At 62.3% G+C, this 41,696-nt stretch carries 36 protein-coding genes and 6 pseudogenes (1 of these 42 running past the window's edge); 25 read left to right on the top strand and 17 right to left on the bottom strand.

Annotated elements, in window-relative coordinates:
• Positions 1-840: amylo-alpha-1,6-glucosidase (locus LB523_RS17580; RefSeq protein WP_318011973.1), on the top strand; the 840-nt coding region annotated here is incomplete at its 5' end.
• Between the two features lie 199 nt (positions 841-1,039).
• Positions 1,040-1,336, top strand: coding sequence for a DUF982 domain-containing protein (locus LB523_RS17575; protein WP_140841443.1), 297 nt, complete (start codon positions 1,040-1,042; stop codon positions 1,334-1,336).
• Positions 1,337-1,520: 184 nt separating this feature from the next.
• Here the strand turns inward: LB523_RS17575 and LB523_RS17570 are convergent, their stop codons facing one another.
• Positions 1,521-1,712 carry a DUF6494 family protein gene (locus tag LB523_RS17570; RefSeq protein WP_140541140.1) on the bottom strand — a complete coding sequence of 64 codons (192 nt, stop codon included), beginning with the start codon at positions 1,710-1,712 and terminating at the stop codon, positions 1,521-1,523.
• A gap of 1,112 nt (positions 1,713-2,824) precedes the next feature.
• Here LB523_RS17570 and LB523_RS17565 point away from each other — a divergent pair.
• From LB523_RS17565 to LB523_RS17530, 8 genes and pseudogenes are all read left to right on the top strand, one after another.
• A complete protein-coding gene (locus LB523_RS17565; protein ID WP_224605147.1) occupies positions 2,825-3,817 on the top strand; it encodes a DUF3991 and toprim domain-containing protein in 993 nt (330 codons plus the stop codon).
• 112 nt (positions 3,818-3,929) lie between these two features.
• The gene (locus LB523_RS17560) at positions 3,930-4,529 is read left to right on the top strand and encodes a DUF1419 domain-containing protein (protein ID WP_224605144.1); all 600 of its coding nucleotides are present in this window, start codon (positions 3,930-3,932) and stop codon (positions 4,527-4,529) included.
• Between the two features lie 11 nt (positions 4,530-4,540).
• Positions 4,541-4,939, top strand: coding sequence for a DUF3085 domain-containing protein (locus LB523_RS17555; RefSeq protein WP_224605133.1), 399 nt, complete (start codon positions 4,541-4,543; stop codon positions 4,937-4,939).
• Between the two features lie 83 nt (positions 4,940-5,022).
• On the top strand, positions 5,023-10,131 hold the full coding sequence (locus tag LB523_RS17550) for an N-6 DNA methylase (protein WP_224605129.1): 5,109 nt from the start codon (positions 5,023-5,025) through the stop codon (positions 10,129-10,131).
• A gap of 314 nt (positions 10,132-10,445) precedes the next feature.
• A pseudogene (locus LB523_RS17545) lies at positions 10,446-12,115 on the top strand (ParB N-terminal domain-containing protein).
• A 506-nt stretch (positions 12,116-12,621) separates the two neighbouring features.
• Complete coding sequence (locus tag LB523_RS17540; RefSeq protein ID WP_224605126.1) at positions 12,622-13,191, top strand: hypothetical protein; 570 nt, start codon at positions 12,622-12,624, stop codon at positions 13,189-13,191.
• 572 nt (positions 13,192-13,763) lie between these two features.
• Entirely contained in the window at positions 13,764-13,949 is a 186-nt protein-coding gene (locus LB523_RS17535) for a hypothetical protein (RefSeq protein WP_095769172.1), read from the top strand.
• A 274-nt stretch (positions 13,950-14,223) separates the two neighbouring features.
• On the top strand, positions 14,224-15,153 hold the full coding sequence (locus tag LB523_RS17530; RefSeq protein ID WP_224605122.1) for an ArdC family protein: 930 nt from the start codon (positions 14,224-14,226) through the stop codon (positions 15,151-15,153).
• Between the two features lie 165 nt (positions 15,154-15,318).
• Here LB523_RS17530 and dinB read toward each other — a convergent pair whose 3' ends face one another.
• Both dinB and LB523_RS17520 read right to left on the bottom strand, forming a co-directional pair.
• A complete protein-coding gene (gene dinB, locus LB523_RS17525) occupies positions 15,319-16,404 on the bottom strand; it encodes a DNA polymerase IV (RefSeq protein WP_224605119.1) in 1,086 nt (361 codons plus the stop codon).
• 53 nt (positions 16,405-16,457) lie between these two features.
• Positions 16,458-16,964: an SOS response-associated peptidase family protein gene (locus tag LB523_RS17520; RefSeq protein WP_224605205.1), complete on the bottom strand. Its 507-nt coding sequence runs from the start codon at positions 16,962-16,964 to the stop codon at positions 16,458-16,460.
• A gap of 59 nt (positions 16,965-17,023) precedes the next feature.
• Here LB523_RS17520 and LB523_RS17515 point away from each other — a divergent pair, with 59 nt between their 5' ends.
• The gene (locus tag LB523_RS17515) at positions 17,024-17,614 is read left to right on the top strand and encodes an SOS response-associated peptidase (RefSeq protein ID WP_224605106.1); all 591 of its coding nucleotides are present in this window, start codon (positions 17,024-17,026) and stop codon (positions 17,612-17,614) included.
• A gap of 179 nt (positions 17,615-17,793) precedes the next feature.
• Here LB523_RS17515 and xth read toward each other — a convergent pair.
• From xth to LB523_RS17485, 6 genes and pseudogenes are all read right to left on the bottom strand, one after another.
• Positions 17,794-18,564, bottom strand: a pseudogene (gene xth, locus LB523_RS17510) (exodeoxyribonuclease III); the annotation flags it as partial.
• Positions 18,561-20,489 (bottom strand): DNA ligase D, encoded by a 1,929-nt coding sequence (gene ligD / locus LB523_RS17505; RefSeq protein WP_318011972.1) that lies wholly within the window; start codon positions 20,487-20,489, stop codon positions 18,561-18,563. The gene ligD and the pseudogene xth, both read right to left, overlap by 4 nt.
• A 37-nt stretch (positions 20,490-20,526) precedes the next feature.
• Positions 20,527-20,712, bottom strand: a complete 186-nt coding sequence (locus LB523_RS17500; protein ID WP_224605102.1) for a DUF3606 domain-containing protein — start codon at positions 20,710-20,712, stop codon at positions 20,527-20,529.
• 95 nt (positions 20,713-20,807) lie between these two features.
• On the bottom strand, positions 20,808-21,143 hold the full coding sequence (locus LB523_RS17495) for a DNA-binding protein (protein ID WP_224605099.1): 336 nt from the start codon (positions 21,141-21,143) through the stop codon (positions 20,808-20,810).
• 162 nt (positions 21,144-21,305) lie between these two features.
• Entirely contained in the window at positions 21,306-22,430 is a 1,125-nt protein-coding gene (locus LB523_RS17490; RefSeq protein WP_224605096.1) for a phospholipase D-like domain-containing protein, read from the bottom strand.
• 426 nt (positions 22,431-22,856) lie between these two features.
• On the bottom strand, positions 22,857-23,231 hold the full coding sequence (locus LB523_RS17485) for a hypothetical protein (RefSeq protein ID WP_224605093.1): 375 nt from the start codon (positions 23,229-23,231) through the stop codon (positions 22,857-22,859).
• On the opposite strand from LB523_RS17485, the gene LB523_RS17480 reads away from it, so the two are divergent.
• Entirely contained in the window at positions 23,230-23,421 is a 192-nt protein-coding gene (locus tag LB523_RS17480) for a CsbD family protein (RefSeq protein WP_224605090.1), read from the top strand. The genes LB523_RS17485 and LB523_RS17480 overlap by 2 nt on opposite strands.
• Before the next feature lie 212 nt (positions 23,422-23,633).
• Here the strand turns inward: LB523_RS17480 and LB523_RS17475 are convergent.
• From LB523_RS17475 to LB523_RS17460, 5 genes and pseudogenes are all read right to left on the bottom strand, one after another.
• Positions 23,634-25,996, bottom strand: a pseudogene (locus LB523_RS17475) (error-prone DNA polymerase); the annotation flags it as partial.
• Positions 25,993-26,805 carry a DUF6504 family protein gene (locus tag LB523_RS29395; protein ID WP_318011974.1) on the bottom strand — a complete coding sequence of 271 codons (813 nt, stop codon included), beginning with the start codon at positions 26,803-26,805 and terminating at the stop codon, positions 25,993-25,995. The pseudogene LB523_RS17475 and the gene LB523_RS29395, both read right to left, overlap by 4 nt.
• A gap of 328 nt (positions 26,806-27,133) precedes the next feature.
• Positions 27,134-27,385: pseudogene (locus LB523_RS29390) on the bottom strand (DNA polymerase Y family protein); the annotation flags it as partial.
• 63 nt (positions 27,386-27,448) lie between these two features.
• Positions 27,449-28,180 (bottom strand): annotated as a pseudogene (locus LB523_RS17465) (ImuA family protein); the annotation flags it as partial.
• A 265-nt stretch (positions 28,181-28,445) separates the two neighbouring features.
• Positions 28,446-28,727: a hypothetical protein gene (locus LB523_RS17460; protein WP_224605086.1), complete on the bottom strand. Its 282-nt coding sequence runs from the start codon at positions 28,725-28,727 to the stop codon at positions 28,446-28,448.
• Between the two features lie 242 nt (positions 28,728-28,969).
• Here LB523_RS17460 and LB523_RS17455 point away from each other — a divergent pair, with 242 nt between their 5' ends.
• From LB523_RS17455 to LB523_RS17440, 4 genes and pseudogenes are all read left to right on the top strand, one after another.
• Complete coding sequence (locus tag LB523_RS17455; protein ID WP_224605203.1) at positions 28,970-29,752, top strand: alpha/beta fold hydrolase; 783 nt, start codon at positions 28,970-28,972, stop codon at positions 29,750-29,752.
• 173 nt (positions 29,753-29,925) lie between these two features.
• Positions 29,926-30,100 (top strand): annotated as a pseudogene (locus LB523_RS17450) (DUF6494 family protein).
• Positions 30,101-30,532: 432 nt separating this feature from the next.
• Complete coding sequence (locus LB523_RS17445) at positions 30,533-30,943, top strand: hypothetical protein (protein WP_224605084.1); 411 nt, start codon at positions 30,533-30,535, stop codon at positions 30,941-30,943.
• A gap of 535 nt (positions 30,944-31,478) precedes the next feature.
• On the top strand, positions 31,479-31,805 hold the full coding sequence (locus LB523_RS17440) for a DUF736 domain-containing protein (protein WP_224605081.1): 327 nt from the start codon (positions 31,479-31,481) through the stop codon (positions 31,803-31,805).
• Positions 31,806-31,848: 43 nt separating this feature from the next.
• Here the strand turns inward: LB523_RS17440 and LB523_RS17435 are convergent, their stop codons facing one another.
• The gene (locus LB523_RS17435; RefSeq protein WP_263493105.1) at positions 31,849-32,124 is read right to left on the bottom strand and encodes a helix-turn-helix transcriptional regulator; all 276 of its coding nucleotides are present in this window, start codon (positions 32,122-32,124) and stop codon (positions 31,849-31,851) included.
• A gap of 230 nt (positions 32,125-32,354) precedes the next feature.
• On the opposite strand from LB523_RS17435, the gene LB523_RS17430 reads away from it, so the two are divergent.
• The 3 genes from LB523_RS17430 to LB523_RS17420 all read left to right on the top strand — a co-directional run bounded on the left by LB523_RS17430 (position 32,355) and on the right by LB523_RS17420 (position 33,796).
• Positions 32,355-32,915: a hypothetical protein gene (locus LB523_RS17430; RefSeq protein ID WP_224605077.1), complete on the top strand. Its 561-nt coding sequence runs from the start codon at positions 32,355-32,357 to the stop codon at positions 32,913-32,915.
• A gap of 130 nt (positions 32,916-33,045) precedes the next feature.
• On the top strand, positions 33,046-33,240 hold the full coding sequence (locus tag LB523_RS17425; protein WP_224605074.1) for a transcriptional regulator domain-containing protein: 195 nt from the start codon (positions 33,046-33,048) through the stop codon (positions 33,238-33,240).
• 154 nt (positions 33,241-33,394) lie between these two features.
• A complete protein-coding gene (locus LB523_RS17420) occupies positions 33,395-33,796 on the top strand; it encodes a DUF2285 domain-containing protein (protein WP_224605070.1) in 402 nt (133 codons plus the stop codon).
• 338 nt (positions 33,797-34,134) lie between these two features.
• Here LB523_RS17420 and LB523_RS17415 read toward each other — a convergent pair whose 3' ends face one another.
• Together LB523_RS17415 and LB523_RS17410 are read right to left on the bottom strand one after the other, a co-directional pair.
• Positions 34,135-35,214 (bottom strand): hybrid-cluster NAD(P)-dependent oxidoreductase, encoded by a 1,080-nt coding sequence (locus LB523_RS17415; RefSeq protein ID WP_224605067.1) that lies wholly within the window; start codon positions 35,212-35,214, stop codon positions 34,135-34,137.
• Positions 35,215-35,303: 89 nt separating this feature from the next.
• Positions 35,304-36,161 (bottom strand): LysR family transcriptional regulator, encoded by an 858-nt coding sequence (locus LB523_RS17410; RefSeq protein ID WP_224605064.1) that lies wholly within the window; start codon positions 36,159-36,161, stop codon positions 35,304-35,306.
• A gap of 123 nt (positions 36,162-36,284) precedes the next feature.
• On the opposite strand from LB523_RS17410, the gene LB523_RS17405 reads away from it, so the two are divergent.
• From LB523_RS17405 to LB523_RS17380, 6 genes are all read left to right on the top strand, one after another.
• Positions 36,285-37,367 carry an amidohydrolase family protein gene (locus tag LB523_RS17405; RefSeq protein ID WP_224605063.1) on the top strand — a complete coding sequence of 361 codons (1,083 nt, stop codon included), beginning with the start codon at positions 36,285-36,287 and terminating at the stop codon, positions 37,365-37,367.
• 11 nt (positions 37,368-37,378) lie between these two features.
• Complete coding sequence (locus tag LB523_RS17400; protein WP_224605058.1) at positions 37,379-37,732, top strand: Rieske (2Fe-2S) protein; 354 nt, start codon at positions 37,379-37,381, stop codon at positions 37,730-37,732.
• A 79-nt stretch (positions 37,733-37,811) separates the two neighbouring features.
• Complete coding sequence (locus tag LB523_RS17395) at positions 37,812-39,461, top strand: ABC transporter substrate-binding protein (RefSeq protein ID WP_224605055.1); 1,650 nt, start codon at positions 37,812-37,814, stop codon at positions 39,459-39,461.
• Between the two features lie 63 nt (positions 39,462-39,524).
• Positions 39,525-40,571, top strand: a complete 1,047-nt coding sequence (locus LB523_RS17390; RefSeq protein WP_224605196.1) for an ABC transporter permease — start codon at positions 39,525-39,527, stop codon at positions 40,569-40,571.
• 65 nt (positions 40,572-40,636) lie between these two features.
• Positions 40,637-41,461, top strand: coding sequence for an ABC transporter permease (locus LB523_RS17385; RefSeq protein WP_224605053.1), 825 nt, complete (start codon positions 40,637-40,639; stop codon positions 41,459-41,461).
• Positions 41,451-41,696: the 5' portion of an ABC transporter ATP-binding protein gene (locus LB523_RS17380; protein ID WP_224605049.1), read on the top strand. 1,410 nt of this gene lie beyond the right edge of the window; the window shows 246 of its 1,656 coding nt (coding positions 1-246); it begins with the start codon at positions 41,451-41,453; the stop codon falls past the right edge of the window. Before LB523_RS17385 ends, LB523_RS17380 begins: the two co-directional genes overlap by 11 nt.

Below are 41,696 nucleotides of genomic sequence, written 5' to 3'. Positions count from 1 at the left end.
GACGGCAAAATACCTCGCGGTCCGATCGCACTGGTCGAGGTGCAAGGCTACGTCTTCGCAGCCTATCAAGGCATGGCCGCCTTGGCAGCCAAACGCGGAGACGCCGCCAAGGCGGCGCACTGGAGCGCCATGGCAGAAAAAATACGCAGCGCAGTGGAGGCCCGGTTCTGGATGCCGGACCGCAATTTCTACGCTTTGGCAATCGATGGAGAAGGCAGGCAATGCGCGGTGCGCGCCTCCAACGCGGGTCACCTGCTCTATGTGGGGCTGCCCTCGGCAGAACGGGCGAAATCAATCGCCGAGCAGTTGCTGTCGGGGCATCTGCACAGCGGTTGGGGCGTTCGCACCTTGGCCGACGACGAGATTCCGTTCAATCCGATGTCTTATCATAACGGCTCGATCTGGCCGCATGACACGGCGATCTGTGCCGCCGGCCTAGCCCGTTACCAGAAGCGCACCAGCGTCGTGAAGCTTATGAGCAGCATGTTCGAGGCGGCGGTCCGGTTCAATATGCGGCTTCCGGAGCTGTTCTGCGGCTTTACGCGGGCGATCGGTGATGCGCCGATTGCCTATCCCGTCGCTTGTCTGCCGCAGGCATGGTCGGCCGGTTCCGCGTTTATGATGCTGCAGGCCTGCCTGGGGATCCGCATCGACGGTTGGAAGCGCGAGATCAACGTCGATCGCCCGCGGTTGCCGATAGGCATCGACAACATCGTTATCCGGCACTTAGCCGTGGGCGAGGCGAAGGTCGACCTCAATTTCCAGCGCGTCGGCGACCGCGTCGTCTGCTATCTAGGCGAACGGCACGAGGGCCTGGTTCCCCTGGTCGTTCGCTCTTAGCAACCGGCACAGTAGGGCCTGCCATCGATGCTCGCTATGGCATTCAGGTGCTGCTGGTGAGGCTCGCGGCTCCTCTTGAACCGAAAAGAACTCCTTCCAATCTTTTCTCTTGGTCTCCAGCCGAGGGTGCAGGTGTTCGAATATTACCGTTGCATCTGCGGAAACGACCAATGGGGTCAGTTGTTGACGGGAGGTCACTATGGACGGTGGTGTTTTCAAGCAGCCGGTTTTCGTAGGGGAGAATGGCTATATCCAAAAGATCGACTGCGTGATGGATGCCATTGAGTTTTTGGAAGAATGGCCTGTGGAGAGACGTGGCCTGCTTCACGCGGCGGCCTGCGAAGCGTGCTACTCGGCTTATGACGGTCGCAAACCAGTCGAGGCCGCACACAAGGCCTTTACGACTTGGGCCCGCAAGGTTGGCGTGATCGAGGACGTGCCCACAGCGCCGTCGTGGATGACTGGGCCAAAGATCAGCAACGCCAACCTCTTGTGAGGCGTGCGAAAGGGCTCCTCGTCAGGCGCGGCATGCGATGAATACGTGCGGAGCGAAACGCCGCGTCAGGGGCGCGTATATGGGACCTCGGCCGCCCCTCTTCCTATCCCATAGAACCGGGGTTGACTGATGGAGGCCGCGCCGCTGCAAACGCTGTCTGTTCGGCCGGACGACTTCGCCGCTCTCATGGAAGTTCGATCTCGCCGTCCACCACGTGGGTGAGGCCAGTGCCTTCCGCCGTCAGAGTCATGCGGACCTTCAACTTCTTGCCGCCGATTTGCCCTTCGCGCACCGTCTCCTCGATCTTGCGCTGGGAGGTGACGCCGACTTCCTTCAGGAACTTGCGGATCGACATGTTGAAGGCATCTTCGCTCACGGCGGAACTCCTCTCTTGTCCGATAGGGATTTTAAGGGAAGGCAAAGCATCAAGGAAGCAGGAGGGTGCCGTGTCCCCATAGGACTGGATTCCTAGCCCGAAGGAGCGTCGGGCTCGGCGATTGGAAGGTATGGAACCGTGATTGGCCTCTGCTGTCGCTAGTTGCGAAGGCAGAACGGTTTTCCAGAACCAACAATGGGGCTCGGCGACGTTGGGGTCTGTCCAATGGGCGAGAGCCCCTAACCAGGTTCTGTTTTCCACATCGATGACCATGCCTTCACTCCTGATCCCGATCGGGTCGATCTCCCGGATTTGGGTGCGGCCACTGGAAGCGGTGCGTCCTGCTGGCGAGACGATAAACGACAAAAAGCAGTCGTTCTGGCAGGATCCAAGCCAAATACGCCAGCCTCAACCACTCACCCCTTGCAGCGAAGTCGGAAGTGTCAGCCCCGGTAGCGTGCCATGGACACCCGGCGGCCCGCCGGCGCCCTCAGCATCCAGAAATTGGCTTATTGACGCACGATTCCGCGGCATTTCTCGCGTGATTTCATTTGCTATCAATCACATCGAGCCCAGTGTTGCAGAACCGGACTGGTCGTCTCATATGGCGCCCTTCGCCGGGGGCTGTCGGTCCCGCATCCCGCCTTACGGCGGGCGCTATGCTGATGCTCCTTCGGCCGCCCTGTTGAACCGGTCTCAGGGCCACGAACCTGCTCCGGCACCGAACTGACCTGTTTGCGCTTACGGACATTTCGGTGCCTCCACTTTGTACGCCCTTTTCACATTGGTCGGGCGAGCGGTGGGCTCTCCCGATGGCGAGGCCGAGAAGGGCGGAGTTTTGAGCGACGGATTGATCAGGGAAAGAGAGGAGCAAAGGCCCGGTGCGTGCAGATGTCGCGGAAGCAGAGTGTCACCGAGAGCGGCGGCGGCGCACCGTGCCGCTTGCGCGCCAAGGCCGGCAAGGGAAGCTGCGCCGCGGCGCAACCCGCCACAATCACTGTCTTGCATGCCGCGCCCTTGCCCGCCTTGCTCTTCGCGGCCTCCTGTTCCTGCCCAATTGCTTGGGCGAGGACCGAATAGAAGGGAGGCGCTGCACAGGTGCGCGGGCGAAAATGGAAAAAGCAGAAATTGAAGGGCTGAAGGACAAGGTACCCTGCGCTGCCGTGCTGGAGCGCGCGGGGTTCGCCCTCGACGTCAAGCAGAGCACGCGCAAGGCGATGAAATATCGCCGTGAGGCGTCGATCATCATCGTCATCCATGACGGCAAGGGCTGGTTCGACCCGCTTGGCGACGACAAAGGCGATGTCTTTCGCCTGGTCGAACATCTTGAGAAGGTGCCGTTCGTCGAAGCCATGAACGACGTCGCCAGCCTCGTCGGGTTCGTGCCGTCCGAGCCTGTCTGGCAGCGGGTGTCCCGCCAGCGGGAGCCTGTCCTGTCGATACCGGAGCGCTGGCACGCACGGCGCAGGCCGTGGCGCGGATCGGCGACCTGGCGCTATCTCACCGAGGGCCGGCATCTTCCCGATCGCATCGTCCGTGCCGCAATCAGCGCCGGCGTTCTGCGCGAAGGCCCGCACGGCTCGATGTGGGCTGCCCATGTCGACACCAACGGCACCGTTGCCGGCTGGGAAGAACGCGGACCGGACTGGCGCGGCTTTGCCACCGGCGGCGCCAAGGTGCTGTTCCGCCTCGGAAGTCCCGATGCGCTGCGCCTTTGCGTGACCGAAGCCGCGATCGACGCCATGAGCCTTGCCGCGCTTGAGGGTTTCAGCGCCGACACGCTCTATCTCAGCACCGGTGGCGGCTGGTCGCCGGCAACCGATGCGGCGCTCCGCGCGCTTGCCGCCAAGCCGGGTATTGAGCTCGTCGCGGCTACCGACAACAACAAGCAGGGCGACATCTATGCCGACCGCCTGCTCGGGCTGGGGGAGGAAGCTGGGTGCGGCGGTGATCGCCTTCGACCTATAGCGGATGATTGGAACGCCGATCTGAGAATGAAAGCGGAAGCAGGAGAGGAGGAAGGAGGAAGGAGGAAGGAGGAAGCTGCCGCATGCCCGCCGGTCGCCTCAAGGGTGAAGCTTCGCCCGGCTCGCGCCGGCCCTTGACCCGCCCGGGCGGAGAGTCGGCCGCGGGGGGAGGGTCCGGAAGAGCCGAAGAAGATGGTGATCCATAGGGGATGAACCGCACTCCGGCTCCGCACAAGGCCAGGAGCCTCCCATGACCCAATCCTTCATCCGCAAGATCTACTTCGGCGTCGCCGATCGCCGGCAGATGTTCCGCCTCTTCGACCGCCACGCCCAGCGGCCCGATCGCTGGGAGAATGACGACAGCGGCCTGTTCGCCGGCGAGTGGTTCGAAATCGCGCGAGCCGAGCACGATTACATGCTCGACCTGCTGCCGCCGCTCTGGATGCGCGGCGAGATGTTCGCCCTGCGCGAGTTCCTCACCGAGAGCCTGACCAGCGTCTTCTACACACTGCGCATCAACGGCAAGACGCGCTACTTCCATGCCTATTGCGACCTCGCGCGGCCCCGCTCGCCGGTCGAGATGCGCGACGCCATCGTCGAACGCGAATCCTGGCCAGTGAAGGCGATGACGCGTGCGGAGCGCCTTGAGCATGTCTGGAGCGCGACCCATGACGAGTACCGCAGCTACGCCGGGGAGCGCCTCGGAGCCGAGCATCGCGGCAAACGCACCATCCTCGTCTATGGCCTGGGGAGGCCCGAGCAGAAATTGCTCGATGACCTGACCGACGACGAGATCGCGGCCAAGCTGCCGGTGCATCTCAGGCACCTTCCCGTCCGCGCAGCGGCGTGAGGGAGGCGGCGATGTTTACCTTCCCGATCGTAGCGGTGCGCAAGGCCATAGAACGCGGCATCGAGGATGCCGCGGCCAATGGCGGCTTCCGCGATCCTTACTACGGCACCCGCCCCGGCGAGGGCGAGAGGGCGGGCGTGTGGCTGGTCGGCGACGAGGGCGTCTACATCATGTCCAACGGCAGGCTCGCCGAAGGGGCACGCGCGCTCGTCATCTATTCCGAGCAATGCCATCCGAGGGGCGACGTTGACTGGTGGGACTACAAACGCCGCCAGTTCGGCGCCGATGACGGCATCGAGTTCATCGAGGCCGAGCGTCTGCTTCCGCCGTTCGACCGCAACCTGCGGGCTACTCACCTCAACGTCGAACTCACTGAGACCGAAATCGCGCTCTCGCTGATCACCCGCTGACTTCCCAAGCCGCGACATCGATCGCCTGGCCGACCCGCTCGGCCGGGGGTTTGCGCGCGCCTTCAAGACGAGGATTTCTCCAGATGTCCAACGACGATCCATTCACGCTCGATCTGTTCAACACCACCACGCTCTCGTCCAGTCTCGGCTTCGGCATCACCGCCTTCGGCAACGACTTCGGCGCCGAGAAGGCCGAAGCCGAAGAGACTACGACGCCCGCCGTGCCGGAGTCGCAGCCGGCCTTCCAAACCGTCCACTCGCTGTGCCGCGCGGCCGAGGCCGGCCTGGATGGCAACAACTTCTTCCTCGAGACCGATCGCGGTCTTGCCCGGAGCTGGAAGCAGCGAGCCCGCGATAATCTCGATGCGATACGGCTCGCCGCCGAAATCGAGAGCGCCGATCGGCCGGCGACGCGCGAGGAACAGGCGCGGCTGATCCGCTTCACCGGCTTTGGTGCGTCCGAGCTCGCCAATGCGCTGTTTCGCCGCCCCGGCGACGATGCTTTCCGCGCCGGCTGGGACGCGATCGGCGCCGAGCTCGAGGAGATGGTGTCGAGCGCCGACTACGCCTCCCTCGCGCGCTGCACGCAATATGCGCACTTCACGCCAGAGTTCATCGTTCGCGCGATGTGGGCAGGCCTGGTGCGTCTCGGCTGGCGTGGGGGCAGGGTGCTTGAGCCGGGTATCGGCACGGGATTGTTTGCGGCACTGATGCCGGCAAAACTGCGCGACCAGGTGCACGTCACCGGCGTCGAGCTCGATCCGGTGACCGCGCGGATTGCCAGGCTACTCCAGCCTCGGGCACGCATTGTCAACGCCGACTTCGCCCGCACCGACTTGCCGGCTGACTTCGATCTCGCCATCGGCAACCCACCCTTCTCGGACCGTATCGTCCGCTCGGATCGCTTCTATCGGTCGATGGGGCTGCGCCTGCATGATTACTTCATCGCCCGCTCGATCGACCTGTTGAAGCCCGGTGGTCTCGCTGCGTTCGTCACCAGCTCGGGCACCATGGACAAGACGGATTGTTCGGCACGCAAGCACATCAGCAAGACCGCCGATCTCGTCGCCGCCATCCGCCTTCCGGAGGGCAGCTTCCGGGCCGACGCCGGCACCGATGTGGTGGTGGACCTTCTCTTTTTCCGTAAGCGGCCGCACGCCGAGGCCCAAGGCGATCCCTCATGGCACGATACCGACGAGGTCAGCCCGGCAGATGGCGACAATGCTGCGATCCGCATCAACCGCTGGCTCGCCCGGCGGCCGGATTTTGTGCTTGGCACGCATGCTACGACGTCGGGACGGTTCGGCGAGACGTATACCTGTCTCCCGTGTCCGGGCGTCGATCTTGCAGAGGCGCTGTCGGATGCCATCTCGCTTCTTCCGGAAGCCATCTATGACGGCGAGCCCGAGAGGATCGATGTCAAAGGCGGGCACACCGAGCACCCCGGTGAAGACCGCCCCGTAGGCCCCTCGATCCGAGAGGGCAGCTTCTTCGTCGCCTCAAACACGGCGCTGATGCAGATGGTCGACGGCGCGCCAGTGACCCTCACCGTTCGCAAGGGCCGATCGAGCGATGGGGTGCTCGACAAGCACGCCCGCATCATCCGCAAGCTGATCCCGATCCGCGACGCGGTGCGCGAGGTCCTCAAGGCGCAGGAGCTGGATCGGCCGTGGAAGGCGGCGCAGGTCAAGCTGCGCATCGCCTGGTCAAACTTCGTCCGTGCCTTCGGTCCGATCAACACCACCGTCGTGTCGACCAGCGAGGACCCGGAGACCGGCGAAGTGCGCGAGACGCATCGCCGCCCGAACCTCGCCCCGTTCCTCGATGATCCCGATTGCTGGCTCGTGGCTTCGATCGAGGACTACGACCTCGAGACGGACACCGCCCGGCCCGGTCCGATCTTCACCAAGCGGGTGATCGCACCGCCCGCGGCCCCGATCATCAATTCGCCAGCAGACGCTCTCGCCGTCGTGCTGAACGAGCGCGGTCAAGTCGATATCGATCACATCGCCGAGGTGCTGCATGTCGATCCCGAAATGGTTATCGCCGATTTGGGCGACGCCATCTACCGCGATCCGGAGAGCGGCGCCTGGCGGACCGCCGACGACTATCTCTCCGGCCAGATCCGCGGCAAGCTCAAGGCCGCTGAAGCCGCCGCGGCTCTCGATCCCGCCTTCGAGCGCAACGTTAGCGCCCTCGTAGCTGTCCAGCCCGTCGATCTCGGCCCATCCGACATCACCGCGCGTCTCGGCGCGCCCTGGATTCCGGCCGCCGATGTCGTCGCCTTCGTCAAGGAAACGATGGGCGCCGAGATCCGCATTCACCACATGCCCGAGCTCGGTTCTTGGACGGTTGATGCCCGCCAGCTCGGTTACCTGGCGTCCGGCACGTCCGAATGGGGCACCGAGCGCCGGCATGCCGGTGAGCTCGTCAGCGATGCGCTCAACAGCCGCATGCCGGAGATCTTTGACACCATCAAGGATGGCGACAGCGAACGGCGCGTGCTCAATGTCGTCGACACCGAGGCGGCCAAGGAGAAACTCACCAAGATCAAAACGGCCTTCCAAAACTGGATCTGGTCCGATCCCGACCGCACCGACCGGCTGGCGCGGGTCTATAATGACCAGTTCAACAACATCGCCCCGCGAAGGTTCAACGGGGACCATCTGCAACTTGCGGGCGCCTCAGGCGCGGTTTCTCTTTATGGACACCAGAAGCGCGGCATTTGGCGCATCATCTCGGCCGGTTCGACATATCTCGCGCACGCCGTAGGCGCCGGCAAGACCATGACCATGGCGGCCGCCGTCATGGAGCAGAAACGGCTCGGTCTCGTCGCCAAGGCCATGATGATCGTCCCCGGACATTGCTTGGCGCAGGCCGCGCGCGAGTTCCTGGCGCTCTATCCGATGGCCCGCATCCTCGTCGCCGACGAGACCAATTTCAGCAAGGACAAGCGACGCCGCTTCCTCAGCCGCGCGGCCATGGCGAATTGGGACGCCATCATCATCACTCATTCGGCCTTCCGCTTCATCGGCGTTGCGTCCTCGTTCGAACAGCAGATGATTCAGGACGAGCTCGCGCTCTATGAGTTCCTGCTCACCAAGGTCGAAAGCGGCGATCGCGTGTCGCGCAAGCGCCTCGAGCGGCTGAAGGAAGGCCTCAAGGAACGTCTGGAGGCCCTCGCAACCCGCAAGGACGACCTGCTCACCATCTCCGAGATCGGCGTCGACCAGATCATCGTGGACGAGGCGCAGGAGTTCAGGAAGCTCAGCTTCGCGACCAACATGTCGAGCTTGAAGGGGATCGATCCGAACGGCTCGCAGCGCGCCTGGGACCTCTATGTAAAATCCCGCTTCGTCGAGACCAGGAACCCGGGCAGGGCGCTCGTCCTCGCCTCCGGTACACCGATCACCAATACGTTGGGCGAGATGTTCTCGGTGCAGCGCTACCTCGGCTACGCGGCTTTGTCCGAGCGTGGCCTCCACGAGTTCGATGCCTGGGCTTCGACCTTCGGCGACGTCACTACCGAACTCGAGCTGCAGCCCAACGGCAAATACAAACCGGTCACCCGCTTCGCCACCTTCGTCAATGTCCCTGAGCTGATCGCCATGTTCCGCACCTTTGCGGATGTGATCACGCCCGAGGATCTGCGCGACTACGTCAAGGTGCCGGCGCTCTCGACCGGCACGCGGCAGATCAGGACCTGCAAACCATCTGTCGCGTTCAAGCGCTACCAGGCTCTCCTCGACGCCCGGATCAAGGCGATCGAAGGGCGCGAAGCGCCACCCGAGCCCGGCGACGATATCCTGCTCTCGGTCATCACCGATGGCCGCCATGCCGCGATCGACCTCCGCCTCGTCGATCCGGACAATGACAATGAGCCGGGCAATAAGCTCAACGACCTCATCGCTAATGCTTACCGCATCTGGCGCGACACCGCAGACGCAGCCTACGTCCGGCCGGACGGCACGCCTTTCGAACAGACTGGCGCCGCGCAGATGATCTTTTCCGATCTCGGCACGCTCAATGTTGAGCGGACGCGGGGCTTCTCGGCCTATCGTTGGATCCGCGACGAGCTGGTGCGCATGGGCGTGCCGGCGGCCGAAATCGCCTTCATGCAGGACTTCAAGAAGTCGGAGGCCAAGCAGCGGCTGTTCGGCGACGTCCGCGCGGGCAAGGTCCGCTTTCTCATCGGCTCGTCCGACACCATGGGCACCGGCGTCAATGCCCAGCTCCGGCTCAAGGCGCTGCATCATCTCGACGTGCCGTGGCTCCCCTCGCAAATCGAGCAGCGCGAGGGTCGCATCCTGCGCCAGGGCAACCAGCACGACATCGTCGACATCTTCGCCTATGCCACCGAAGGCTCGATGGACGCCCAGATGTGGCAGAACAACGAGCGCAAGGCTCGCTTCATCGCCGCTGCACTTTCGGGGGACACCTCGGTGCGCCGCCTCGACGACCTCGGCGAAGGGCAGGCCAACCAGTTCGCCATGGCCAAGGCGATTGCCTCGGGCGACCCGCGCCTGATGCAGAAGGCCGGGCTCGAGGCCGACATCGCCCGGCTCGAACGCCTGAGGGCGGCGCATCAGGACGATCAGTTCGCCATCCGCCGGCAGATCCGCGATGCCGAGCGCGACATCGAACACTCGACACGTCGCATTGGCGAGATCGGCCAGGACCTCGCGCGGCTGGTTCCGACGACGGGCGAGGCGTTCCGCATGAGCGTGGGCAATGCGACATATGTCGAGCGCAAGCTCGCCGGCCGCGCCCTGATGACCGAGATGCTGACCTTGATCCAGCTCCAGCATGCCGGTATCCGCACCATCGCCGCGATCGGCGGGTTCGAACTCGAATATTGCGGCAAGCGCTTTGGCCAGGACAGCTATGGCTACGTCACCACCTTGCTGCGCGCCGGCGGGGCGACGGAAGTCGAGTTACCTGTCACCACCACGCCGCTTCGCGCGATTGCAAAGCTCGAACATATGCTTGGCAATCTCGAGGAGGAGCAGGAGCGCGCACGCCACCGGCGCGCGGAGGCCGAGCGGCGGCTCGCGTCCTATCGCTCTCGCGAGGGCAGCACCTTCGCCTTTTCGGGCGAGTTGGCCGACAAGCGCCGCCAGCTCTCCGAAATCGAAAGATCGTTGTCGCAGGACATCGACGGCGTACGCCCCGCTGAGGTGCAGGCGGCGTAACCTGCCCCCAATGTTCTGAGCGGCCTTCGCCGGCTCGGTGGAGGGGCCTTCCCGAACGAGCAGGGAAGCGGAAAAGCAAGGAGGACCGCTCGCTGATCGGGTGGTCCGCCGACGCTGACGCTCAATCGCGCCCGTCGCAATCCCGGCCCGTCATCCTGCGCAGGGCTGAAGAAGCCCCGCTTGGCCAGCCGGGCAGGGATGCTCCAGCGCAATTGCCCCGTCCCGCCCGCTCCGCGGGCCGGGGGATGTCTTCGGAAAGAAGACGAGAAAGGACCGGCGACGGGCCTGTCCGTAACCCTTCAAGGAGCATTCCCATGGAACTGAAGTTTGTCGATCCGCGCTCGCTCAAGGAAAATCCTGACAAGGCGCGCCGCTCCAAGTCAGCCCGCAGGCCGACGCCCTGCTGCAGGCGACGATCAAGGCGATCGGCGTCGTCGAGCCGCCGATCGTCTTCGCTGAAGGCGATGGCGGCAATGGCTTCGTCATCGATCAGGGTCATCGCCGCGCGAAGCAGGCGGTTGCTGCAGGTCTCGAAGAGATCGCCGTTCTGGTCGTGCCTCGAGCCGAGGATGGCGGTGCGATGCGCTCGCTGGCCACCTCGATCACGCACGAGCAGCTCAACCCGGTCGATCTTTGGCGTGCCATCGAGCGTCTCGTTGCGCTGAACTGGACCGAAGAGTCCATTGCGATCGCCCTTGCGCAGTCGGTGCGCCAGATCAAGAAGCTGCGGCTGCTCGCCAATGTGCTGCCGGCGATGCTCGACGCAATGGCCAAGGGCGATATGCCGAACGAGCAGCAGCTCCGCACTATCGCGGCCGCTTCGCTTGAGGAGCAGAAGGAGGTCTGGAAGGCCAAAAAGCCGAACAAGGGCGATCCGCAGGTGTCGTGGTGGAGCATCGCCAACGGTCTCACCAAGCGCCGGATGTACGCGCGCGACGCAAGCTTTGGCGACGAGCTGCGCGAGGCCTATGGCATCGCCTGGGTGGAGGATCTGTTCGCACCGGCCGACCAGGACAGCCGGTACACCACCGACGTCGAGGCCTTCCTCGGCGCCCAGCAGGAATGGATGACTCAGAACCTGCCCAAGAAAGGCATCATCACCGAACCGAACGCCTATGGCGAGGGGAAGCTCCCGCCAAAGGCGGAACGCGTCTATGGCACGCCGAAGAAGTCGGATCACGCCGCGATGTATCTCGACCGCGAGGGAAAGGTGAAGACCGTTCACTTCCGTCTGCCCGAGGCCAAGAAGAAGGCCAACGCGACGGAAGCCGCCGAGGCGGTCGTCATGCCGAAATCGCGTCCCGATGTGACCCGTAAGGGCATCGAGATGATCGGCGACCTGCGCACCGATGCTCTCCATGAGGCGCTGTCACGGGCGCCGATCGAGGACGACACGCTGTTGGCGTTGCTCGTTCTCGCCTTCGCTGGCCAGAACGTGCGCGTTGATTCCGGTGCCGGCGGCGATCATGGGTTCGGTCGCCGCATGCCTCGGCACGCCGCCACCCTCTTCGATGCCGAGGGCAAGTTCGCTTTCGACGCCGAGACTTTGCGCATCGCGGCCCGGGGCGTCCTCATCGATGCGCTCTCCTGCCGCGAGGGCATGAGCAAGTCGGGCGTGGTGGCGCTCGTCGCAGGAGGCGCGATCGGGGCAGACAGCTTCCTCGCCAATATGGGCACCGAGGACTTCCTGTCCTGTCTGTCGCGTCCAGCGATCGAGGGCTCGTGCGCCGACACGCCGGTTCTGCCGCGGGCCCGCGTAAAGGACACGCGGGCCGCGCTCGTCGAGCACTTCAAGGAAGGGCACTTCGTCCACCCGGCTGCGCTGTTCGCTCCCGATGCGGCAAGCCTGACCGAGTGGCTGTCCAAGAGCACCGTCCCCGAGGCCGATGACGACGTTGGGCTTGAGGTCGACGGCCTGAGTGGAGAGGACCATCCTTCCGAGAAAGGCGGGCTCGAGGAAGGCTACCGCGAGGCCGCCGAATAGACCTCGCCTCCTTTCGATCGCTCTGCCGCCGCCAGGTTCGCCTGGCGGCAGCAGGTGTACGGCCGCGGCAGCGAGCGCTGGCGATACAATGGAACTCCGGCGTAGGCTCAGGGCCATGATGGTGTGACCGTGTGGTGCGTGCCGAGACACCTTCGGTCGATGAATAGGCAGGTGGCCATGATCACCTGCCCTTGGTTCCAATGTCGAAGTCGAGGCCCGTGCCGGTCCTCACTCGGGCTTCATGCGGTCCTGAACCGGCGGCCGTCCGCTTCAAGGCCGCGTTCCGCGCCGCGGGGCGGCCGGATCGGTCCGGTCTCGACATGGCGGGCCCGCGTCCCGCGCGAGGGCTGAAGAAAGCCCTGCTTGGCCGCAAACCTTCCATGCTCGTCTCGGTCCGCCCGGACCCTGAAGCGCCCGTCATTCCGCCGGTTCCTTTGGTCCGCGCCCGAGGGAGGGCCGGCACGGAACCGGTCCTGGCCTCGAGAACCAAAAGAAAGGACATGCCAATGACCAGGAAAGCCGCCAATTCCCGCGCAACCGCCCGCGTCGCTCCGTTGCGCAAGGGCACTACCTTCCAAATGGTCCGCCTCGTGTGCCCCGACGCCGCACAGTGCTTTGGCCTCCCGGTGCTCGACAGCGACGGCATTCGCGACTTGCACGAAAAGCTCATCGTGGACACGGCCGCGGCGCTCGACGAGGGGCTGGGCGAACGCGCCATGCAGATACACCTGCAACGCGTCGTCGGTGCCTTTGTCGGGTCCGCCTACGGGGCCGGCCAGTTCTACAGCCGGGCGGTTTCCGAAGCACGGGACGCGACGGCCAAGTCGGCCTGCGACGATCGGAACGAAGACGTCGGTGGACCGGTCGGCTTCGACAGCGCTGCCCAGCGCAAGCGTGAGTTCGCCGCCGATATGGCACTACAGGCCCATGCGCTGCGCATGGCCGCCGAGGGGGCTATCGCGGCCTACGAGCAGGTTGTAGGCGAGGTCTGGAAGCCCTTCGAGCGTCCAGTCGAAAACCCCGGCCAATCCGTCGACCGCAAGGCGGCCGAATTGCAGATGGCGGCTCTCGGATGAACGTCGAGGGCGGGGCTCCGGTCCCGCCCTCCTTCCATATCGAGCGCGTCCGGTTCGTTCGTCCGTCGCATCGACTGCGCGGGGCCCAGCCGATTTTCATATGCCGAACATGCCGCTTTCTACCATCGCCAAGTGAACCTTTCGTCGCGAGTGCCGCTCCTGGCGCACGAGGAGAGACGACCTGCTGCCATCCGGTGCGCTTCGTCTCCCAATTTTCCGCCCATGGCGACCAACTCGACAACGACAATCTCTCGCTCTAGCGATTTCATGTGCGCGACTTTGCCCCGGGTTCGCATGTCGCTTCCGGCGCGCGACGCTGATGGGAGGGCCGCCGATGCCTGCTCCTTTCGCCAGCCTCGGCCCGATCGGTACCCTGGGCTCCTTCACGGTTCAATCCCCGCTCTCTCGTGATGGCTTTCCTGATGCGGCTGCGGATCTTCCCCGATCAACCCGCAAGGGGTCCGCTAGCACACTGCGGCCGCTCGGCTGAGGCCTTCGGGTGATCGCGCCCGCCTCCGCACGCTGACGGAGCCATCGAGCGGGAATTGGCCCGCTCCAAGATGGAGCCTCAGATGTCCCACGATCTCATACTCGCCCAAAAGGCCGCCTGGTCCCTCGCCCGCACTCTCATGGTCCCCGTTATCCTCTTCCAGGTCGACAACGAATTTGGCGTCATGCCCGCCTCTGAGCTCGACAACGCCGATGTCGAAATCCTCTTCGAATACGATCCCTATAGCGGGGGCCGGTCGGTTCATTGAACCGGCCTTATCTCCACGGCATGCAGGCGGCGCCCAGCGCCGCCTTTCTGTTTTCTGACGTCCGCTCGCGCCCCGTTCTGGCCCGAGGTCCTGGCGGAGCCAGGCAGTCAGCGCAACGGCTTCGCCGTCCTCCGCTGTCGCTGCGGCCAATGACCATCCCATCGTGCAACCACGACGGGTCCCCGGTCGGGTGCGCGGCCGGCCTCCTGCTCCGCCCAAGCGGACCCCGTCACGGGGCCGCGATCGGCGCGGCCTCCAACTGGAGGTTCATGAAATGACCAGGAAAGAAAATGCAGATGGCATCGATATCTATGCGCGCATCACCGGCCGCATCGTAGCCGAGCTGGAGAAGGGCATCCGTCCTTGGATGCAGCCGTGGCAATCGAGCAATGCCTCCGGCCGCGTCACCCGGCCGCTCAGGCATAATGGTCTGCCCTATAACGGCATGAATGTGCTGCTGCTTTGGTCGGAGGCTGTCGCCCGCGGCTTTTCCAGCCCGATGTGGATGACATTCAAGCAGGCGCTGGAACTTGGCGGCGGCGTTCGCAAGGGCGAGACCGGCTCTGTGGTGGTCTTCGCCAGCCGCTTCACCAGGACGGAGACGGACACCCAGGGCGAGGAAATCGACCGCGAGATCCCGTTCCTCAAGGCGTATTCCGCTTTCAACATTGCGCAAATTGATGGCCTGCCGGACCAGTTTTATCGACCGCAGGCGGAGCCGCTGCGCGATCCGATCGCCCGGATCGAGCATGCCGATCGGTTCTTTGCCAATACTGGGGCGGTAATCCGGCATGGCGGGGATCGCGCCTACTTCGCCCCGGTGACGGACCACATCCAGATGCCGCCGTTCCAGACGTTCCGGGACGCCGCGTCATACGTTGCCACGCTCAGTCACGAGGCCACCCATTGGACTTCGGCGCCGCATCGCGTGAACCGCGACCTTAGCCGCTACGCCAAGGATCGCAGCGAGCGAGCGCGCGAGGAACTGATCGCCGAGCTCGGAAGCTGCTTCCTCTGCGCCGATCTTGGTATCGCGCCGGAGCTCGATCCCCGGCCGGACCATGCGAGTTATCTCGGTTCGTGGTTGAAATGCCTCGCCGACGACAAGCGCGCAATCTTCTCGGCCGCGGCCCATGCGCAGCGCGCCGTGGCTTTCCTGCATGGCCTTCAGCCGGAGGCCGCAGAAGAAGGCGAGGCCGCCTGATGTCACGCAGGAACCTTCGGAGGACGTGGCCATGTGCCTTCCCCGTTGCTTCGCACGGCCAAGCCTTCCGACAAGTATGACGGCGAAACCTTCCAGATAACTCGCGAAATCGATCCCCACGCGGGTTGATCTGCAGAGCCGGGACAGTTTCGTTTGCGCGGCATCCTAAATTTCGAACCGAAGTTGCCGTTGTTCCGGCGGCCACACATCGCTTAGCGACGAAAGCATGACGCCCAACAGCCGGATTCCTTTCTGTATCGGAAACACCGACCTCAGGAGATCGGCTGCGAAAGGTTCGAAGTCAGAGAACTCGAGTGGCACCGACACGGTACGACTGCGCGTGATCTGCTGGAAATCGGCAAATTTGACCTTCAGTGTGATCGTCCGGCCCCGGATGCCCTTGCCTTCACAGTGTCCCCAGACCTTGGCTGTCAGCGGCTTAAGTTCGGTGATTGCTGCGGCGAGTTCCAGGATGTCGGCTGCAAACGTATCCTCGGCGCCGATCGATTTGCGCGGCCGATCCGGCTCGACCGCGCGTTCGTCGATGGCGCGCGCGATCTGATAGTACCAGAGTCCTAACTTGCCGAAATGCTGCTGCAGGAAGGGAAGCGAGCGGTCCTTGAGATCGGCGCCGGTCTCGATGCCCAGCGCCTCCATCTTGGCGGCCGTCGCGGGACCGACACCATGAAATTTCTTGACTGGCAACGTCTCCACGAAGCCTGGCCCATGGCGGGGCGTGATGACGAACTGGCCGCTTGGCTTGTTCTGGTCGGACGCCATCTTGGCGAGGAATTTGTTATACGAGATGCCGGCGGAAGCGGTGAGACCGGTCACCAGCAGGATCTTCGCCCTGATCATCTCGGCGATCGTCGTGGCAGACGAAATGTTGAGCCTGTTCTGCGTCACGTCGAGATAGGCCTCGTCGAGCGAGAGCGGTTCGATGAGATCGGTATGTTCGGCGAACACCTCGCGGATCCGGGCCGAGACGGACCGGTAGACGTCGAAGCGGGGCGGCACGAAGACCAGCTCGGGGCATTTGCGCTTTGCAGTGACGGAAGGCATCGCGGAGCGAACGCCGAAGGCGCGGGCCTCGTAGCTTGCGGCAGCCACCACGCCGCGCGCGGCGGCCCCGCCAACGGCAAGCGGCTTGCCGCGCAAGTCCGGATTGTCGCGCTGTTCGACCGACGCGTAGAACGCATCCATGTCAACATGGATGATCTTACGCGGGTCGGCGCTGCGGTCAGGGGCCATATGGCTGCAATGCACTTCAGGATATGTGCTTCGTGCTACCGGATCTTACACTCTCAGATCGCAAATTCAGCCTGCGCGCGCCGCTGATGGAGGCGGGAAATCCGAAAACTGTCCCCGGGAAGGGGACGAAGCACTTCATGTTCGGGACGCGTCCTGTTCAGCCACGCCGAGCGCTGGTCTCGGCGCAGCACCGCCATCTGGCGATCATGGTAGGGCGCGATGTCGTCATTGGCCTGGATCGTGAGGATTGCGTAGGCCTCGGGCCAATCGCGGCTCGCCGGCCGCCAGATGCCGGCGAAATAGAACCAGTCATCGTTGACGAGGCGAAAGCTGTAGTTCTTCCCCTGGCTGCGGTGCCGGAATTCGGACGCCGGCACGAGGCAGCGATGGCTCGGGAACGATCGGTCCTCTGCGCGCACCACCGTGAAAGGGCGCCCGCCTGGTTCCTTCGGCTGAAATCCCCACGGCAGCTTGAGCATCTCAACATCGCCGCCGTAGCGTCTTACGATGACGCGGGGTTCATCGAGCGGGGTGTCGGAATCGAAAACTGTTGCGCTCATCGCCAAAAGAACATAACAGGAACGCAGCCGCCGCGCAATGGCCCAGAGACAGGTGAGACATGTGCAATGATTATCGGCTGATGGTGGACGTCGCGTCGATCGTGGAGGATTTCGCCGATCTCAAGATCAAGATCCGCTTCAGTGAAGGAGCGCCGAACATCCAGGCGCGCGAGGACATCAAGATAACGGATATCGGGCCGATTATCCGCCCAGTCGACGGCGTGGGCGGCGAGGGTGACCTTGTTCAGCGCCGTTGGAGCTGGCCTGGACCGAACAAGAGGCCGGTCTACAATTTCCGCTCGGACGGTCGCGAGTTCGCCTCGAACCGCTGCCTGATACCTGCCGATGGATTTTACGAATTCACCGAACCGACAGAGAAGGGCAAGAAGCGCAAGGACAAGTGGCTCTTCACCAAGCGGGACGAGCCGATCTTCTGCATCGCCGGGATCTGGCGAGATACCAGTGATGTCGGGGCGGCGTTCACGATGCTCACGATGGAACCCGGTCCCGATATCGCACCGTATCACGATCGACAGATCGTGATCCTGGAGCGCAAGGATTGGGCGAGCTGGCTTGATCCGTCGGTATCCGCCAAATCGCTGATCAAGCCGCTTCAGGCGGGGACGCTGGTCGTGGAGCAGGTCGGGTGATGCGACGCCGGTGCGCTGCTGAATGCGGCCCGACGTGGGCCTAGGCATTTTTGGGCGTACGAACCCTTGTCGGCGCCGCAGCTATACATCGTGAAGGTTTCAGGCGAGCAACCGACGCCTAGCCGCGCCCGGGGACTGCTTCGTTCTGTAGGCGTTGAACGGCCGCGAGGCGGTGCCTTTTCCGAGAGCTCGATCCAGACCGGCGCGTGATCGCTGCTCTTTTCCCAGCCGCGCACCTCGACGTCGACTTGGGCGTCGATCAGTCGCTTCTTGAGTGACGGGCTCAGCAGAAGGTGGTCGATGCGCAGGCCTGCGTTGCGGCCGAAGGCGTTGCGGAAATAATCCCAGAACGTGTAGATCTTCTCACCGGGATGACGCACGCGCAGCGCGTCGGTCCAGCCTTGTTTGAGCAGCGTCGCGTAGGCGGCGCGCGCCTCCGGCGCGAACAGAGCATCGTCCAGCCAGCGCTCTGGCTTGTAGACATCGAGTTCAGTCGGCATGACGTTGAAATCGCCTGCCAGCACCACCGGCTGTTTGGACGCGACGAGTTCGGCTGCGTGGTCGATGAGGCGGTCGAACCAGCGCAGCTTGTAGTCGAATTTCGGGCCGGGCCTTGGATTTCCATTGGGAAGATAAAGGCATCCGATCAGGATGCCGTTGACTGCTGCTTCGATGTAGCGGCTATGGCTCTCGTCGGGGTCGCCGGGGAGGCCGCGCCGCGTTTCGTGGATGTTGCCGACCCGGCTCAGGATCGCGACGCCGTTCCAGCTTTTCTGGCCATGCCAGACCACGTCATAGCCGAGGTCGCGGATCGGCCCTTCCGGGAACTTCTCCTGCGGCGCCTTGAGTTCCTGGAGACAGGCAATGTCCGGCGCTGCCTCTTTAAGCCAGCGCAGCAGCACTGGCAGGCGGCCATTGACGCCGTTGACGTTGTAGGTGGCGATCCTCATGGCTTCATGAGGTCCGGCAGGAACTGATCGGCCCGGCCCCAGCCCGCGAGGGCCTTCGATGCGGCGCGCTTCTTCAGCTCGGGCGCATCGCCGACATGGAAATGCGAGGGCGCATCGATTGTCTTCATCTCCGCCCAGGTGACCGGTGCTGCGACCGGGGCGCCCGGCCGCGACCTGGCGCTATAAGGCATGATTGCCGTTGCGCCGCGCTGGTTGCGCAGATAGTCGACGAAGATCCGTCCCTTGCGTTTGGCCTTCGACAACACGGCCGTGAAGTGGGCAGGGTCGCTCTGTGCGACCGCCTGAGCAAGCCGGGAGGCGAAGGCCTTCACCTCAGGCCATTCAGCTCGCGGCGTGAGCGGCGCGATCACATGCACGCCCTTGCCGCCCGTCAGCATCGGGAAGGTGATCAATCCAAGGGATTTCAGTATATCCCGGAACTGGAATGCGGCAGCGCGAACCGCCTCGAAGTCCAGTCCCTCGTCGGGGTCGAGGTCAAACACAAGGCGGTCGGCCTTCTCGACGTCTTCGATGCGCGCTCCCCATCCATGGAACTCGATTGTTCCCATCTGGACACAGGTCATAAGCCCCTCGGCATCATCGACGTAAAGGTAGGGCTCCTCATGGCCGTCCTTTTCGGTGATCCCGACGTGATGGACCTTGTCGCCGAAGCTGCCGGCGTCGTGCTTCTGAAAAAAACATTTCTTCGCGCGCCCCTGCGGGCAGCGGACAAGGCTGATCGGTCTGCTGGCGGCCCAGGGAAGCATGATCGCGGCAACGTCGGAATAATGATCGGCAAGCTGCCCCTTGGTGATGTTGGATTCGGGGTAGATCACGCGGCCGCGATTGCTGATCGCGACCGCGTTTGTCGCCGGCGGCGGCAGGGCGGCTGTGCGGTGTTCCGTCTCGAGCACGACCGCTTCCGGCTTTTTGTCCTCGCGCAGGCCGAGATAGCTTGGATGGCGCAGTGTCCCTTCATTCGTCATCTCGGTGAAGGCGATCTCGGCGACAAGCCTGGGACGCAGCCAGTGCGCGCCGCGAACCTCCGCACGCGGCGCCTCGACCGTGGCGGCCTTCTGCTCGAGCGGCGCCATGGCCTTCATCAGCCGGGCCATCCCGGCGGTATTGAAACCGCTCCCGACCTTGCCGGCATAGCGCAGCTTTCCGCCGTCATGGACGCCGAGGATCAGCGATCGAAAGGCGCGATCCTTGTCTGACGGCGTCCAGCCGACAAGCACGAATTCCTGACGCTTGATGCACTTGATCTTCAGCCAGCTTCCATCGCGGGCGCCGATATAGGCCGAATCCGCCAGCTTCGAGATCACCCCCTCGAGGCCGGCGTCGCAGAAGCGGTTCAGCAACTCTTCCCCGCGGCCCTGGATATGATCGGAGTAGCGGAGGACGGGGTGCTTCGCCGGCAGGATTTTCTCCAGTTTCTCCTTGCGCTCCAGGAGCGGCAGCCTCGTCAGGGCTTCCCCATCGAGCTGAAGCAGGTCGAAGGCATAAAAATCAATGCTCGCGGGAGCGCCCTTCAATGCGTTCTGCAGCGCCTGGAAACTGGATCGGCCCTCCTTGTCCATGACCACCGCCTCTCCGTCGATCAGGGCGGAGCGAACCTTGAGCTTGCGCGCCTCCGCCAAAATGGACGGAAAACGGCCGGACCAGTCCAGGCCGGAGCGCGTGTAGGCGCGCGCCTCGCCACCGCCCACCGCGACGAGAATGCGGTAGCCATCGTATTTCATCTCGTGGATCCAGCGGTCGCCAGGGGGAACCGTGTCCACCAGCTTTGCAAGCTGGACCGGCCGGAACGCGGGTGGCGCGAGTTTGGCTTCGCCGCGCGAGGCTGGCTTCGCAAGAGGAGTTGAAGATCCTTTGGTTGTGGGCCGACGCAAAGCTGACTTGCTCTCCTGACCTCGCTCAAACACAACCCAACTGCCCGATGCGCCATTCGTAATCCGCAGCCTATTTCTTCAGTTTCTCCGCGGCGGCATTGAGCTTCTCGCGGTCGTTGCCGACCTGCTTGATCAGGGCTTCGGCCTGCTCTCGGCTGATACCGTGCTTGCGGGCGAAATAGTTGACCTCGTAGCCTTCACCGCCGGAGACCTGCCGACGGTCTGTGGCGCCTCGTTTCGATTTGTCGTCTGCCATTATCGTCTCCTGTTCCATGGCCGCGCGGTCGCAACGTTCGATCTGTAACGCTTTGGGTCGTCCTGCGATCCTGAGCCGGGCAAGAAATTCGGGTTTCACCTGAAATCCCGCGTCTTGACCTTTATGTTGTCGATGTGGAGGTCGGGTATGTAGATGTCTCGGCTGCGTAGCCCCTTGGGCGGCAGCTCGCGCGGATCGGGTCCCGAGCCGCCATTGCGCACCTGGTCGCCGCGGCCGTGCGGCACGGGAAAGCTGCCCTCGCGTTCGCCGACGCTGGCGAGCTCGGCTGACAGATCGCTGATCTTGCGAGCCACGAGGTGGACCACTTCGCCCTCGCGCTGGATGCGGCCCTTTACCGCGATCATGCCCGCCGACAGAACCGTGCGCCGGAATGGGCTTGGAGAAGCCTTCAATTTGGTTAGAGCGATCATGCTGATTGCCGCGCGACAAATGGCAGCTATCTCCCGATCGGTGCCTAAAGGCCGGGCTGCTTCCCGAAAGCCAACATCGCTTCAACTACGCAGCCTTTCATACTTTAAAACAGACGATTCCAGCTTTCGACGACGTCAATGCGATTGGGCTCCAATGGTGCACTAAAGCTGGGGATGCAGTCGGCTGGCCAACCAATCCGTCACCTTTTCAGTCCAGGGGCGGGTTTGCCATTCCTCGAGACCGATCTGCTTAGACCTTACCAGGTCCCGGTTGAACAGATCGATTTGCGCGTGTGCAAAGTCCTTGCCATAGATGTTCAGATTAGCTTCGTCGTTAAGGCGAAGGGATCGCTCATCAAGATTGGCGGAGCCGAAGCTCGCCCAGACATCGTCGACGATCAGCAGCTTAGGATGGTACATGGTGGGCTGGAACTCATAAATCCGGACGCCTGCTTTGAGTAATTCACCCCAGAAATAGCGCGAGCCCTTTCGAACGATAGGAACGTCCGTCAGCGAATTGGGGACAATGATATCGACGATGACGCCCCTTTTTCGGGCGTCCAGTATCTGCTGCAGGGCGATGTCATCCGGAACGAAGTAAGCCATTCCGATACGCAAGTGGTCCTTGGCGGCAGCCATCGCAGCCAACATCATCAGCTCCATATTTTCGGAGCCATTCGGTTGCGAAGACAGGATAAGCTGAGCGCTCAGATTCCCCGCAGGTGCAAGCGGCGGGTAGAACTTCTCGCCCTGCAAAGTCTCGCCCGCAGTCTCCAGCCAGTTTTCGGCGAACGCCGCCTGGAAGGCTGCTACGGCAGGTCCCTCGATGCGGTAGTGCGTGTCACGCCACTCTGTCGGAATGCGGGCGTCTCCGAGCCAATTGTCCGCAATGCCGACCCCGCCGGTGAACGCGATCCGACCGTCGACGGTGAGCAGCTTGCGATGCGTTCGGTTATTCACCCGTTCCAGGGTGTACCAGTAGATGGGCCGGTAGCGCTGGAACCGCACGCCAGCGTTCGTCATGATATGGATCAGGTCTTCATCGAAGGGGAGACTGCCAAGCCAGTCGACGAGCACGCGAACCTCGACACCCTCCTGGGCTTTCGCCGCTAATGCGGTGGCGAATTCATAGCCGACCGACCCGGACCAATAGATGTAAGTTTCCATGTTGATGGTCGAGCGCGCAGTGTGGATGGCTTGCAGCATTGCTGGGAAGATTTCGTCGCCGTTGACCAGCGTCTGCACCGCGTTGGCCTCGAACATTTGTCCCAGGGAATAGCTCGCCATGCTCCTTGCGAATTGAGGATCCGCTGCGTCAAAACGGTGGGGAACGATTACGCGGATGGTCCGGGGATCGGGGATTAAGTTTATCACGACGACAGTGATCAAACTCGCGGCAGTCGCAATTGCAACATACTTAATTACATCGAACCAACGACCGATCTTTCTTCTGAGTACGGTCGGCTTTTCCCGAGTCAACAATCTGCAAACCCCGTTACTCCCTGTGCAGCCCGCCCTGTGGAAGTGGCGATGTGCAGCACAAGAACTTCGACTGCGACCGGAGGTTCCCAGCTGCGCCACAGGGCGTTACTATCGTTTGCGCACCGCGTAATGCATCACTCGTAAATGGTGCGGCGGCTGCGGGCGGACTGAAATTGAGGCGCCATGAAGTTGCGAAGCCGGTGCGACGAGACCTCATTTGCTCTGTCGCGCTCAGGTAACTAATGCCAGCGTCACAGCCAGGGCTGGGAAACCCTTCGAGGGCGGCGGATAGAGGACCGGCCTATCTTGCGGTCGTGACATTTGGCACATGAACAACGATTTTAACTCCTTGGTCTGACCAGTCGCGTTCTGCCGAACCGTTGAGTAGCCGCTGAACGGTCGCTTCAGCAATGAGGGTCCCAAAGCCTGACCGGCGAACGGCCGCTCGGGCGGATCGGCCCTGCAATGACAATCGCGGCGCGACTTGTCATTGACGCAGGCCTTCGGCACATGCCCGAAGCGATCTTTCAAGAAGCGGGGAACCAATTGCCTATGAGCAGCTTCTTTTCTGAACGGCATGCCGTCATTCAAAAGGGAACTCGACATGGGCAGCACATCAGACAAGATCAAAGGCAAAGCCAACGAAGTCGCCGGCAAGGCACGCCAGGCCGTTGGTGGGGCCGCTGATAACCACGAGGAAAAGGCGAAGGGCAAAGTCCAGGAAGGCAAGGGCAAGGCTCAGGTAGCCAAGGGTCAAGCAAAGGACGCGGTGAAGAACCTCATCGACAAGACCTAGCTGTCACGAAGGTGTGCTTGCAAGCCCGCGGCAACGCGGGCTTTTTTGTTAGCTGGATAGGATAGTGACCGAGAATCGGAGCAGCGTCGATTCTTTGGAGTGCTGAAAGAGCTAGCGCGTGCAGATCTGCAATGGCCCCATGTCGAGCTTGGCGCGCATAAGGATTAGGCACCCTTCGAACCCTTATCCATACGATACCAGCAACCCCCGGCGAGCGTGCAGTCCCAGCGCGAGGCGTTGACGCAGGCCGGTCGGATCTCCACTCCATGCGCGGCCGCGTCGCGCACGATCTGCGCCGGGGCGTAGAAGCCCATCGGCTGGCTGTTCAACAGCGCAGCGCAAAAGACCTCGGGGTGCCAGCATCTGAGCCAGGCCGAGGCATAGGCGATCAGCGCGAAGGAAGCGGCGTGGCTCTCGGGAAAACCGTAGGAGCCGAAGCCTTCGAGCTGCTTGAAAGTCTGCTCGGCGAAGGCGCGTTCATAGCCATTGTCCACCATCCCGTCGATCAGCTTCGTCTTGAAGGACGACACGCCGCCGGTGAACTTGAAGGTGGCCATCGACTTGCGAAGCATGTCCGCTTCGCCCGGCGTGAAGCCAGCGCATTCGATGGCAACCCGCATCGCCTGCTCCTGGAACAGCGGCACGCCGAGCGTCTTGCCAAGCACCTTCTCCAGCTCGGGCTTCGGGTAATGCACCGGCTCGACGCCTTCCCGGCGGCGCAAATAGGGGTGGACCATGTCACCCTGGATCGGCCCGGGGCGCACGATCGCGACCTGCACCACGAGATCGTAAAAGGTCCTTGGCTTCAGCCGCGGCAGCATCGACATCTGCGCCCGGCTCTCGATCTGGAAGGTGCCGAGCGTATCGGCTTTCCTGATCGTGCGTAGGTGCGCGGATCCTCCGCCGGGATGGTGGCAAGGTCGAGCCGGATGTCCTTGCAGTCGGCGAGCAGATCGAGGCCTTTCTTCATGCAGGTCAGCATGCCGAGCGCCAGCACGTCGACCTTCATGAATTTGAGCGCCTCGATATCGTCCTTATCCCATTCGATCACCTGCCGGTCCTTCATGCTCGCCGGCTCGATGGGCACCAGATCGTCGAGACGGTCATGGGTCAGCACGAAGCCGCCGGGGTGCTGGCTGAGGTGACGCGGCGCGCCCATCAACTGCCGCGCGAGGTCGAGCGTCAGTCGCAGCCGGCGATCGGCAAGGTTGAGACTGAGTTCCTCGACATGCCGCTCCTCGACGCCCTCCTCGGACCAGCCCCAGACCTGGCCGGAGAGCGTGCGGATGAGATCCTCCGGCAGGCCGAGCGCCTTGCCGACATCGCGCAACGCCTCCTTGGTGCGGTAGCGCACCACCGTCGAACATAATGCTGCGTGATCGCGTCCATAGGTGTCGAATACCCACTGCATGACGATCTCGCGCCGCTCATGCTCGAAATCGACGTCGATGTCGGGCGGCTCGCGGCGCTCCTCGGAGACGAAACGCTCGAACAACAGATCGTTGCGCCCGGGATCGATCGAGGTGATGCCGAGCACGTAGCAGACCGCCGAATTGGCGGCCGAGCCGCGGCCCTGGCAAAGGATGTCCTTCGAGCGCGCGAAACGCACGATCGCGTTCACGGTCAGAAAGTAGGGTGCATAATCGAGCTTCTCGATCAGCCGCAGTTCGTGGCGCAGCGAGCGGATGACGCTGTCCGGCACGCCTTCCGGGTAGCGCGTCGCGGCGCCATGCCAGGTCAGCTTTTCGAGCGCCTGCTGCGGTGTCAGCGAAGGGTCGTCGCGCTCCTCCGGATATTGGTAGGCAAGCTCGTCGAGAGAGAACCGGCAGCGCTCGGCGATCTCCATCGTGCGCGCCAGCGCTTCCGGGTAGCGTGCAAAAAGCCGGTGCATTTCCTGAGGCGGCTTGAGGTAACGGTCGGCATGCCGCTCGCGGCGCTCGCCGAGCACGTCGACGGTGACGTTGTGCCGGATCGCGGTGACGACGTCCTGCAGGATGCGGCGGCCCGGCTCATGGAAGAGCACGTCGTTGGTGACGACGGACGGCACCTTCATCTTGAAGGCAAGCGTAGCCAGGTTATGGATGCGAAGCTGGTCGTTGGGCCGGCGCCTGAGCGTCAGCGCCATATAGGCGCGATCGCCGAATGCCTCGCGCAGATGCCTGAGGCGCAGCGCCAGTGTCTCATCGGCCACATCGGGCAGGAGCACGGCGATGAGGCCTTCGCCATAGGCGACGACATCGCTCCATTCGAGATGGCATTTCGCCTTTCCTGCCCGGGCCTTGCCGAGCGAGAGCAGTCGGCAGAGCCGGGAATAGGCGTCGCGGTCCGTCGGGTAGGCGAGCAGCGACATGCCGTCCGCGAGGTCGAGGCGGCAACCCACGATAAGGCGCACACCCGTCGTTCTGGCAGCCTCATGGGCGCGGACAATGCCGGCGAGGCTGTTGCGATCCGCGACGGCCAGGGCCTCGATGCCCATAAGGGCCGCCTGCGAGAACAGCTCTTCGGCCGAGGAGGCGCCGCGCAGGAAGCTGAAATGCGAGGTGACCTGCAGCTCGGCATAACGGATGCCGTTCATCCGAACACTCCATGCAGGAACCACCGGTGCGAGCCTGTCGCCGCATCCTCGCCGTCGCCGGAGCGGTAGAGCCAGTAGCGCTGGCCGGCGTCGTCCTCGACTCGGAAATAATCGCGCACCGCCACCAGCTCGGCGTCGCGCTTCCACCATTCGCCGAAGACCCGCTCCGGACCGTCCGCGCGCCTCACGCGCCGGCGCACCCCGCGCCAGGTGAAGGACACCGGTGGATGGTCGGGCAACAGCGCCACCGTCTCGACCGGGTCAGGCTGCGGTAGCAGGCGCGACGGCCGCGGCCAATCCCCGGGCCAGCCCGAGCCGCTATCGGCCGCCATCGCCGGGATCTTGCCAACCGAACGCTCCGGCACATCGCTGGCGACAGGCGCAAGCCGGTAGACGGCGCGTTCACCGACGCGGTTTATCAGCGTATCGATGAGGTCTGACACATCTGGCACGGTTTCCTGGACGAGGGAGCTCACGGCCTGGCTGCGCTCCAGGGGTTCGGCCGCTGTCGCAGCCAGGATCATCATCTCGATGCCGAAGCCGGGCGCAATGGTCTCGACCTTATCGCAAAGCAGCCGGGTGAGCCGCTTGGCGTCCCGGACCGGGATCGCCATGCCGACACGGACCGCCTCGGCCTGGCTGTCGACGCGCTGGCAGACGAGATCGAGCCGGCGTGCGCCGAGGCCGCGCTGTTCCATCAAGTGGCAGAGCTGCGCGACGAGCTTGCCGATGTAGCGCGCTATTGTCTCGGCCGCGCCGATCGGCTCGGCGAAGGCACGGCGCACTTCGACGATGTCCGGCGGGCGCACCGGGTCGATAGGCTCGACTGTGTGGCCAAGAGCCTGATCGATGCGGCGGCCGATCTCCGGGCCGAAGCGCAGGGCAAGCGGTGCCGCGCGGCTGTGCCAGGAGATCGCCTATCCGTTGGAAACCGAGCCTGCGCAGTTCGGCCGCCGTCGAAGGCGCGATCCGCAGCGCCTCGAGCGCAAGCGATTCCAGAATGGATCGGCCGTGGCCGGGTGGCGCGATGAACATGTCCTGGCCGCCATACCGTGCCAGCGCATGCGCCACGCCCCAGCGATCCGCGATCGCCGCGCGGGCGACGATGCCGGACATCGCCAGACGCCCGACCATGCCCTCCAGCATGGCGGCCTCGCCGCCATGGAGATGGTCGGCACCTGTCGTGTCGATGACGATCCCGTCGGGCGGATCGGGCGTGACGATCGGCGCAAATCGCATCATCCAGACGGCGAGCCGCTCGAGCGCCTCGGCATCTGCTTGCGGATCGGCGTCCTGGATCGCAAGGCCGGGCACCAGCACCTGCGCTTTCGTCACGGGCATGCCGGGGCGCAGACCGGCGGCGAGTGCTGCGGCATCGGCCGCGAGCACCACGCGCCCGTTCTTGTCGCGGCCGATCAGGACGAGCGGGGTCTCAGCCGGCGGCGCCTCGTTGCCGGCCTTGCGCCGCACCTGTCGGTCGGCCAGGTCGGCAGGAACAGCGAGACGACCCGTGCCATCACACGCCTCCAATTCGAAATCGGCACTTTCACCCGCGCGGGCGCCGATCAATTCGACGAGCCATCGGTGCCGGCCGACGCCTGGTACAGGCAGCGGCGCCGAGGGCAGGACCGAGATGCGCCACCGGGTCACGGCGGCCGTCGGCTGGCCGAAATCGGCTGCCTCCGTCTGCCGCCGCCATCTTCGCAGCGCGATCCCGATCGTGTGGGCTTCTTCGGCGGCGAGCTGCAGCCGCCGCGAGGCCGTCATGGTCAGCCGCGCGACTTCGCCGACGACTGCGCCCAGTCCGCCATGCCGGATGCCTTCTTCCATGCAGGCGAGGATCGTCTTGTCATCACCGGCCTCGACATAGATGACGCGATCCGGTTTCAGGCCGGCCTGCGCCAGCGCCGGAGCGAACAGGTCGGGCCGGGTGATGCACCACAAGACCTTGCCGCACGCGCGCGCCGCCACACCGCCCGCGAACAGCGCGGCGGCCGCGCCATCGATCGCCCCGTTGCCGCCGCCCGCTATTTCATGCAGCGCGCCGAGCGCCAGGCCACCACCCGGCAGTCGCGCATCCAGCTCGGCGATCCCGAAAGGAAGCACCGATCTGGCGCGCCGGCGCCGGCCCTCGATCTTCTCGATCCGTGCGCGCAAGTCGTCTATGGCGGGCTCCGGCCGCAAGATGTCGTTCACCTCATGAAAGCGTATATAAGCATGTTCTCTATTTGTTCTACGAGCGAGGGGTGGGAGTCAAGTGGGCCTAATTGTAGGGCAGGGTGCTCCCTTCATCGATGTGAAGCGAAAGGCGGCTTTGCGCCTCAGTCTCGGACGTTCCGGGGTGATCTCAGCGGTCCACAAAGCCGAAATTCGTTCGGTAAGGAATAAAGCAGGAGAGACCGTGATGACTCGACGGCCGAGACCTTCTGATCGGTGCCGGCCTCCGACATCACCACGCCGCCGTAGGAACGGTCGACGAGGACGAATCGTGTTTGGCGTCGGCGATGGCATGTTTGGTGACCGCGACGTCGTCGACTAAAGAGGTGGTGGGGCTCTGGGCGATAATGACCTCGTGGCCGTCCTTCTTGAGCTCGTGATAGACCCCTTCCCGGCCGGAGCCGTCGACGAACCCGCCATGTACGAGGACGATGCGTATATCGACGCCATGCGATGACCGGATAAAATCGCTGCGCGTCGTGTTCGATCCGACCCCTTTCGGCAAACCTGACACTGCCTTCTTGGCCGAGCTTCGCGTATGGGCTGGTGATCGCTCCAGACGGCAGCATCGCCTTGGTTAACGTAGTCGTGAACAGCTCCGCTCGTTGAACGCAAGGCGATATCACGAAGCAGTGACGTCGGTAACGAAGCCTCGATCGACTGCGAAGCCTGGATATGAGCGGCAAGCGTGCGGCTCCCTACTCGCTGTTCGATGCGAGTTGGATTTTAGGTCAGCCATCCCCAAAGGAGCCCACAATCATGATAGACCGGCGTACTTTCTCGACCGCACTCGCCGCTGGAATGGCGACAACTCTGCTGACTGGCGCCGACATGGCGCGAGCACTGACAGGCCCCAAGGTCCGCAATGTCGTCCTGGTCCATGGCGCATATGCCGATGGCTCGTGCTGGTCGGAGGTGATTGGAATTCTTCAGGAGGCTGGCTTCAACGCTACCGCTGTCCAACATCCGCTGACCACCCTGGAGGCGGGCGTCGAGGCAACGCGTCGTGCGATCGCGCTCCAGGAAGGAGCGACCGTACTTGTCGGACACTCCTTTGCCGGCATGATCGTTACCGAGGCGGGGATGGATCCGAAGGTTTCCTCGCTCGTCTACGTCGCGTCCCGCGCGCCGGATGCCGCCGAAGACTATACGGCGCTCGCCAAGACTTTCCCTGCGCCGCCCGCCTCCGCCGGCCTTGTCTGGTCCGGGGGCTATGGCAAACTCAGCGAAGAGGCTTTCCTGCGGGATTTCGCCGGCGGTATCGCGCACGACAAGGCGCGCATTCTTTATGCCGTGCAGGCACCGATCTCGGACCAGCTTTTCTCCGGAAAGACGACGCAGGCGGCCTGGCGCTCGAAGCCGAGCTGGTACGCTGTCTCGAGCGAGGATCGCACGATCAATCCGAATCTCGAGCGCTTCATGGCCAAGCGCATGAACGCAAAGACCATAGAGGTGAAGGCAAGCCACTTGTCGTTGATTTCTCATCCGCATGAGATTGCCCAGCTCATTCTGGAAGCCGCGGGACGGCAGAGCGCGTAGCAAGGCCTTCGGGTCACGGGCGGTGCGAAAATCGCAGCCTTCAGCGAACTGGCAGGACCCCTTCGCCAAGGCCGAGCCTTCATCGAGCTTCGCTCACCATTCATCACGTCTCTGGGATTTGGCCGGTTCGGATCGAAGAAATACCGGCCACGAGACGTTCGTGGCCCAGAGAAATGTCAATCCGCAAGTTCCTGAAGTAAGTCGGCGTCACCCTCCCGGCGCAAGATCAAGGAGACGATGCGCGATGGGCAAATCGGCGACAAGAAAAAGTTGAAGGTCCGCCTGACGCTGACTGCGGAAGGCGCCGGCCTCACCCACGTGGTGGACGGCGAGATCGAATTTCCATAAGGCCGGGCGGAGCGACATACATCATTGGGAATGCCGATCTCAGCTGGAATTTCCACTTATCGTGAATGTCCAGGTTTCCGGGCCGGGCCTCTTTTGCAACCAAAACATCACGGACACGTTGTGTTTCAGTCCGCAATCAGGAGGAGGATGTCGTGAACGGAATAATCTATCTTGTTGGCCTCGTCGTGATCGTTTTGTTCATCCTATCATTTTTTGGACTTCGGTAAGACCATGGCCAAAATAGCCCCAACGGAAAGAGCTGCAGTGACCCCAAAGGTGGCTACATCGTCCTATCTTGAGTGGGGGGGCATATTTGGCGGGGGGGTCATCGCTTGCGCCATTTCGGTGGTTCTTCTGCAATTCGGGTCGAGCGCTGGTTTGGCGCTGGGTTCTCCGACTCTTCCCAACGGTGGCGCCTCCTGGAATGTGCTCGTGGCCGGGCTGTGGGTAGTTATCGTTGCTGTAGCAAGTTCCGCAGCCGGCGGTTATGTAGCTGGACGAATGCGCACGCGCTGGGAAGATAGCAACCAAAGTGAAAGCGAATTCCGCGATGGCATACACGGCATCGCAGTCTGGGCCCTAGCGACACTCGGAGCAGCGTTTTTCTTGGCGATGATTGGTGGCCACGGCGCGGCCGCCGTGGTCAATCGCCCTGACGCGCAACTCAACGAAAGCACGGTGCGCCTTTCAGCCCACATAACTGCCATTTTTAGCTTCGCCACTGCTGCAGGCTCCGCGCTTGGCGCTGCGGCAGCATGGTTTGCAGCGATTACCGGGGGTGAACACCGCGATGAGGGAATCGCTTTTCACCACGTCGTACCGGTTTTATTGCGCAAGCGTTAGTGCGCAACAATGCGCTCGCCCGGCCGGCAAAGCCAACCGCAGCTGTTCTAAGATTCGTTGAGATCCGTTGGAGACTGTCAACTTGTCGCCAAGCTTGTCCAAAACCGGACGGGCTGGAAACGGCCCAAATAAGACATTCATGGTCGTTGTCATGGGCGCTTGTCTCCGGGTAGGCCGAGGCTTGATGTAGGCAAGCCATCGTAGCTCGGAGATCTCGGCCAGAATCCGCTTTGTTTCTGAGCCACCGACGCCGCCAGTGCCTCCGTCAGTCATTGGACCGAGCGCACCAACGACCTCTCGAACGGGCTGATCTGGCCGAAGGACGGCTGAAGCCTCGAACGCCTATGCCGCAATGGCGCGTCGCGAGTTTCTTCCCCTGGGCGAAGCCGCATTCCTCGCGCAACCAAGAAACGCGCGCCTGCGCCATCCTGCGCTTGGCTGCGGTCGCAAGCGATGCGGCGGCGGTCGCCTTCGGCCACACAATCGCCATCGAGGCCGCATGGTGCGGGCTCGGAAACGAGAATGGAGACTGAAAATGGCTACCATCGGCACCTTCAAGAAGACCAATGCGAACGAGTTCACCGGCGAGATCGTCACCCTCAGCGTCCAGGCCAAGAACGTACGCATTATTCCCGACACCCGCGCCAGCGGCGAGAACGCTCCAAGCCACCGCGTGGTGGTCGGCAAGGCCGAAATCGGCGCCGCCTGGTCCAAGCGCTCCAACGAGGGCCGCGATTATCTCGGGCTCAAGCTGGACGACCCGAGCTTCACCGCTCCGATCTACGCCAACCTCTTCGCCGATGAGGAAGGCGAGGGCCACAGCCTCATCTGGTCCCGCCCCAACCGCCGCAACGGCGAATGAACCAACATCCACTCGCCCGGCAAGCGCGCCGGGCGAGATTCCTTTAGGTCTGATCAGAGCTTCGCGCAAATCGCAGGCCGGCACCGCCTCCGTTCTCCGCAAGGAATTCTATACCCGCTGCCTCGAACGCACGGCGGATCGCAGCGAGATTGTTTCGGTGCGGAATACGAATACTTCTCTCGAAGTCTACTATCGTGGTCCTCGAAACAGCAGCTGCCTCGGCCAGGTCGCCCTGGCTCCATTCGAGCATTGCTCTTGCAGCACGACACTGCTGAACAGAAATTGCTTCGCTCTCAAAATCGTTCTTTTTGGTTGACATAGGTCAAAAAAGCCGCTTTTAGTATACAACCCTACGGAAGTCATTGGTGAGGCCTGGCGGAATAGCTTCGCTTGGCCCCACTGCACGACGTCGTTGATAGCTCAGAATCGTCCCTGATTCTGACAATAGCCACGACTTGTCCTTTCGTCACGAGTGAGAAAGGGGCCGAGCGAGTGAGTGGAAATCGGCCAGCTTCGCAAACCTCATCAATCGTGGACAGCCAGCCGGCAGTGGACCCTGTCGTAGTATTATCTCTCGATTGGATTCATGCGCACGTTGCGATGTTGGTCTCGGGCGTGCGGCAGCAGCAGGTGGAGGAAGATCTTTTTGAGAGCGGTGCGGCCTTGTCTACGGGCGATGTCATCGTGCGCGGGGAGGGGGATATCGCCAATCCGGGCAATGTCGATGCGCGGACGGCGGAGAACGATGATGCTGAGAAGGCCGACGCTCTGTTGGCTGAGATCGCGGCGACGCCGGCACAATCGTTGGCGGGCGTGATCGCCAAGCTTGCGGTCGTGGTTCGGGAAGCGAATGACAACACCGACATCTTCGAATTTCCGCTGCCGCACATCCGCTCTGCATTGGCCGACCTGCGGCGTCTCGCTCATGACGCGATATGCGACCAGCCGGCCGGCTGGCCCGCCGGCGACCAATCGATCGGCTCGCTGTTAGAGCAGCCCGCCTCGTCTTTCGCGGCCTGGCGCGCCTTCAGCGCGTGGAGCCAAGGTGATGACGAGGCCTATCGCAGCTGGACGAACACATTCAAAATACTGCACGGCGCAAGCCAATAGACCTCGCTAGAGTCCCGGCCTGAGCGCTCGGCGCCGAAGTCTCTCCTCGTCCATTCGTCAATGACGGAATCCAAGGATTTCGCTTAACACCGCGTCCCCCTATCAAATCGTTGACAAGGGAAGGATGCGGATGAAGCCGGATACATCGCAGTGGCGTGATCCACAGGCATATGCATTTATCAAAGGCGCCGCCGCCGATGAGATTGCCTGGGAATTCCTGCGACGCAATCCGCAATATCAGCAGGACTTCGCAATGTCCCGCTCAATCAAGGCCCTGCGCGCATTACGCAAGCGCTGGGGTTTGCAGTTTCGCCGCCCGGCCTGACCGGTCCGCGGTCGAGCAGCCCGTCTATTGGGCGCCTGAGATTGACCCTGGGGTCATCAGCCTGGTCGAGGCTCCGCCCCAACTGCGCACGGGCCAGGGCAGCGCCTCCGACGTCCAACTGGCCGCGGGCCGGCGTGACGAGGTCGGTCTTCACTTGCGTTCGTCGCTTGGCGGCATTCAACTTTCGCTTCTTGGCGGCACGAAGCCACGCGAACCGCTCGCCGCCATCATACCGCTGGACGACATGGCGCACGACCGGCTGCAAGCCATCGAGCGGTTCATCCGCTCGATCCACAGGCAACAGCTTCCCGACGCCCGCTTGACCGCGGCCCAGCGCAGTCGCCTTGGTCACATGCTGCGATGCCTCGATGGCCGGGAAGAGCAGGCATCTCATTTTGAAGTCGCGACCGCCTTGTTCGGTCGGCGACTGGTCAGCGCCGCCGACTGGCATGACTCGGCTTTTCGATATCAGACGTTTCGCTTAGTTCGCGACGGCCTGAAGATGGTCGAGCGCGGCTATCGCCAATTGCTGCGCGGGCGACGGCGTCACTCCTGAAAGGGTTCAGCCGCCCGCATGGTTCGCTAATTGCTTTGTCTGCCGGCCAGGCCTATGACTCTGAAGTGAACGGGAGCTTCGCGCCTCAAATCGGCCCTCAGTGGCCACTCCATGGCAACAGATATCGCCGCTGAACTCCGTGGAACGCGTGAACTCCTCCACGTAGTCCAGCTTAGATTTTGATGCTGCCTCAGGCACTAATGCCGTCCATCGGAGGCAAATGGCCACAAAGCCTTGAGTCTGCCTTTCTAGAAGCTCAGGCATTGAATTCAGCTGAAATCGCAGGCGAGACCAGCTTGCCGTCAATTGGGAGATCACCCGCTCAGAACCAACCAAGGTCAAAGATCGAGTAAAACGGCGCCTCGCGCGCGGCTGCAGCAGGCCAGGACAAAGCCCGCCGATTTTTCTTCGGGAGTGAGTCCCCCAAGATCATCCGCCGCAACCTCGCCCGATAGCTTTGCGACACGGCATGTGCCGCAAATTCCCTGCTGGCAGCCGGTGGGAACGTAGACACCACAGTTGCGCGCCGCTTCGAGCAGGGTCTCTCCGGGGGCGCAGCAATGCTCCAATCCAGAACGGGCGAAATGGACCGAGGACAAAACGGCAGATTCCAAGTCCGGAGCAACGCCGCCCCGGTCGCCCCCGAAGCTCTCCTCATGGTATCCGCGTGTATGAACCCCTGCTTCGCCAAGACCGTCTCGCAGGGTTTTCATATACTGTTCGGGGCCGCAAGCGTAGACCGTGCGCTCGCCAAGATCAGGAACGAGGCGTAGGAGCATAGGCCCATCTACGCGGCCGGTCCGTCCTGCCCAGGAGGAATCTTTCCTGGAACAGATGCATGTCACGCCCAGATTGGGGAATCGGGCAGCGAGAGCGTCAAGTTCCGATCTGAAGATGAGATCCCGCGGCGATCGCACGCAGTAGATGAGACGCACGTCCAAATCGGAAGCTCTGTCGGTCAAGGTTCGCAGCATCGACATAAGAGGCGTGATCCCGCTGCCGCCCCCCAGAAAGAGAGGCTTTTGGTTCGGCGATCCGTCAAATTTGAACGAGCCCAGGGGACCTTCAGTCATGATCTCGTCGCCCGACCGCAGATTCTCGTGGAGCCAATTGGAAACGAGCCCGCCTGGTGTTCGCTTGACCGTAATGTGCAAGTCGAGCGGTCGTGTAGGTGGGGACGAAACGGAATAGCACCGGGTCACAGCGGCGCCGCCGATCATGAGGTGAAGGACCACGTATTGCCCTGCATTGAAGCAGAACATGCGGTCTGATGCAGCCGAGAAGACAAATGTCTTAACGTCGTGAGTCTCGTCGATTACCCGACGGCAGAGCATTGCCTGTGGCGATGCGTCGGCCCATTGCCGCTGCCGCATCGTTGCCGAAAAATCGGTAGCCCGAAACGAAGTGTGTGCGTTCATGTTTGGCTCTTCAATGACGCGCCAACATGGCAGCCCGATCCTCTCCGGAACAGTGGGCTGAGCCCTGGTTATCAATCGGGAATTTCGATCTAGGTCTCGAGCGACATCACCGCCAGCTGCAGCGCACGAAGCCCTTTACGGATGATCGGCTCATGTTTGCGCCGGGCCAGCATGGCCGTATGGACGGGCTGGTAAAGCGTCGGTGCGCCCTCGACGAGGAAGGAGGGGCACTCGGCCGTAAACCTCCGGGCATCGTCGTTGCGCATATAACAACTCCCCCCGGTTCGCCGCAGCATCGCTTCTGCCAGACTTTCGGATCCCATGGAAAGACGCGAAATTGCGAGGGAAGGGATAAGCTCCGAATGGGCTTTTTCGAGTACGACCGTGTAGCCGGGCCGAATGTAGCTGTCGGGATTGACCTCAGGCATAGTTCTGGCGAAGGTCGACACCATTACATATTCCTCGACCATGAGGTGGTCATACGCAAGTTCGGGAAGATAGCGAGGTGCGTAGAGCACGGCTATATCGAGATTCCCCATGCTGAGATCTGTCACCATCTGGTTGGAATAGTCGGATTCCACATGGATCGACGCTTTGGGAAGGGCCTGACAGAGCGCCTCCACCCACCCAGGCAGCACTGAGCGTGTCATGCCAACCTGCGCTGCCACGCGCAAGGTTCCTTCAAATCGGTTGAAGGCCCGCACGTCATGGCGCGCTTGCGACCAGGTCGACAGCATCGCCCGCGCGTAGGCTTCGAAACGTCGCCCCGCCGCTGTAGGTTCAGCGCCAGCGCGGCCACGATGGAAAAGCTCCGACCCTACCGCGTTTTCGAGACTTTTGATCCGGCTGCTGACAGTCGACTGCGTAATGTTCAGCCGGTCGGCAGTGCGGTTGAAGTTCCGCGATTCGATGACGTCGAGGAACGTCTCAATGTGGTCCAGTTGCACGGACTAACCCCAATCGAAAAACCCGATCATTATCATGAGATCATCGGCTTGATACGACACTTGTCAAGGCGGAAGCTGAAACAGCTAGGAGAACGCGGGCTGCGAAGAGGGAGCGAAGCTAAGGTGTTTATCGTCGACTGCGATTGCCATAACTACTGGTCCAGCGCCACGGTGCTTGAGCCCTACCTCTCGGGTGTCTGGAAGGACATGTTCATAGAGGGCGAAAAGACTGGCCCCCGCGGATCGTTCCCGCATGGCCATCGGCCCTGGTTCCATCCGCAGGATTTCTCGCGAAAGGACGTGCGGCCTGAGACCGAAGCCGACAACTACCGGATCATGAAGGAAAAGCATCTCGACAAATACAATGTCGGCGTGGCGATCCTCACCGGTGACGAGCCGATAGAAGCCTCGACTCTGGCCAATCCTTATTACGCCAGTGCGCTGGTCAGTGCCTACAATGACTATCAGATCGCGGAATGGTTGCCGAAGGACAACCGCTTCATGGGTTCTATTATCATCGCGCCTCAGGATCCGAAGCAGGCGGCGGCCGAGATCCGTCGGCTCGGCAGCCACCCTCGCATGGTCCAGGTTCTAGCCTCCCAAGGCTCTGTGCGGCCGTACGGCGATCCCTTCTACCACCCGATCTACGAAGCCTGCGCGGAAATGGGCTTGCCATTCGCCATTCATCTCGGCGGCCACGGGGGGATCAACTGGAACGCCGTCGCGCCTGCCCCCACGACATTCTTCTGGGAAACACACGCCATCCTGCACATGTCAGCGATCAGCCATGTCGCCAGCATGATTGCGCATGGAGTGTTCGAGAAATGGCCCGAACTCTATTTCGTCGTGGTCGAATGCGGCGTGGCCTGGGTGCCGACGGTGCTGTGGCGCCTCGACGCCGACTACAAGGCGCTTCGCAAGGAGACGCCTTGGCTGAAGATGCTGCCGTCCGAGTACTGCCGCCGAAATATTCGGTTTTCCACACAACCCCTGGAGCAGCCCGCGAATGTGCAGCACCTCTGGTCCATTCTGGAAGCGATGGACGGTGAGAACACCCTGATGTTTGCGTCAGACTATCCGCATTGGGACTACGACGATGCCAACACGCTGCACATTCCTCCTACTTGGAGGACGAAGGTGATGGGTCAAAATGCACTCGACGTTTACAAGCGCATTTCTCCCATTCTTACCGCGAATGCTGCCTGACGGAGCAGAACATGGCCGAGAAAATCTTCATCTGTCGCGTCGACGAGATCGAAGCGGGCACACCCGTCATTGCAAAAGTTCGCAGCCTTTCCGTGGGCGTGTTTCGCATTGGAGAGACTTTCCACGCGCTGCTCAATATCTGTCCGCATCGCGGGGCACCGCTGTGTGAGGGCCCGCAATGCGGAACCACCGCGCCGGTCGACGAAGCGCGGTTTGTCTATCACAGGGAAAACGAGATCGTACGCTGCGCCTGGCATGGCTGGGAGTTCGACATCAAAACGGGTTCGGCGCTGGTCGACCCCACCGTGCGTGCACGAACGTTCCCCGTCATGGTTGAGGACGGCAACATCTATGTGACTGCCTGATCTTGCAAGAGCGGTAGCCAGACGAAGGAAGCGGAAAAGGAAAAGACAGAGCACTTACGCATCGCGTGTTTGACGACGGTTGAAAAAAGAACGCGGAAAATCCGCAAATGGGAGAACGGCAATGTCGGAATCAGAGTACAAACTGCGCATCGCGAAAGGTCTTATCGGGAGCGGCAAGGTTTCGCGGCGTGACTTCATCCATCTAGGATTGGCGGCAGGCCTGACCGTCGTCGCCGCAGATCAGCTCTTTGTCACTGCGGCACGAGCAGAACCGCAGCAAGGCGGTTTCGCCAAGCTCGGCATGGCGCATGGAGCGACGACAGATTCTATTGATCCGGCTGGGTATCCCGACACTTTCTCCCAAACCGCCTTTTCAGGCGCTATGTCCAACAGCCTGACCGAGGTGGATGCGAAGGGCGGCATACAGCCGGACCTGGCAGAAAGCTTCGAATCTTCCAATGGCGCCAAGACGTGGGTGTTCAAGCTGCGCAAGGGAGCGACCTTCCACAATGGCAAGAGGGTGACGGCAGACGATGTCGTGACCTCTATGCGGTATCACATGGGCGCCGACACCAAATCTGCGGCGAAGCCTCTGCTTGCGTCTGTGAAGGACATCAAGGCGGACGGCCCAGAAACGGTTCTCTTCACACTCGACAGCGGCAACGCCGATTTCCCCTACATTATGAGCGATTATCATCTCGTGATCATGCCGAGCGCTGACGGGAAAGCGGATTGGGCTTCGGGCGCGCGCACTGGCGCATTCGTGCTCGAGAATTTCCAGCCTGGCGTCTCGGCCAAGCTCAAGCGCAATCCGAATTATTTCAAGAATGGCAAGCCTTACCTGGATGAGGTGGAATTCATCGCTATTACGGATTTGGCCGCGCGCATGGCGGCGCTCTCGACCGGGGAAGTGGACTATATCGGCCGCGCCGATCTGAAGACGCTCGGCATGTTGAAGCGTAATCCAAAACTCGACGTCATCGAGATTACCGGGTACGGGCATTATACTTTGCCGATGAACGTCACCATGGCGCCCTTCGACAATCCGGATGTTCGCATGGCAATGAAATGGGCGATCAACCGACAAGAAATCGCCGACAAGATCTTCCTCGGCCATGCTACCGTTGCCAATGACGATCCAATCGCGCCGGCGATCAAGTTCTACAAGAACCCGGAGCCGCAACACAGTTTCGATCCCGACAAGGCGCGCCATTATCTGAAGAAGGCGGGGCTGGAAAAGCTGAAGGTCGATCTCTCGGTCGCCGACGCCGCTTTCGCTGGGGCGGTAGACGCGGCCGCACTCATTCGTGAGACGGCCGCACAGTGCGGCATCGACGTCAATGTGGTGCGCGAGGCCGAGGACGCTTATTGGGACAATATCTGGCTCAAGAAGCCGTGGTGCGCATCTTATTGGAGCGGTCGCGCGACGGCCGACTGGATGTTCACGCAGGCCTTCGCAGCCGAATCCAGTTGGAACGAGTCGTTTTGGAAGAATCCCCGCTTCAACGAATTGCTCGTCCAAGCCCGAGCCGAGACGGATGAGGCTAAGCGCGCGGCCATGTATGCCGAAATGCAGCAGCTGACCCATGACGATGGCGGCACTATCGTGCTGGTGTTCAACAACTTCGTCAGCGCCAAGTCCAAGAAACTGGCCCATGGCGACGTGGCGCCGAACTGGGAAAATGACGGACTGAAGATGGCCGAGCGCTGGTGGATGGCTGTGGCATAAGATTTGTTCGCCAAGCGCGCCGTGCGAAATGGACGGCGCGCATTTGGGAATGCGCGTATGCGTATGAATCCGGTCCTAAAAACGGTCCTGCAACGGTTAGGCCTCGGCCTGCTCACGTTGTTCGTCGTTTCGATTATCATCTTTTCGGCGATCGCTATGCTGCCTGGCGATTTCGCCAAGGCGACGCTCGGCCAATCTGCCACCCCCGACACAGTCGCGGCCCTTCAACACGAGATCGGCCTCGATCGCCCGCCAATCGCACGCTATTTCAGTTGGATGGGTAAGATGGCAAAGGGTGACTTTGGATCCTCCTTCGCCAGCCGAACCGGCTACCGGCGCACCGTCGCGGAAATTATCGCACCTCGTCTCTACAACACTATGTTCCTGGCCGTCATGACTGCGCTCATCGCGGTACCGCTGGCGCTGGGGTTGGGCATTCTTGCGGCCCTCTACCGCAACAGCTGGTTCGATCGGCTTGTCAACACGGTGACGCTTACGACAATTTCGTTCCCTGAATTCTTCGTCGCTTACATGCTCGCTTTCCTGATCATTTCGCGCGATACGTTCGCTGGCACGGAACTCGCACAATCTTTACCCGTCTGGCTCGCGGCTTCGATCAACTGGACCTTGAACGTCATACCGAAGTTCCCGACCCTGGCGAATATCAACGATCAGACGCCCTTTTGGCAGCACGTCTGGCGCGCAGCCCTGCCGTCGATCACTCTCACACTCGTCATCGTCGCTCACATGATGCGAATGACGCGCGCGGCGATCATCAACATGCTTTCAAGCCCCTATATCGACATGGCTCGGTTGAAGGGAATGACGCCAATGGTGGTCGTGCTTCGACACGCTTTGCCAAACGCCTGGGCCCCGATCGTGACGGTTGTCGCTTTCAATCTTGCCTATCTCATCGTTGGCGTCGTGGTTGTCGAGGTGGTGTTCGTCTACCCCGGCGTCGGCCAACTGATGGTCGATGCCGTGAAATCGAGAGACGTACCGGTCGTGCAGGCCTGCGCCCTCGTCTTCGCCGCCACCTACATCTTGCTCAACCTGATTGCCGATATCATTTCGATCGCAACCAATCCGAGGCTTTTGCACCCAAGATGACAAGTGCGGAGCCCCTCATCGAGACCACGAGAGCGCCCAGGCTAAGGCGCACACGCCGATCTCGCATGAGGATAGCGCTGAAGAAGGCGCCGCTCAGCGCCTGGTTCGGAATGGGTGTAACCCTCTGCTACATTCTGGTCGCTGTATTTGCGCCTGTGATCGCTCCTTATCGAGAGACTCAGGTCTTTAGCGAGGCATTCGCGCCCTGGAGCCAGGAGTTCGTGTTCGGTACCGACCAACTCGGTCGCGACATGCTCACTCGACTGATCTACGGGGCCCGCAACACGATCGGCATCGCCTTCGCGACAACGGTCATATCGTTTGCAGCGGGCGTGACGCTCGGCCTTCTGGCGGCAATGTACCGGAGGTGGCTTGACCAGATATTGTCACGCGCGGTGGATGTGTTGATGTCGATCCCGAGCCTGATTTTCGCGCTGATGCTCCTCTCTATATTCGGCTCTTCGATAACTAGCCTTATATTGATCATAGCGCTGCTCGATTCCACGCGTGTGTTCCGTTTGGCGCGAGCCGTCGGGCTCAACGTAGCGGTGATGGAGTATGTCGAAGTCGCGCAATTGCGCGGTGAAGGCCCCGCTTGGATTCTGCGCAGAGAAATCCTGCCCAACATTCTGCCGCCGCTCATCGCGGAATTTGGTCTGCGATTCTGTTTTGTGTTTCTGACGATTGCAGCATTATCGTTCCTGGGGGTCGGCATACAGCCGCCATCGGCTGACTGGGGGTCGATGGTGCGGGAAAACGCCACGCTGATCACTTATGGCGACGTCACGCCGCTACTGCCGGCCGGCGCCATTGCGCTTCTCACAGTAGCGGTGAACTTTGTCGTGGACTGGTTTTTGCATTCAACTAGCGGGCTGCGTGATGAAAACTAGCAGTGCCGCCGTGCGCGAAAAGGGAACAGATCTTCTCGAGATTCGGGGCCTCCACGTTGAAGGCTTCTCCGACGAGCGCTGGCTCCCGATCGTGCGCGGCGTGGATCTCTCGCTTAAACGCGGAGAAGTGCTCGGATTGATTGGCGAATCCGGCGCCGGGAAATCGACCATCGGCCTTGCCGCAATGGGGTATGCCAAGCCGGGGTGCCGTATTACCCAGGGCTCGGTGCTGTTC

Origin of the sequence: Mesorhizobium sp. ESP-6-4, from assembly GCF_020164735.1 — a bacterium.
Lineage (GTDB): Bacteria > Pseudomonadota > Alphaproteobacteria > Rhizobiales > Rhizobiaceae > Mesorhizobium.
This window is presented reverse-complemented; position numbering and strand designations above follow the sequence as displayed.

What these genes read in the sequence shown, in the direction of transcription:
- LB523_RS17575 (WP_140841443.1), top strand. Translation starts at nt 1,040, where the DNA reads ATGGACGGTGGTGTTTTCAAGCAGCCGGTTTTCGTAGGGGAGAATGGC.
- LB523_RS17565 (WP_224605147.1), top strand. Translation starts at nt 2,825, where the DNA reads ATGGAAAAAGCAGAAATTGAAGGGCTGAAGGACAAGGTACCCTGCGCT.
- LB523_RS17560 (WP_224605144.1), top strand. Translation starts at nt 3,930, where the DNA reads ATGACCCAATCCTTCATCCGCAAGATCTACTTCGGCGTCGCCGATCGC.
- LB523_RS17555 (WP_224605133.1), top strand. Translation starts at nt 4,541, where the DNA reads ATGTTTACCTTCCCGATCGTAGCGGTGCGCAAGGCCATAGAACGCGGC.
- LB523_RS17550 (WP_224605129.1), top strand. Translation starts at nt 5,023, where the DNA reads ATGTCCAACGACGATCCATTCACGCTCGATCTGTTCAACACCACCACG.
- LB523_RS17540 (WP_224605126.1), top strand. Translation starts at nt 12,622, where the DNA reads ATGACCAGGAAAGCCGCCAATTCCCGCGCAACCGCCCGCGTCGCTCCG.
- LB523_RS17535 (WP_095769172.1), top strand. Translation starts at nt 13,764, where the DNA reads ATGTCCCACGATCTCATACTCGCCCAAAAGGCCGCCTGGTCCCTCGCC.
- LB523_RS17530 (WP_224605122.1), top strand. Translation starts at nt 14,224, where the DNA reads ATGACCAGGAAAGAAAATGCAGATGGCATCGATATCTATGCGCGCATC.
- dinB (WP_224605119.1), bottom strand. Translation starts at nt 16,404, where the DNA reads ATGGCCCCTGACCGCAGCGCCGACCCGCGTAAGATCATCCATGTTGAC.
- LB523_RS17520 (WP_224605205.1), bottom strand. Translation starts at nt 16,964, where the DNA reads ATGAGCGCAACAGTTTTCGATTCCGACACCCCGCTCGATGAACCCCGC.
- LB523_RS17515 (WP_224605106.1), top strand. Translation starts at nt 17,024, where the DNA reads ATGTGCAATGATTATCGGCTGATGGTGGACGTCGCGTCGATCGTGGAG.
- LB523_RS17500 (WP_224605102.1), bottom strand. Translation starts at nt 20,712, where the DNA reads ATGGCAGACGACAAATCGAAACGAGGCGCCACAGACCGTCGGCAGGTC.
- LB523_RS17495 (WP_224605099.1), bottom strand. Translation starts at nt 21,143, where the DNA reads ATGATCGCTCTAACCAAATTGAAGGCTTCTCCAAGCCCATTCCGGCGC.
- LB523_RS17490 (WP_224605096.1), bottom strand. Translation starts at nt 22,430, where the DNA reads ATGGCGAGCTATTCCCTGGGACAAATGTTCGAGGCCAACGCGGTGCAG.
- LB523_RS17480 (WP_224605090.1), top strand. Translation starts at nt 23,230, where the DNA reads ATGGGCAGCACATCAGACAAGATCAAAGGCAAAGCCAACGAAGTCGCC.
- LB523_RS17485 (WP_224605093.1), bottom strand. Translation starts at nt 23,231, where the DNA reads ATGTCGAGTTCCCTTTTGAATGACGGCATGCCGTTCAGAAAAGAAGCT.
- LB523_RS17440 (WP_224605081.1), top strand. Translation starts at nt 31,479, where the DNA reads ATGGCTACCATCGGCACCTTCAAGAAGACCAATGCGAACGAGTTCACC.
- LB523_RS17435 (WP_263493105.1), bottom strand. Translation starts at nt 32,124, where the DNA reads ATGTCAACCAAAAAGAACGATTTTGAGAGCGAAGCAATTTCTGTTCAG.
- LB523_RS17425 (WP_224605074.1), top strand. Translation starts at nt 33,046, where the DNA reads ATGAAGCCGGATACATCGCAGTGGCGTGATCCACAGGCATATGCATTT.
- LB523_RS17415 (WP_224605067.1), bottom strand. Translation starts at nt 35,214, where the DNA reads ATGAACGCACACACTTCGTTTCGGGCTACCGATTTTTCGGCAACGATG.
- LB523_RS17400 (WP_224605058.1), top strand. Translation starts at nt 37,379, where the DNA reads ATGGCCGAGAAAATCTTCATCTGTCGCGTCGACGAGATCGAAGCGGGC.
- LB523_RS17390 (WP_224605196.1), top strand. Translation starts at nt 39,525, where the DNA reads ATGAATCCGGTCCTAAAAACGGTCCTGCAACGGTTAGGCCTCGGCCTG.
- LB523_RS17385 (WP_224605053.1), top strand. Translation starts at nt 40,637, where the DNA reads ATGAGGATAGCGCTGAAGAAGGCGCCGCTCAGCGCCTGGTTCGGAATG.